The organism is Pedobacter punctiformis, from assembly GCF_027213715.1.
Lineage (GTDB): Bacteria > Bacteroidota > Bacteroidia > Sphingobacteriales > Sphingobacteriaceae > Pedobacter > Pedobacter punctiformis.
Genome location: NZ_JAPWGM010000002.1, coordinates 576,714 through 634,384 on the forward strand (window position 1 = coordinate 576,714; position 57,671 = coordinate 634,384).

Sequence of the window (57,671 nt, forward strand, 5' to 3'; positions counted from 1 at the left end):
TTTTTGATCAAGAAAATTCTGCAGCTCTAAAAAATCCATTAAACTAAATTGATATGATAATAAAAAGTCATTCAAAAAATACAGGTTACACCCGTAATTTCTGAATGACTACAATATAATTAACAGAAAACAGGTTATTTTAAAGCGTTTTCTAAATCTTCCAATAAATCATCGATATCTTCCACACCAACACTTAAACGCAAAAGATTATCTGTTACGCCTACTTTTTCTCTTTCTTCTTTCGGAATAGAGCCATGTGTCATCGTAGCCGGGTGATTTATTAACGATTCTACCCCGCCTAATGATTCGGCCAGTGTAAATACGTTGAAGCTAGAAGAAATTCTAAATGTTTCCTCTAAATCAGCACCTTTTAAAGTAATAGAAATCATTCCGCCAAAACCACGCATTTGTTTTTTAGCAACGGCATGATTAGGATGATCTTCAAAACCCGGCCAGTAAATTTTATCCACTTTTGGATGTGTTTTTAAAAAACGGGCAACACGTTCTCCGTTTTCACAATGCGCTTTCATACGCAAATGAAGGGTTTTAATACCCCTTAACACTAAAAAAGCATCCTGAGGGCCTGGTGTTGCACCACATGCATTATAAATAAACCAAAGATCTTTATAAAGTTTCTCATCATTGGTAACCAGTGCACCCATAACCACATCAGAGTGGCCACCAATGTACTTGGTTACGGAGTGCATCACAATATCAGCGCCCAAATCAATCGGGTTTTGTAAATATGGCGAAGCAAAGGTATTATCAACGGTTAAGATTAAGTTATTTGCTTTGGATATTTTAGCAACACCCTCAATATCAATAATCTGCATAGTTGGATTAGTTGGTGTTTCTATCCAAACCAATTTTGTTTTTTCATTGATATAAGGCAGCATATTTTCAGGATTAGACAAATCAAGAAAATGGAATTTAATGCCGTAATTAGCAAATATCTTGGTAAAAATACGATAAGAACCGCCATATAAATCGTTGCCTGTAATGACTTCATCACCAGGTTGCAAAAGTTTTAAAACCGCATCTGTTGCACCCATTCCACTTGAAAAAGCCAAACCATATTTAGCATTTTCTAAAGCAGCTAAGCAATCTTCTAAAGCTTTACGGGTTGGATTTGTACCTCTCGAATATTCAAAACCTTTATTATCTCCCGGAGACTTTTGCCAGTACGTTGACGTTTGATATATTGGGGTCATTACCGCACCTGTTGTCGGATCAGGTTCCTGACCAGCATGTATAGCTTTTGTTGCAAATTTCATTCTATTTAATTTTAAGTGGGAGAAATTAATCTTTAATCGTTTTGTTTTAGCTGAGCTTTAAATTGATAACCCAGTTGTTTTCCGGTTGGGTAACCGCTATTGCCCAACATAGATTGTTTTTGATTTAATGTAATGGCTTTTTCGGTGGCCATTGGCTGAAGTAACAAATCGTCACTTAAGCAGTGTAAAATAGCTTTTTCGAAAATTTCTTTTAAAATGGTTTCTGATACAACGTTTGCGGATAAATCTTCGTATAAAAAGCCAAGCTGCCCCTCGCCTTCAACCATAAAATGTTGCTCTTTATTGACCAAAATGCGGGCAATTAAAAATCCAACATCTGATAAACGATTGTATTTAATAGAGTCGGCTAAAAAATTATGAAGATATATAACACCAAAAAATGCTCTGGATTCGTCATCCTTAACATATTTGGTTTCGTAAATTGAATTGGCTTTATCAAAAGTAAAAATATTACTGTGCATAGAAATCACCAAAACATCTCCCGAAAACTTCAACTGAATTTCAAATTCATTGTTTTCTTTGTATACAATTTGTACCGAAATATCTTTATGGCTGTAATCTGCCTTTAATTGCTTTTCTATGCCACTTAAAGTCGATTTTGCAAGCTCAAATACTTCAACCGTGTTTCTATAAACCTGTTGTTTTAATGATGCCTTTTCTTCTAATTTATTTAATATCTGTTGATAAGGATTATTGCTCATTAAGTTATTTTTTTCGTTTTCGACCTTAGTATGCTCTGGCAAACAAAACGCGTTGTGTAGATGCTTTACCTGAATAAATACAAACTCCATCTTCTAGTTTATTATCTAAAGGAATACAACGAATAGTTGCTTTCGTTTCTTCTTTTATCTTTTGTTCTGTTTCAGGTGTACCATCCCAGTGTGCAGAAATAAAACCTGCCTTTTCGTCCAGTAATTGTTTAAACTCATCATAACTATTGGCTTCGGTAATATGCTCATCACGGTAAGCCAGGGCTTTATTAAACATGCTGGTTTGAATATCTTCGAGTAATTTGATAATGTAAATATCCAATCCTTCCTGCGGAACAGTTTGTTTAACTTTAGTATCCCTTCTGGCAACCTCTACCGTTTTATTTTCTAAATCGCGGCCTCCTATTGCAATACGGACAGGCACACCTTTTAATTCATAATCCGCAAATTTAAATCCAGGGCGTTGGGTGTCGCGGTCATCATATTTTACAGAAACCCCAAAACCTTTTAAACGCATGGTTAACTCATTCACGTAGGCGGTAATTTTAGCTAAATCTTCTTCACCTTTATAAATTGGAACGATAACAACCTGTATTGGAGCCAGTTTAGGTGGGATAATTAAACCAGAATCATCACTGTGTGCCATAATTAAAGCACCCATTAAACGGGTTGACACCCCCCAAGATGAGGCCCAAACGTAATCCAATTTACCATCTTTACCCGTAAATTTTACATCAAAAGCCTTGGCAAAATTTTGACCCAAAAAATGTGATGTTCCTGCCTGAAGCGCTTTTCCATCCTGCATTAAAGCTTCAATACAGTAGGTATCTAAAGCACCTGCAAATCTTTCATTCGGAGATTTACGGCCTCTGATTACCGGAACAGCCAGCCAGTTTTCGGCAAAATCTGCATAGATGTGCAACATGCGTTCAGTTTCTTCAATTGCTTCCTGTGCAGTAGCGTGCGCCGTGTGCCCTTCCTGCCATAAAAATTCGGCAGTGCGAAGAAATAACCTGGTGCGCATTTCCCAACGCACAACATTTGCCCACTGGTTAATTAAAATTGGCAAATCACGGTAAGACTGGATCCAGCCCTTGTAAGTGTTCCAGATAATGGTTTCGGAAGTTGGACGAACGATCAGTTCTTCTTCCAGTTTTGCGGTTTCATCAACAACAATATTGCCGTTACCATCATTTTTAAGACGGTAATGTGTTACAACCGCACATTCTGTCGCAAATCCCTCTACATGAGAGGCTTCCTTAGAAAAAAATGACTTTGGTATGAACAACGGAAAATAAGCATTGCTGTGCCCGGTATCTTTAAACATTTTATCTAATACGGCCTGCATTTTTTCCCATATGGCATAGCCGTTTGGCTTAATAACCATACATCCCCGAACTGCGGAATGTTCTGCTAAATCGGCTTTTATTACGATGTCGTTATACCATTGTGAATAATCTGCTGCTCTGCTTGTAATTTCTTTGCTCATAAATTGTATTTGGAACGTAAATTGTGTGTTAAATAATGTGAAACTTAAGGACAAATTTATAAATTTATGCCTACAAAACGATTAAGATTTGGTCAGCATTAATTTTATAACACTAAATTAACTGTTTTACATTGTTCAGGATACCAGAGGTATTCAACTTTTTAAGGATTGCACACACACAAACTAAATATAACACAATGAAACCAATTAAATTTTTACCCATTGTAATGATTGCCGCTGCTGGGTTGGTGGCATCATGCTCTACACCAAAATTGGCTCAAAATTCAGCCTCGGATGATGTATACAACACCGTTGCGAAAGCAAGGGAAATAGAACGCGTTGTGCCTCCTGCTCAACAGCAGCAACAGGGTCAGCAATATCAAACAGATTATGATGACGAATATTATGGAACCAGTAATCCATACTATGATATGGACTATTCTTCCAGAATAAACCGTTTTTATAATGGTTATAGCTGGCAGGGATATTATGATCCGTATTTTGATAATTATTACTACAACAACAATTACCTGGGTTATGGCCTTGGTGCGTATAATGGTTATGGATTAGGCTGGAATAGTGGTTTTGGCTGGAATATGGGCTTTGGTTGGGGCGGTGGCTTTTATGGCAATAACTGGGGCTACCCTAACTATGGCTGGAGCTCGTGGGGGCCATACTCTTACTACGACCGATTTGGCTGGGGTGGTGGTTGGTACGGTGGTGGCTGGGGCATAGGCGGCGGCTACTATGGCGGCGGTATCTATACCAATCGCAGCAATTACCACAGACCGTCTTATACAGATAGAAACACGGTTAATTCGAATGGATATTATCCTGGTAACGGAGGTTCAAGATCGAGCGCAAATAATAATGGTCGTCCGAGCCGTGTAAGCAGTAACGGAACCGTAAATAACGGCATTGGTAATAATGGAGTGAACTATGGCAGACCTTCAAGAGTAGATAGCAGACCTGCGGGAAATGGCAACGTTTATCAGCAACGTCCATCCCGTGAATATATTCCTCAACAACAACCTTCAAGAACTGAGCAACGTCCATCACGTGACTACAGCCCACCTTCTCAACCATCGAGAACAGAGAGCAGACCTAGTTATTCTCCTCCTGCTTCGTCTGGTGGCGGACAATCATCAGGCGGTGGTGGTGGTGGCAGACCATCAAGAAGCGGCAGGAATTAATTTTAACCAATACACACACAAATAATTATGAAAATTAAATATCTATTGGGTTTAGCATGTCTTTTGACGTGCTCCCAGATCAGCTATGCGCAATACGTAACCGATGCTTTAAGGTTCTCACAAACAGATAATACCACTTCGTCAAGATTTAAAGCTTTGGGTGGCGCCCAAACAGCAGTTGGTGGCGACATTAGTTCGTTAAGTGGCAACCCTGCAGGATTAGGTTTATTTACAAAATCTGAAATTAGTTTCACCCCCTATTTTGGGTCTTATGGAAATGATGGGACTTATTTAGGAGAAACCAGAAACGGAAATAAAAATCAGCTTGGAATTAGTCAGTTTGGCGGTGTTTTTTATGCCCCAACTTCTAAACAAAAGGGAGCAAATACTTCAGAGGGTATATTAAGCTTTAACGTTGGTATTGGTTATAATAAAACCAATGATTTTAACAATAAGATCGTTTTTGGTGGCACCAACAATAGCAGCTCAATCGCTGACTTTTTTGCAGACCAGGCAAATGGATTAAGTTCTCCTCCTCCTACTGAAGCACAACTGAAAGCAGGATACGATGGCTATTCTGCTGGTTATGATCTTCCTTATACAGCTTTTGAAAACTACCTAATTGATTATAATAATGTAAATGGTGCATGGTCTCCATCAACCAATTTAGGGAACAAACAACTTAATACGGAAACCAGAAAAGGTTATCAATCAGAGTTTAATGTAGGTTTTGGTAGCAATTACTCTAATAAGCTTTATTTTGGAGCGACTTTATCGTTCACTTCTTTAAAGCTTACCTCAGACCGTGTATTTAACGAAACCGGTACAATTGGCACCAATGCTTACGATATGGACTTTACAGAAAGTACTGAGACAAAGGGTTCTGGCTTTAATGCTAAACTGGGTTTAATTTATAAAATTAACAATGCTGTTAGAATTGGTGCTTCTTATAATACACCAACCTGGTACAATATTCAGGATAGTTACTTTCAGAATTTAGTTAATTATAAAAATACTTATAATGTACAAATCGATCCTTATAATGCTGAATTTAACCTTCGTACTCCGGGAAAAATAACAGCAGGTTTTGCTTTATTTGCAAACAACTTAGGCTTCCTTACTTTTGATGCTGATTACATTAACTATAAAGATATTAAATTAAGCAGCAGTGCAACTAATGATGCCAGTGTAATTGCTGCAAACAATAAAGACATACAGGATCTTTATCGTGATGCATTTAACATCAGGGTTGGTGCTGAAGGCAGATTGAGCGATAATTTTTCTTTAAGAGCCGGTTACAGCCAGTTAGGAAACCCTTATGAGGATAAATCTAATGATGCTTACCAAAGAAAAAGCATTAGTGGTGGTTTAGGTTACCGCAAAGATAATTTTTATGCAGATGCTACTTTTGTAAACAGCAAGTATAACTCTTACTATAAAGCTTATGATCTTGTTGGCTTAGCAGCTCCAACTGCTTCAATTAAAAATACAACTAACGCAGTATATTTAACTTTAGGCGTAAGATTTTAATCGCATTCACTCCATAAAAAAAGTCCTGACTTATTGGTCAGGACTTTTTTTATGGATTCTTAATTACAATTTCTTTTTCTCCGTAAACTATTCCGTTTCTGCTCAGGCCCTGAACAATTATTTTAAATCTTCCGGTAAGGTCTCCGGCATTAAATGTAAGAGGCGTTTCTGCATTATTTATTCCGAATTGATAATTCCAGTAAACGGTAGGAAAGTTTATCGGTTCATTTTTATTATCTACATCAGCAATATAAAATTCTTTAGGAAGATTTATGGTTTTTAAAAGTGTAATGTTTGGCGGTATCTCCTGCACCAAACAGCCTGTGTAAAAAATGGTTCCGTTTTCGCCAGAACGCCTATAGATTTTTCCCTTAACCGGTGCTTTGTTTTCGCGGTCATGCCAGTGATTCTCACAGTTTAGAATATTATATCTGCAAACATAATCACCACATTTATTGGCATATCCGTTCTTTTCAAATTCCAATCTCTCTTTATCTTTAACGGTTACCGTTACCTCTTTTAAATTAATTCCACCTCCCGGGTTAAAACTCTCATTTTCTTTATTGAGTACACTTGTTTTATTAAAAACCGGATCGTAAGTTTTCGAAACAACATACTTTTTTATTTCTTCCAGCGGATCATTAACCTTAACCTCATATTGAAAATAATTTTTATTACTCAGGTTTAACCAGGCCTTACCGGAAGTCGATGATAATATGTTTGAGTAAGGAATGCTAAAATGCCCTGTACTGTCTGTATTAAGTATAAAAATATTTTTATCCGAAAAAATGTTAAGTCCCATTGAAGTTTTTAAGGCCTTTTTATTTCTGGTTATTATTCCTGTAAGATCATAATTAGAGGTTAACGTATTTAAATCCGGCATGTTTTGTTTCTCTGCCGGCCATAAATATTTTCTCCATCCCTTAACTAATAATACTGCATTAAGATAATCCGGATCAGAATATTTTAATTGTTGTGTATGGCTTGGCAGCATACCCAAATGATATTGTAAATAAGCATAATCAATAATATTGAGGTTATTTTTTAAGGTAAACCTATTCCCCTGAACGCAGGCAACAGAAACCAGTCCGGGTATTAATTCATTATCTTTTCCAATGATTTTCAGTTTCAGATTTATTTTCTCTCTTGCATGATATGCTTCTTTATCCGCTTTAATTTCCATGCGGCTAATCTGATCGTAATGTGCAAAGAAAATTCTTTCTGCAAGAGGCTTATATAAACTATCTAAAATTGTTAATGTTTGTAAACCAACAGGAACTGAATCTAATTTAAACCGAACATTTTGAGCATGCCGACCAGTAAGATGAAGGCTGCTCTGTAAAAAAATCTGGTCAAAATTATGCACCAGAACATGAATTTTCATATTGGATGAGCTCTCCAGTTTGGCCAGCAATTCATTTGCAACAACAGCTTCTCCTACTTTTATCGTTATGCCATTGGTTAAAGCCCTTGGCAAATTATAAACAACATCCTCCAGATCTTCCTGTAAAAGCTTAACCGTATATTGCTGATTAACAACCGGAATTATAAAAAAAGAACCTAGTCCATTTAAATTTGTAGCAATGGTATCTTTCGCAATTTTATTTTCAAATAATACAGCCTTGGCTTTAATTGAAGTTCCTTCTTCATCCTTAATTTCAAACCCAACCCGACATAAAAGTCCATTTACCAAATGACCTCCTTCCGGATAGAACTGCACCTTATATTTTTTACTTTTTAAAATGGGGAGATTTATTTTGACATATCTTGTTTGATTTCCCTTTTTGATGGAGACGGTTAATAAATTGTTTTCAGCATTAACCTTATCTGCCGGATAATTAATCATTAATTCTCCGATAACGCTACTTTTAGCACTTCCTTTTTGGAGTGTCTGATTGGTTCTGCCTATAATGTATTTAATTTCAGCATCCGGTACAAAATGGTTGTCGCTGGATATGGCTTTGAGTAAAGCCGTTCCATTTTTGGTTTGTTCATCATAACTTTTAAAAATAGATAAAGTGGCAACCAGTGGATTGGTTGTTGTTGACCTGATGGTTATGGGTTGTATAAACTCTCCGTCAGGCTTTCCATTTACCTTAATATTTGTATTGGCAACAAAACTATAATCACTGCTTTGTAAAGAATCGGGTAATATTAAACTGCCGAAACAAAATCCTTCATTAATCAGAAACTTTTGTTGAAGCACTATTGTACTATCCTGATTATTAATTAAGGATAAATAGAGTGTATTATACTGATTTACATCCAACACAGAGGTAAGCAGATAGCCTGTAAACCAGACTTTATCATTATTTGTATAAACATTTTTATCAAAATGGATAAAAAGTTTTGAAGTATTGTGCCTTAAACCGTAATGATGGAGATTACTGGCAATACTATCCAGCCCTGTTTCCTGAGCTTTAGATTTACTAAACGAAAAGATGAAGAATATTAAAAAAGCAAATAAAAATCTTAACGACATATCGAATAATATGCCTAAAATTTAAAAAAATTAATTCAAATATTCAATTTAATTATGCTTTGTACCAATCTGATTTGCCTTTTAATAGATCAATTTTCTTTTCAATTTCAGCGTCTTTAATGAGTTCGGGTGCATGATGCGGCTTTTTACGGGCATCGATAATCATTGGCCCTTCGCAACCCCAATGTTTATTAACGGTAAACTCATTAATGCCATAAATATCGGCAGCCGGGTTGCTTCTTGTAAAAGTAACCCAAACCAGATTATTGATGTGTTTAGCTGCAAATGCTGCATCATCGCAAAGCACAATTAATGGTAAGCCATTTAAATCCTGATTTTTTAAAGCTTCATTTAATTCAGTTATCTCTGCCCGGGTTATTTCTTCATTTTGATAAGGGTTGCTTTCTAAGGTAAGTACACCGGCAATGGCTAAATGAGGATTTTTAAAGGCATCAGGCAGATTTAATCCTGCCGGAATTTCGGTGCTCAAGGTTCTTTTTACCTTACCTGCAGCCGCCATAACCAATTTTGATCCACTGTTTAACCCTGAACCACTGTAATCGAGTGTATCAATGGTAGTATTGGTATAAAAATGCAAATCTGTTTTTAAATCTATCCGGGCTAAAATATGTTTAAGAAAATCTTCTATGTTATGGGTATTTAAATCAGGATTATCTTCTTTGGCGGCAATCAGTAAGTATTTAGCAAGACTGAGTTGATTTTTACCCAGAATATGGTTAGCAATGGTTAATATTTCCTGAGGCTTTCTTTCATTCAGATAAGGCGTGTAACGTTCGCTCCCAATGGCAAATAACAAAGGGTGTACACCTGCTGCATCTACTGCATTTACTTCCTTTAAACCGTGGATTTCCTGTGGAATAGCCGATCCTGCAATTTCATGTATCAATGCTCCAAAGCTGGTATCTTCCTGTGGCGGACGGCCAACTACCGTAAAAGACCAAATGGCATCCTTTTTATGATATACGTTGTGTACTTTCATTAAAGGAAACGGATGCGTTAAACTATAGTAACCTAAATGATCTCCGAAAGGCCCTTCAGGTTTATTTTCTCCCGGGTATACAGTACCGGTAATGATAAAATCGGCATCCGCAGATATACAGAAACCTTCATCATCGTAAAAATACCTGAACCTTCTGTTACCTAAAGCACCTGCAAAAGTCATTTCAGATAATCCTTCGGGTAAAGGCATAACAGCTGCTAATGGATGTGATGGCGGGCCACCAACAAAAATGCTGACTTTTAAAGGTAAACCTAGTGCATTAGCTTTAGATTGATGGACACCTATGCCTCTGTGTATTTGATAATGCAATCCTATTTCCTGATCCTGAATATAATCGTTGCCTCCTAATTGAATCCGGTACATACCCAAATTGGAATTTAACACCCCCGGTTTATCTACATCTTCTGTATATACCTGTGGCATGGTTACAAATGGTCCTCCATCCATGGGCCAGTTTACAATTTGAGGTAGTTTGCTGATGCTGGTTTTCAAAAACTTATTTTTTGCGGAAGGCGTTTTCATGGGCAGGGCCGAAAGTGCCGACATTGCCGAACCTGCATACTTAAATGGATTCTTTAATGCTTTCATTGGATCAGAGCGCAAAGAAACAAGTTGTTGTACCTTTGGTAAGGTATCTCTGAATATAAATTTAGAGCGCTCCAGTGTTCCAAAAAGATTTGAAACTGCCGGAAAAGGACTTCCTTTTACATTTTCAAAAAATAAAGCAGGTCCTTTATTTTCAAAAACCCGCAAATGGATGGCAGCCATTTCAAGGTAAGGATCTACTTCTTCTTTAATTCTGATTAAATGACCATGCTTTTCCAGGTCATTTACACACGCTGCTAAACTTTTGTACGCCATGCGGCAAATATACAGAGTTAAGACGGGAAGTTAATTGGGAAATTGTAAGGTTATAAGGCTAATAAAATTAAAATCCCCCTACCCGTTTAACAGCAGATAAGGGGATTTTAATTTGTTGAAGTTGCTCTTTATTTTTTACCGGCAAACGAACGCAACATCCAGGTATTTTTCTCTTTAAACTGCATAAAGCGGTTCACCATATCGTTGGTACCGTCATCTCCTGCTTCATCAGATGCTTCCAATAAATTACGTTCAAGTTCAATTAGCTTTGCCATATCTTCTAAAACCGCATCAACCATACTTAAATCGTTTAAACCAATGGTATTGATTTCTTTAATTTCAGATTCATTTATATAATCAGCAAAACGGCTGTGTGGCGGTTTACCTAATGTTAGTACACGTTCGGCAATTTCATCAATTGTTAATTGTGCATTGGTATATAACTCTTCAAATTTTATATGTAATGTAAAAAAGTTTTGTCCTTTAATGTTCCAGTGGCAACCTCTTAATTTTTGGTAATGAATATGATAATTTGCAAGATAATCATTTAACAGGTCTACAACCGGTTTAACTTCTTTTTCGTTTAAACTTATTTCTTTAGCGTTCATAATAACAGTATTTTTAATTTGTTTGATGGATTAACAATTCAGAAACACAAAAGTTTTAGTCTAAAATACTATTTTAAACAATACCTGAATTATATGTTCGTTTATAATTTGTAATTATACAAAACCATTTTACGGCAAGTATTTGTTTATGAACAAAGTATAGTTTAGGTTATAAAGCTGTCATTAATTTTCGCTCAAATACGATACCTTTGTATGAAAATGGTTTATAATATTATTCGTATAATTGCTCCCCTTGTTTAGAAATTTTATATAGAAATAAATGCATAAAATATATTTATCTGCTGTGTTATTGCTTGCTTTAAATGCAGCAAACGCTAAGGCAAGCACAGTAATAGACTCCATTGGCGTAGAGAATAACAATGGAAAAAAACTAATTATCCACCAAACAGTAGCCAAAGACACTTATTATTCTATAGGACGGAGATATAATGTTTCGCCTAAAGATATTATGGCTTATAATGACAATAAGTACCTGCAGGTTGGGGTAATTATTAAGGTTCCTACTAATATTCCTTTCAATGCTACAAGTAGTAATCCAGCTAGTAATCATGCTTCGGGGCCACCACAAAATACAGCTAACGTGAGCGAGCATATCGTTGTAGCTAAAGATAACCTGAATATGCTTGCTGAAAAGTACGGCACTACCATTAATGAGCTTAAGGCCTTAAATAATTTATCATCAAGCAATTTAAGAATTGGACAGGTTCTAAAAATCCCTGTAAAAAGTGGTACTGCAACTGAAAGCAGTCGCCCGGCTTCTACCCCTCCTGTTGCAGAGAGAAACACTAAAGAAACGCTAACAACAGATAGTCCGGCTATGATTGAATACGAAGTTCAACCAAAGGAGTTTTTGGGTAGAATTGCGGATAAGTTTGGTACAACTGTAGAAGAAATAAAAAAAGCTAATAATCTTTCGGGTAATAATCTTCGTATTGGCCAGAAATTGAAGATTCCTGCAACAAAAAACATTGACCAAAATCAGGTTGTAAATACACCAACAGAAAAACCCGTACAGGAAAATAAACCGAGAGAAGCAAGTGGTACACATAAGGTTAAACAGGGTGAGACTATTTTCACTATTGCACAGCAATACGGCATAACGGCTTATCAAATCAGAATGCTTAATAATTTACCTGACAATACACTTACGATAGGTCAGGTTTTAAAAATGCCTTCAAACATTAATATTGAAGTTCCGAATCCAAAAGAAAAAGTAGCTGAGGTTAAAGAAAAAGCAGTTGAAAAAGTAAAAGAAGTGGCTGCCCCATCAAGGGAAGAAAGTTTTATTCATACCGTGGCTCAGGGCGAAACCATTTTTAGCATTGCAAAAAAATACAACTTAACGGCTTATCAAATTAGAACTGCAAATAAATTAAATGATAATTCAATTGCTTTAGGACAGAAACTGGCGATACCAAAACCACCAGAGCCTAAATCAGTTAATGACCTTTCAAAAGAAGATCAGGAAGGAAATCCGGATAGTACATCGGTTAGAGATCCAAAATTACGCCGTGATCCAAGTGTTTACGGTTTAAACCAGGTTGAAGAAAAAGGAACAGCCGTATGGATATCGGATGCTGACCTTGACGCTTCGAAAATGTTGGTTTTACACCGCACTGCTCCTATTGGAAAGGTGATTAAAATTACCAACCCAATGACCAACCGTACAACCTACGCAAAAGTTGTTGGTAAATTTACAGAGAACGAATCCACAAAAGATGTTATAATTGTAACCACTAAAGCTGTAGCCGATTCTTTGGGCGCTTTAGACAAAAGATTTTTTTGCAATATAATGTATAGCCCTCAATGAGTTTGAATAAAAAGCCGTTTATAATTGGTATTGCCGGTGGCAGTGGATCTGGCAAAACGTTTTTTCTAAATTGTTTTCTCCATCATTTTAAGCAGGATGAAGTTACGCTGGTATCGCAGGATGATTATTACATCCCGGCTGGCGAAATGACACAGGAAGAAAACAAACTGTATAATTTCGATCTTCCGTCTACTATAGACAGCGAGCAGTTTTTAAGAGATATTAAGCAGCTGATTAATGGTGAGGTTGTTTACAAAAAAGAATATAACTTCAATAATCCTTTAGCAGTTGTTAAAATATTAGAGATTAAATCTGCCCCGATTATTATCGTTGAAGGTCTTTTTATTCTCCATTTTAAAGAAATAGCCGCTTTGCTGGATCATCAGATTTTTGTTGATGCAGATGAGCAAATTGCTTTGGACAGGCGTATAAAACGTGATGGTTTAGAACGGGGATATCCTGAAGAAGATGTTTTATACAAGTGGGATAATCATGTTTTGCCTGCATACAAAGAATATTTGTTACCATATAAAGAAACCTGCAACCGGGTGATTATAAACAACACGAACGAGCCGGATGAGATTATCAGTATCACAGAAGATATTTCCTCAGAATTAAGAAATACAATACTGGCAGATAAATAAAAAAAGGGATGGCTAAAACCATCCCTTTTTTACCTTAATCAAGTTTCATTTCAGGAATTTCGCCTTCCACAATTAATTTCCCGGCAGTGGATTGCCTGATGAATTCTACACTTACACCGGGTGCTCTTTCTAAAAGTTTAAAACCTCCTTCAGGCAGCACATCTAAAACGGCTAATTCTGTTACAATTTTTTTGATGCAATTTACACCCGTTAAAGGTAAAGTACATTTAGCAAGCAACTTGCTTTCGCCGGCTTTATTTACATGCTGCATAGCTACAATAATATTTTTTGCCGAAGCAACTAAATCCATTGCACCTCCCATACCCTTAACCATTTTACCAGGGATTTTCCAGTTGGCGATATCACCATGCTCAGAAACTTCCATAGCCCCTAAAATGGTTAAATCTACCTTTTGTGCCCTGATCATTCCAAAACTCATTGCCGAATCGAAAATAGACGAGCCGGGCAGCGTTGTAATGGTTTGTTTACCGGCATTAATTAAATCTGCATCTTCCTCTCCTTCAAATGGGAAAGGCCCCATGCCCAACAGTCCGTTTTCGGATTGCAATACAACGTTAATTCCTTTTGGAATGTAATTAGCAACTAATGTGGGTATGCCTATACCAAGATTAACGTAAAAACCATCCTTTATTTCTTTAGCGATCCGCTGTGCGATCTCTTCTTTTGAAAATGCCATGTTATTTATTTTTTCCAATAATGCCCAAATGCGTATGATTAAAGGCATCAAAATATTTTAAGCCGTATCCCAATGCCCTATCCATACTCGAATGTGCAAAAAGAATAACGCCTGTAAGTTGAACAACTGATGATTTTGAATAAAATCCGATAATAAAAATTGCTATTGCTAAAGCTTTGTGGTGAGCAATGTTATACAATATTGCCCCCGTTTTAGAATTAATAGCATAACCGATCATGCTTAAATCGGGTACCAGTAGCAAAGCCAGAAAAAGCCACCAGGAATATGGCAAATTGTAAAAGCCAAAAAGCGCCAGTAAAAACATAGCGATTTCTTCTATAGCAATCGTTTTCTTCATTAGGTTTTAGCTCTTACGGTTCTTTGTTCTATTCTCTTTTCGTAATTTTTTCCCTGAAAAATGCGATGAACATAAATCCCCGGTGTATGAATGTAATCCGGATCAAGCTCCCCCGCTTCTACCAGCTCTTCTACCTCAGCAATGGTTACTTTACCCGCCATTGCCATTACAGGATTAAAATTACGGCTTGTAGAACGAAAAATCAGGTTTCCGGCGGTATCACCTTTCCATGCCTTTACAATTGCAAAATCTGCATCAAATGCATATTCCATTAAATAATCTTTGCCATCAAAATTCCTTACTTCTTTTCCTTCGGCAACCTCTGTACCTACGCCTGCAGGTGTAAAAATTGCAGGCATTCCGTAACCAGCAGCCAAACAACGGGTAGCCAATGTTCCCTGCGGAATTAAATCTACCTCCAGCTCGCCACTTAATAACTGTCTTTCAAACTCTGCGTTTTCACCTACATAAGAAGAAATCATTTTTTTTACCTGACGTTGTTTCAGCATCAAACCAATACCAAAATCATCAACGCCGGCATTATTAGAAATGCAGGTCAGGCCCTTTACATTCTTATTCACCAGTGCATTAATACAATTTTCAGGAATACCGCACAGGCCAAAACCACCTAACATGATTGTAGCGCCATCAGATATATCTTTAATTGCCTCTTCCGCACCAGATACAACTTTATTTATCATTTTATGAATTTTTGGTTAGGCTGCTAAAATACAAAAGCCATTGCTAAAACTGCCGTTTTCACTAAAGTATTTGACTAAAACTTTCTGAAGTAAATTATTAATTGTAATTAATCTAAATAACAACTACCTTTGCAGTGCAATGTTGAACGAGAGAGAGCAAAACATCTTCATTTTACCTACCGACCCTGAGTTTCAGAAAGGTATGGGTTATATTTTTAGCTGTACAGCAGAATTTAAAAAGTGTTGTAAAAAATATAAAGAGGGCAAGCGCTGTAAAAAATGCCCGGGCAGAAAAAAATAAGTTCCCCTATTTATAAATTTCTATAATTTTATCATCACTTCCGTTACTGGTACAAATATAGATCTTCCCTTCCGGCGATTGACATACGGTTCTTAATCTGCCATACGCATTTACATAAAAATCTTTGGTACCAACAATTTTAGTTTGTGCATCATCTAATTTTAGCTGTATTAATTTACTGCCTTTTAATATGGCCAGTAACAAAGAATTTTTAAACTGAGGAATATATTTATTATCATAATAAGTCATGCCGCTTGGTGCAATAGTCGGTGTCCAGTTGATTAATGGTTCTACGACATTATTTGCTGCGCAAAAGGCCGTTTCATTCGTCTCGTTACAAAATCCTTTAATATTTGGCCAGCCATAATTTCTTCCTTTTTCTATAATATTGATTTCATCATCAGCATCCGGACCGTGTTCAGAAGAAAATATCTTGTTGCCAACTTTTACCAATCCTTGCGCATTTCTATGTCCGAAAGACCATAAAGGATTATTAGGATAAGGATTATCTGCCGGAATTGTTCCATCTAAATTTATCCTTAGTATTTTACCAGACAAAGAGTTTATATTTTGTGGCGTACTGGTGTCAGAAGCGTCGCCGGTACTGATAAATAGCTTATTATCGCTAATTAATAAACGCGAACCATTGTGAATAGATGCCGCAGAAATTTGATCTAATAGAATTTTGGGGCTATTTAAACTGCCATTTTCATAATTGTACCTGACTACTTTTTCTTTATAATTGCTGCCATAATCGTAGACTACGTACACATAAGGGTTAGAGGTAAAATCGGGATGAAGTGCCATGCCCAATAAACCACCTTCGCCGTTTACTCTAACCTCAGAGATGGTCAGTAAGGTTGTAATTTGTCCTGTTGCCGGGTTTAACCGACTGATTTTACCAGATTTCTCTGTAAACCAAATCAAGTTATCAGGGCCATAAACCATTTCCCACGGCAGGTTTAAACCTGAGGCAATTACTTTGGCTTTTAGCTCAACATCAGGTAATGTTTCATCACCATTATTATTGTGATTATTCTTTCTGCAATTTATGCAAATTACCATCACAAATATGCAGAGTAATATTAGTTTCATAGCCGTAACATTTTAATAATAACAACGTTACGGCTAATTGGTTTTATATAATCTTTAGTTCAAATATACATAGGTAATCCCATCTCCGCCTCTATCGGCATGCTCGTCTTCCATTCGGTTTACCTGACTGTATTTCCTTAAATATTCGCGAATCATTTTCCTTAAAATACCATCTCCTTTACCGTGAATAAGTTTTATAGATGGAAAACCAAGCATAATGGCCCTGTCCAGGTATTTCTCTACCTCATGCAGCGCATCTTCAGTTCTTTTACCCCTTAAATCAAGTTCTGCTCTGAAATCACTAACGGCCTCATTCATACGACCCGCAAAAGAATTGCTTTGAACAACTTTTTTAGCTTGTTTATTGCTGATTTTCTGAACCCGGTTCTTTTTCACAACCGAACGTAAATCGCCGATTGCTAAAACCAGGTTATCCCTATTGATCTCTAAAACCTGTCCTGTTGTTTCACTGTCTAAAAACTTAACCCAGTCGTTTACCTCAATTTTCCCATCCACAACAACTTGCTGAGGTTTTGGTTTTTCTGCTTTAACCTCATTTTTAACCAATTCTTTTTGCAGGTTCTGCCTAAGTTCTTTGGTTGCAACTTTATCGGCCTGTTTCTCTTTAATCTCTGCAATCGTATTTTCTACAAGCTTATTGGCATTTTTAATAATATTTTGTGCTTCCTGCTTGGCTTCCTTGATTAAAACTTTTTTGTTCTCTTCTAAAAATGATTTCAGCTTTTCATTTTCCGCAACCAAATTTTTAGCCTTATTTTGTTGATTGGCTAAACTCACTTTAGTATCGTAAATGGTTTTCTTTTCACGCTCCAAATCAACCAGTAAAGTATCCATCCGATTTTGATTGGAACCTGTTTTTAACTTCGCCAGTGCGATAACTTCTTTTGGTAAACCAATATTTTGGGCAATTTCAAAGGCATATGAACTTCCGGGCTTACCCATTTCCAAAATGTAAAGTGGCTTCATTTTGGTGTTATCAAAAAGCATAGAAGCATTTTCCAGTCCTTCTGTATTACCAGCAAAAAGCTTTAAATTAGAATAGTGGGTTGTTATTACACCCCTCACCTTTTTATTATTTAATACTTCCAAAACGGCTTCTGCCATCGGGCCACCAAACTGCGGGTCCGTTCCGGTACCAAATTCATCAATCAGTACCATGGTTTTTGGCGAAGCATGTTCAACAAAATAACGCATCTTTTTCAAGTGCGCACTGTAAGTACTCAAATCACTTTCAATAGATTGATCATCGCCAATATCTGCAAAGATATTTTCAAATATGCCAACCTCACTATTTGCATCAACCGGAATAAGTAAACCAGTTTGCAACATAATTTGCAGTAAACCCACCGTTTTCATACAAACGGATTTACCGCCTGCATTTGGGCCCGATACCAGTACAACTCTGGTTTCAGCATCAATATGGATATTTAAAGGCGTTACCGTTTTCTTTTCTGCTGCAAAAGAAAGCATCAGTAAAGGATGTCTTGCATTAATTAGTTTTGTTCTGGGTTCTTTTTTTAACCCGGGCATTTCTGCTTCAATATCCAGGGCAAATAAAGCCTTTGCCCTTACAAAATCTAATTTAGTCAGGAAACCATGATAAGACAAAAGAAGTGGGGAATACGGCCTTAAATCATCTGTTAAAGCAATCAGAATTTTTATAATCTCCCTTCGCTTATCAAATTCTAAATCACGAAGTTTATTATTTAGCGCAAAAACCTCTTCCGGCTCAATATAAACGGTTTGGCCCGTTGCAGATTCATCATGCACAAAACCTTTTAACTTACGTTTATTTTCAGCCAAAACCGGAATACACATTCTGCCATCCCGGATGGTTAAACTTCCATCAGCCACCCAATTGTTAGCAATGGCCTGTTTATAAATAGAATCCATGCGCTTGCGCACATCCTGTTCAGTTTTTGCTATTGCAGTGGTAATTTCCTGCAATTCCTTTGATGCATTTGGCTTTATCTTGCCCTTTGCATCAATTACAGTTTCTATTTTCCGCAGAATATTTTTTTCTATCGGCAGGTGCTCAAACAGCGCCTCCAGTGTAGGATAAACTTCTGCTCTTTCTTCAAAAAAGCGTAAAACGGAAAACACAGTTTGCAGGGAAGTATAAACCTGAAACCATTCGTCTTCCAATAAATAAGTGCCTTCAACTCTGATTTTATCTACTAAAGATTTTATATCAAAAAAAGTATTAATCTGCAAAGGCTCCTGATTCTGGAGTATACTTTTAAATTCGTTGGTTTGTCGTAAAAACTTATCAATCTGATCAAAGCGGTTCATCACCTGCATTTTCTGCACCATTGCTTGTCCCATCGGACTTAAACAATGTTTACTGATTAATTGCCTGATCTCTATAAAACCTAATCTTTCTAAACAATTTTCGGGATATAACATAACTATTGAGCTTTAACTTGCTCAGGTTTATTTTTAGGTAATGAATCTGCTTTTTCTAATTTCTTAGGCGTTTTTTTTAAACTTTCAACAGCCTTATCCTGTACAGCCGGCTTTGTCGCCTCACTTACCGTAGGTCTTTTTGCAGATTCAATTTTTTGCATTTTATTTTTTTGCCATTCCAGTTTTCTGGAAATGTTCTTATAAATTTTACTTAATTCTTCAGTATTCGAATTATAATACTTCATACTTCTGTTGTATTGAACAGAATCTATACCAAATTTCTTATAAATGCCTTTATAAAATGATGCAGCTACTTTTTTTGCTGAATCTGTTACATAAATGGTAGAAATATAACCATCGGCAACATGAATATCATATAAAATTTCTTCCATTTTATCAGGTTTAATCACATCTTTTGGAATACCTGATTTACAGCCAATCCATAAAATTGCAAGCACTAAAACCCATATTAATCTTCTCATCTTTGAATTAAAATATTATTTTTTGCCCAAATTGCGGCAAGGTTATTAATTTTACCCAAAAATAGTTATAAATGAGCATAGCTGATAATCTTAAACAATATAAAAGCGAAGTTGAATCTGACGGAGTAAAGTTAATTGTAGTTTCAAAAACACAATCCATCGAATCTATACAGGAAGCCTACAATGCCGGACAACGCATTTTTGGTGAAAATCAGGTACAGGAAATGGTTGATAAGCAAAGTCAGCTGCCTGCGGATATAGAATGGCATTTAATTGGCCATTTACAAAGTAATAAAGTAAAGTATATAGCACCCTTTGTTAAACTAATTCATGGTGTAGACAGCCTTAAACTTTTGCAGGAAATAGATAAACAAGCCGCTAAAAATAAACGGGTAATTGATTGTTTATTACAAATTTACATTGCGGATGAAGACACCAAATTTGGTTTGGGCTTTGATGAAGCAATTGAACTTTTACGCTCAGAAGAATATGCCCGATTGCAAAATGTACGGATTGTTGGGGTAATGGGAATTGCAACAAACACTAAAAACGAAAAACAAATCGCAATTGAGTTTAACGAATTAAAAGTTTTGTTTGATGGACTGAAATTAAGCTTTTTCAGAAAAGATGATTATTTCAAAGAAATTTCGAGCGGAATGAGTGCAGATTATAAAATTGCAATTGAAGAAGGCAGTACAATGGTTCGTATAGGAAGTGCTATTTTTGGAAAAAGAGTAATCAAACATTTTAAAACCGACATATCCATCAACTAGGCAATAACCAACAAAAGAAGATAAAATGAATATAAATATAAGAACGGCACAGGAAGCAGATTGCGGAAGATTGCTCGAATTGATTAACGAACTTGCTGTTTATGAAAAAGCACCTGAAGAAGTTACGGTAACCTTAGAAGAATTTGCTGATGCTGGCTTTGGCTTAAAACCAGTTTGGAAAGCTTATGTTGCCGAAATTGATCATAAAATTATAGGTTTTGCCTTGTTTTACACTAGGTATTCGACCTGGAAAGGTTGCCGGTTATACCTGGAAGATTTTATTATAACTGAAGAATACCGTGGAAAAGGCGTTGGAAAAATTCTTTTCGAGAAAGTTGTTGAAGAAGCAAAAGAAGGAAATTATAACGGTATGGTTTGGCAGGTTTTGGATTGGAATGAACCAGCGATTAATTTTTACAATAAATATAGCGCCGATTTGGAAAGCGGCTGGTTAAATGCATCACTTTCTAAAACGCAGGTTAAGGCATTTTAAAATATGGATATTTTTAAGTTTGGAGGTGCTTCGGTTAAAGATGCTGCAGGTATAAAAAACCTGGCTAATATTGTTCGGGATTATAAAAAAGGAAATCTACTGATTGTAATATCGGCAATGGGTAAAATGACCAATAAGCTTGAAGAGCTTACGCATGCCTATTTAACCCAGAATGATGATGCGCACGCTATTTTTGAAGAGATTAAACATTTTCACTTTAGCATTATAGAAGAGCTTTTTGAAAATAAAACCAATCCGGTTTACAACGATGTAGCAAATACTTTTGTCGAAATTGACTGGCTTATTGAGGATGAACCAGATAATAATGACGATTATATTTACGACCAGATTGTATCTATTGGCGAAGTTGTATCGACTAAAATTGTAGCAGCCTGGTTAAATGAAACCGGAAATAAAGCACTTTGGGCAGATGCCAGAAATTATATCCAAACAGACAATACCTATCGCGAAGGAAAAGTAGACTGGGATAAAACAAATCAAATTATCCAAAGAGATTTAGTGCCTTTATTAAACGACAACATTATTGTAACTCAAGGCTTCATTGGCGGAACGAGTGAAAATTACACCACAACTTTAGGCAGAGAAGGTTCCGATTATTCGGCGGCTATTTTTGCATCTTGTTTAAATGCGGCTGCCTTAACCATCTGGAAAGATGTTCCAGGTGTTTTAAATGCAGACCCGAAATGGTTTGATGATACCGAAAAAATTCCTCAGCTTTCTTATCATGATGCGGTTGAACTTACTTATTATGGTGCAACGGTTATTCACCCAAAAACCATTAAACCTCTGCAAAACAAAGGAATACCCCTATTTGTACGTTCGTTTTTAGAGCCTGAAGCCAGTGGCACAGCCATTACAAAAGATAGCAACCCTTTACCCGTTCCATCTTTTATTTTTAAAATTAACCAGGCTTTAATTTCTATTTTCCCGAAAGATTATTCCTTCATTATTGAGGAAAATCTGAGCAATATTTTCGAGCTTTTTCATAAACATCAGGTTAAAATAAATACGATGTTAAATTCTGCCATCAGTTTCTCGGTAAGTGTTGACGATAATGAGCGCAAAATCGAAAAATTAATTGCCGATTTATCTGGTGATTTTACAGTGAAATACAATAAAGGTCTGGAGTTGGTAACCATCAGATATTACAACCAGCAAACCATAGAAAGGGTTACGGTAAATAAAGATATTTTGCTGGAAGTAAAAAGCCGTCATACCTGTCAAATGGTTATGAAGAATAAAACCTCTGGTTAATGAAGCAGGTTTGATTTTTCATCAACTTTAGAAGTCATTTAAAGATAACATGAACAAGAATATTTTAGATAAAGCTGTACAGAATTACATTAATGAAAACTTAAATTCGAATGTAAATCAGATTGCTTTATCTAAAAGCTTATTCGAAAACGTTACTTCTGCCGAACTTGCAGGCCAGATAATCGCTAAAAAAAAATCAGAAAAGAAACTACCTACCTGGTTTAAAACTGCAAATATCTATTACCCACCTGCCCTTTCTATTGAACAAACTTCTTCAGAAATTACAGCACAATACAAATCTAAATTAGCAAAGAGCAACCTTCTGATTGATTTAACCGGAGGTTTCGGGGTAGATAGCTTTTACTTTTCAAAAGAGGTAAAAGAGGTCATTCATTGCGAAATTAATGCTGATTTATCGGAAATCGCGGCACATAATGCACAAGCGATGTCGGTTGAAAATATTACTTTTAAAGCGCTAAACGGATTAGATTTTATTAAAGATACAAATCTAAATTTCGACACCATTTATATCGATCCGGCAAGACGAGCAGAAAAAGGCAAAGTTTTTATGTTAAGGGATTGTACACCTGATGTAATTGCTAACCTTGATCTGATCTTATCAAAATGCAAGAGGCTGATTATTAAAACGGCTCCGCTTTTAGACCTAACCGCAGGATTAAAAGAACTCGGAAAGGTAAGTGAAATTTACATTGTAAGTCTTAAAAACGAATGTAAGGAAATTTTATGGGTGATTGACCAAAATTTTACTGGTGAAACGAAAATTACAGCATCAACACTAAATGAAACTATAAAAAGCTTTAGTTTTCTGCCATCAGAAACAGAGGTAAAAATTGATTTTACAAAAGAAATGATCACCGGCAATTATTTATATGAACCGGATGCAGCACTGTTAAAATCAGGTGCTTTTAACTTAATTGCCAAAAGATACCAGTTAACCAAGCTTCATCCACAAACACAATTATATACTGCTCCAATTTATAAAGCAGAATTTCCCGGAAGGATATTTAAAATTGAAGAAATACTTTTAAGCAGTCATTTAAAGAAACAACATAATTTAGCTGGTAACGTAATTGTGCGCAATTATCCGGCAAAACCAGAAGATTTAGTTAAAAAATATAAGATCAAATCTGATAAAGATCAGTTCCTGATTTTCACTAAGACTGCAAATGGAGAAAATATAATTCTCCAAACTAAAATTATGCAATACTATTAAACGTAAAAAGCCACCCTATAATAGAGTGGCTTTTTATTGGGATGTAAATCTGTATAAGTGATTAAACTTTCTTAACATTTACAGCTTGTAAGCCCTTTCTGCCATCAGCAACTTCATACTCAACTTCATCGTTTTCCTTAATACCTTCTATCCCACCTAAAACATCTTTAAAATGTACAAATAAGTCTTTATTGTCTTCTTGAACAATAAATCCAAAGCCTTTTTGAGTGTTAAACCATTTAACTTTTCCGGTTGCCATAAAAAAATAAAAAATATATAAAATAAATAGGGTGATTTATGTTTTGATCCGCATTTACTTCAACGAATTGAGCATTAATATGGAAACAAAACAACCAAATATAATAATTTACCTAAGTAATTCAACCGGTTTAAAATTATGGCACAATAAAGTTGCAAAAAGTTCAAAATTATTTGTTTGGTTGCGGTGTAGTGCGTAAATATGGCTTTATAACCCGGTGTCCTTTAGGAAATTTCGCCGGAATATCCTCCGTTTTTATACTGTTTACCACAATAACATCTTCCCCATCTTTCCAGTCTGCAGGAGTAGCTACGCTATAGTTGGCAGTCAATTGCAAAGAATCAATTACCCTTAAAACCTCATTAAAATTTCTTCCGGTTGATGCTGGGTAAGTGATGGTTAATTTAACCTTCTTATCCGGGCTAATTACAAATAAAGATCTTACCGTTAAAGTTTCGGATGCATTTGGATGAATCATATCATATAGATTCGCTACTGTTTTATCCGGATCTGCAATAATTGGAAACTCTACAGATGTATTTTGAGTTTCATTAATGTCATTAATCCAGCCCTTGTGTGATTCAGCTGAGTCGACACTTAAAGCTAAAACCTTCACATTGCGTTTTTCAAATTCACCTTTCAAGGCAGCTGTACGTCCAAGCTCAGTGGTACATACAGGCGTATAATCTGCAGGGTGAGAAAATAAAACACCCCAGCTATCGCCTAAGAAGTCGTAAAAATCTATTTCACCAATAGAGGTATTGGCTTTAAAATTTGGTGCGGTATCGCCTAATCTTATACTCATGATTATATTATTTAATTATTGGATTAACACAAATCTAAACAATAGTATACTAAATACATAGATTTTATATTATTTTAAGACATCCAGATTATATAAAACGAAAAACCCCGAAGGATTATCCATCAGGGTTTCAGAATATTAATTTGTTTGGGTAATTAATTAATAGGCTTTGATCATAAAAACGTAATCCTGTAATTTTTCAATTTGTTTGGTCCGTTTTAATCCCGCCAGCGAGCTTTTCCTGTTTACTGTAAGTTTCTTACCTAAAGAATCTTGTGGAATGGCCCTCATGGCTTCTAAAATATATTTTGATTTAATAGCAAAGGCAGCACCATCTGCTAAATTTTTCGCACTGATTACCCCAACAAGATTTCCGTTATTATCTAATAAAGGGCCACCACTATTACCCGGATTAACAGGGATAGAAACCTGATATTGAGTAGTATCTCCTGTAAAACCATTTTTAGAGCTGATATAACCGTCTCCTAATACGGCATCATCTTTAGGATAACCTAAGGTATACACGTTCTCTCCTACTCCAGTTCCGTTTCTTTTAATGGTATAAGGTAAAGCGGATAAATTATCAAAGTTTTTATCGTTAATCTTCAAAATCGCAATGTCGTACTGCGTATCTGAGTAAACTGTTTTTACTTTAAAAGAATCGCCTTTACTATTTTGGATATAAACTGAATCTGCCCCGTTAATAACATGCAGGTTGGTTAAAATATAGCCATTTGAAGAAATTGCAAAACCGGTACCGCCAAAATTACCCGGATTAACCGGATTTGGATTCTGATTGTTTTGAGGATGACTCGTTTTAATATTTCTGATTAAGTTACTTTGCGATTTTTTGATATTATTCACTTCCAGGCGCATTTGTACTAATCGGTCACTTTGCTGACTGTTGTGCTGCAATGAATATATGGAAACCAATGACAATAACACAAATGAAGCTGCAATAGAGATAGCTGCTTTATTTGTACGCCACATTTTAACAATGCGTGAAGGATGCGGTCTTAATTCTGAAGCTAATTTTTCAACATCAATTTCCGAATGAATACTATTTAACTGTTCCTTTAAACGCAGTTGAACAGCAAAATCTTTCATTGATTGTAAAAATACCTTGTGCGAAACCACTTTATGATCAACAGCAGCATCATTACGGCGCAGTTGTTCAAAAGCTTCAGTTTCTTGCGGGTTAAGTTTACCTAAAAGATAATCTTCAATAATTGCATCTAACTCTAAATCGTTTCTCATTTCAATTATTATGGTTGAAAAAATATTTTCTTTAACCTTTGCAGGCATTTATATTTCTGTGTTTTTGCATTATCAGTATTGGTATAACCAAACTTTTCGCAAATATCCTGCATGGATAAATTTTGGATATAAAAATCCTGAATAATGGTTTTACAGGGTTCGCCAAGATGATCAAGTGCAGATTGCATTTTTACAAACTGTAAATCTTTTTCTTCGTGGTAATCTACATCTTCCTCTACAGCAAACACATCTTCATAATCTGTTATATTACCGGCTTTTTTACTATTCTGACTTAATTTCTTTAGCCAAATGCGCCTGCATACCGAATATATATATGTTTTAAGCTTGCTGCTAAGTTCAAAATTCCCTTCTTTAATTTTGTTATATAAAATAATTATAGCTTCCTGATAAACATCTTTTGCGTCATCTTCATTGCCATTATTATTGAGTATAAATTGCAAAATCATTGCAAAATATCCTTTATATAACTTATTTAATATATCCTCTGAGTTATTTAGTATACCTAAAATAACCTCTCTATCTGTTGGAACTGAACTGTTTAAACTGTTATTCACTAATTAATACCTTTTTCTGTAAATAGTAACCCAATATTAGACAAAAATATTTACAGCTGCTATAATGCTTAATACAATACCTGCTAAACGGTAACCCAAAATGCCTTGATAAAAATTATTTTTATTTTTTTTCGATTTATCGGGTTACCTTTTTACCTTTGCGGCATTAATGGTAAATTAATTAATTACTTAAAAAAATTCAAAAATGAAAAATGCATTCAAATTAGGCTTTTTAGCTTTAGCTTTATCTTTATCAGTTGTTGCTTGTAACTCAGAAAAAAAAGCAGAAGGTTCTGATACTACTTTAACTGATTCTTCAACTATCATTACTGATACTAACAAAGTTGATACTACAGTTAAAACTGATACTTCTAAAAAAGATACTACAGTTAAAACTACAACAACTACAACTGAAGTTAAACACTAGTCTGATTTTACTTTATACAAAAAAGCCCCGATTTTATCAGGGCTTTTTTATTGCCATTTATTTTTTTTAAAATAAATGGGTTACCTTTTTAAGATAGTGGTATTAATAGGTAAATTAATTAATAAAAAAAATATCAATCATGAAAAATGCATTCAAATTAGGCTTTTTAGCTTTAGCTTTATCTTTATCAGTTGTTGCTTGTAACTCAGAAAAAAAAGCAGAAGGTTCTGATACTACTTTAACTGATTCTTCAACTATCGTTACTGATACTAACAAAGTTGACACTACAGTTAAAACTGATACTTCTAAAAAAGATACTACAGTTAAAACTACAACGACTACAACTGAAGTTAAACACTAGTTTAAACTTTACTTATATAAAAAAGGTCCCGGTGAAAATCAGGACCTTTTTTATTATATTTTATTTTTATTTAAAAAAATGGGTTACCTTTTTAATTTTCTGGTATTAAGCAGTAAATTAATTAATTTAAAAAATACTCAAACATGAAAAATGCATTCAAATTAGGCTTCTTAGCTTTAGCTTTATCTTTATCAGTTGTTGCTTGTAATTCAGAAAACAAAGCTGGAGGATCTGACACAACTAAAACTGATTCTTCAACTATCGTTACTGATACTAACAAAGTTGATACTACAGTTAAAACTGATACTTCTAAAAAAGACACTACTATTAAAACTACTACAACTACAACTGAAGTTAAACACTAGTTTAAACTTTATTTTTAAAAAAGTCCTGGTGAAAATCAGGACTTTTTTTTTGCCTAAAATATTGGTTACCTTTTTATTGATCAGGTATTAATGATAAATCAATTTATTTAACCCAAAAATTAACCAAGATGAAAAATGCATTCAAATCTGGCTTTTTAGCCTTAGCTTTATCTTTAACAATTGCAGCTTGCGGTGGTGGCACAGGAACCAATAATGGTGGTGCTGATTCTACTAAAACAGATTCTTCAACAATCATTACAGATACCAATAAAGTTGATACGACGGTTAAAGTAGATACTTCTAAAAAAGATACTACGATTAAAACAACTACAACAAAAACAGAAGTTAAACACTAGTTAAAGTCTGTTAAATAAAAAAGGCATGAGAAGATCTTATGCTTTTTTACTTTCACACCAATTCTTTACATCCCAAGGCCTTAAAATCCATCAATTGTAGTAAATTTGCGCCAAATATAATCCGCATAATGAATTTAACCACACTACAAGCTATATCACCTGTTGATGGCCGTTACCGAAAAACAACAGAAAGTTTAGCCTCTTACTTTTCAGAACAAGCGCTGATCAAATATCGTGTTTTTGTAGAAATAGAATATTTCATCGCCCTTTGCGAAATTAACCTGCCAGGCTTAGAAAACTTTGATAAAGGTTTGTATGCTGAATTGCGTAAAATACACCAAAATTTTTCAGAAGCAGATGCACTTGAAATAAAAGAAACTGAAAAAGTTACCAATCACGATGTGAAAGCTGTAGAATATTTTATAAAAAATAAATTCGATGCACTTTCTTTACAAGATTATAAAGAGTTTATCCATTTTGGGTTAACTTCTCAGGATATTAATAACACAGCTATTCCTTTCTCTATTAAACTAGCTTTAAACGAAAGTTATTATCCGGCCATTAATGCTTTAATCGAAAAAATTAATGCTTTAGCCATTGAATGGGCAAAAGTTCCAATGCTGGCGCATACACATGGTCAACCGGCCTCTCCTACCAAATTGGGTAAAGAATTTTTAGTTTTCGCTGAGCGTTTAAGCATTCAGCTGGATAACTTAAAAGCCATTCCTAATAATGCAAAATTTGGCGGCGCAACAGGAAACTTTAATGCACACCACATTGCTTATCCTCAGGTAAACTGGGTAGATTTTTCAAACCAGTTTGTAAATGAAACTTTAGGATTAACCAGAGCACAGCACACCACGCAAATAGAACATTACGATCAGTTTGCGGCGCAATGCGATGCTTTAAAACGGATTAACAACATCATTATAGATTTAGACCGGGATATCTGGACATACATCTCTAAAAATTACTTCAAACAAAAAATTAAAGCAGGTGAAATTGGTTCATCAGCCATGCCACATAAAGTTAATCCAATCGATTTTGAAAATGCAGAAGGAAACGCCGGAATTGCGAATGCTTTATTCGAGTTTTTTGCTGCTAAATTGCCAATTTCCCGTTTACAAAGAGATTTAACAGATTCGACGGTTTTAAGAAATGTTGGTGTTCCATTTGGACATACACTAATTGCTATACAAGCTACTTTACGCGGTTTAAATAAAATTTTATTAAACGAAGCTGCTCTTCATGCCGATTTGGATGATAACTGGGCAGTAGTTGCTGAGGCCATTCAAACCGTTTTACGCCGGGAAAATTACCCTAATCCTTACGAGGCTTTAAAAGAACTAACCAGAACAAACTCGAAAATAAATGCAGTCAGTATTGCTGAATTTATTGAAGGATTAGCAGTTGCTGAAAACATTAAAGCACAGTTAAGAACAATTACACCATTTAATTATACAGGTATTTTTTAGTCTGAATTAAATTGACGCTAAACAGACAGCAGTACAAAGCTTTATTAATGAGTAATTGTTAATTTTGTTTATTCAAATTGATTAAGACATGACGATTAACGTATATACAGAACAAACGCCTAATCCGGCAACCATGAAATTCATGGTAAATAAGCTGTTAATTAATGGAAGTGAGGATTTTGCGACTAAAGAAAGCGCTGAACACTCTCCTTTTGCAAAAGAGTTATTCAAATTTAACTTTGTTTCAGGTGTATTCTTTGCTAGTAACTTTGTAACGATAACGAAAACTGAAGATGCAGAATGGGCTGACATTGAAGCTATTTTAAAGGAATTTGTTAAAGGTGCTGTAGAGTCGGAATTAAAAATAAAAGATGCAACTGCTGATGAAGCTCCAACCTTTGAAGGTACAGAGACAGAAATCAAAATTCAGCAAATTTTACATGATTACGTTCGTCCTGCTGTTGAGCAAGATGGTGGCGCAATCAGCTACAAATCTTTTGATGAAGGTGTAGTAACAGTAGAATTACGCGGATCGTGCAGTGGCTGTCCTTCTTCTACATTAACCCTAAAATCAGGTATTCAGAATTTATTACAAAGAATGGTTCCTGAGGTTACTGATGTCGTATCAGAAGCATTATAATTGAGCATTTTTCGTAGTACATAAGTAAAAGGCTTACTGTTTTAGTAAGCCTTTTTTATTTCATTATATTTTCAGAAAAAATCCGCCGCGATAAAAGAATATAATTTATCCGAAGTATTTCCTGATAGAGGTCAGAACTCCAGCAGTGAGTTTGCCGTTGGTGGCCAATATCTCTCTTTTATTGAAGAAATCAGTACCACCTGAGAAATCAAGAACCTCTCCGCCGGCTCGCTGAACTATAAAACATCCTGCGGCAAAATCCCATGGTTGAAGATTATATTCAAAAAAGGCATCAAAACGACCGCAAGCCACATAAATTAAATCTGTAGCTGCTGAACCAATACGACGCAACCCATGTGTTTTTTGCATCATTTCAGCCAAAAGCTGCAAATATTGAGGCTGTTTATCAAACTGATAATATGGAAAGCCTGTAGCGAGTAAACTCGATTTTAAATCAGGATTTATAGAAACGTTTATTTCCTTTTTATTCAAAAAAGCAGGACTATTTTTCCATGCATAAAACATTTCTCCTCTGTTGATTTCATATACAACACCCAAAACGGCTTTATCATCTTCGTACAAAGCTATACTGATGGCGTAAGCCGGTATACCGTGAATAAAATTGGTTGTACCATCCAGCGGATCAATAATCCAAGTGTATGTTTTCCCAGTTTTGTTTATAGTTTTCTCTTCCGTTAAAAAGCCAGCATCAGGAATTAATTTCTCAAGATTACGAACCAATTTTTCTTCTGCAGTTTTATCTACATAAGAAACCATATCGTTAAGTCCTTTGTATTCTATTTTCGCGGCATCAAACTGTAAAGATTCTTTACGGATAAAATTAGCCGTAAGTCTTACAATTGAAATTACCTTATTGCAGAGTAATTCGTAATCCATATCCTTAAATTCTTTAAAGTGGAATCTGTTAATTTATGATGGGTTAAGCCAGCGTATTTTTATTTCTTAATGAATATCCGCAAAGGATTATACCACCTAAAACTAAAAATGTCGAGATCATTTCGGCTTGTGTAAAATGTAAGCCAAACACATGATATTTTGAATTTACACGGATTAATTCGATACAGAAACGCTCCATACCATTTAAAATCATGTAAATACCAAACATTAAACCTGGTGCTTTTATTTTATCTCTGATGCTCCAAAGAAATGCAAAAAGAATTAAACAGATAATTACTTCGTAAATAGGTGTTGGATAAACGCCTTGCGCAAGTTCATTACAAAACTTACCCGTACATCCTGGAATAGGAATTCCCTCGCCTACTACGTTATTTGGATATTTATAAGACCAAAGCCAGTCTGGTAACCAAGAAAATGGTTTAGGATTGCTATTCACAATTCCCCAGTCTCCGTCTCCAGCTAAATGACAACCGATACGACCAACTGCATAAGCAAGCATCATGCCTGGCCCGCCAACGTCGAGCATGTGTAAGGGCTTAATATTATTCTTTTTGGCAATGTACAATACGGCTGCACCGCCACAAATTAAACCACCATAAAAGGTTAAACCACTAAAAGATAAAAGCCGCTCAATTGGGTGCTGAACAAAATCATCCCAATATTCAAGGTTATCAAAGAATTTAGCCCCTAAAAAGCCCCAGACTGCCGCCCATACGATCATGTTACTCATTAACTGATATGGATGGATGGTTACAACTGTTTCTTTCGGCGCAGCAAGTTTATTTTTTTCTTTTTCCTTATAATCCCAGTAGGCAAATAAACCGGCAAAAAACAAACCGCCGATAATATTTCCTTTGACAGATAATAAGATTGTTTGCGCATCACTTACAAATAAGCTATAATTAACAAATGCATAAACCAGTTTGTATCCGATAATAAAACCAAATAATCCGTTAAGGATTAATTCGGATGTTGTGGCAGGTTTACCAACGGTAATGGTTCTTTTTATCGGGTGCAGAATACCTAATGCTTCTTTACGTTTTAATTCTTTGGTAAAAGCCCAGTAACCGGCAATAAATGCAAGTGCAACAAAAACACCAAAAGTATTAAAGGGTAAAGGCAGGTTAATGCCAAATAAATATTGTAAGAAATGCGAAACGGTAGGAAACATAAAAATAATTTGATGCGAAGATAGTAAAGAAAGCTGAAAGGCTAAACATCAAAGATTAAGTGCATACTAAATCCGTTGTTAAGCGTAAACGCTAAGCTTAAAATAACAGGAAGTGAAATAAAAGAAATTTTAAAGCGAATTCTTTAGACTTAGTGATGAGCGTAAGCAGTTTCTAATTCTGCCACTTCCACTTCTCCATCAGCGGTAATTTCTAAAAGCTTAACTGCCTTTAATTCATTAACCATAACAGGATCGTATTTAGCCCTAACTTTAACATAGTTTTTGGTAAAACCATGCATATATCCGGCTTTGTGATCGGCTTCAAAAAGAACTTCTGCATTACTGCCTATCTGAGATTCGTAGAATGCTCTTCTTTTCTTATCAGATAAAATATGAAGCATTTTACTGCGTTCGTTACGTTCGCCACCACTTACTACGCCTTTCATATCGGCAGCAGGTGTTAATTCCCGCTCAGAATAAGTAAATACATGCAAATAAGAGATATCCAGCTGATTCAAGAATTGATAAGTATCCAGAAAATCTTCTTTAGTTTCTCCCGGAAAACCTACAATAACATCAACGCCAATGCAGCAATGTGGCATAACTTCTTTAATTTTTGCTACGCGTTCCACATATAAATCTCTGCGGTAACGACGGCGCATTAATCCTAAAATTTTATCAGATCCGGATTGTAAAGGAATGTGAAAATGTGGAACAAACCGTTTAGATTGAGCTACAAATTCAATAATTTCATTACTTAAAAGATTGGGTTCTATTGAAGATATTCTGATCCTTTCAATTCCCTCAACTTCATCCAAAGCCTTAACCAGGTCGAAAAATTTATCCTCACGGTTGCCATTGCGGATACCAAAATCGCCAAGGTTAACCCCTGTTAAAACAATTTCTTTAACACCGCCTTCAGCAACCAGTTTAGCCCGGTTTACTACATTTTCTATGGTATCACTCCTGCTCGCACCACGTGCCAAAGGAATGGTGCAATAAGTACATGGATAATCGCAACCATCCTGAACTTTTAAAAAAGTACGGGTACGATCTCCGATAGAGTAAGAAGCAATAAAGCTATGATTTACTTTTTCTATACTTTGCTGATGAACAATGGCTTTGGGCTGTTTAGTTAAATCAGAAATGAATTCAACAATTCTAAATTTTTCTGCAGCACCCAACACCATATCAACACCTTCTATTTCGGCAATTTCCTGTGGTTTTAGCTGTGCATAACAACCAACAATGGTTATATAAGCATTTGGCGAATGCTTTAACGCTTCTTTTACTACTTTACGGCATTTTTTATCGGCATGCTCCGTAACAGAACATGTATTAATCACATATACATCGGCCTGATCCTGAAATTCTACAACACCATAACCTGCATCGGTAAATAAACGACCGATGGTGGATGTTTCTGAGAAATTTAGTTTACAACCTAATGTATAAAATGCGACCTTTTTCATTGAGGGTGCAAAGATAGGAAATTTGTTCGGAGTTGTTGGTTTTGAGTTTTGAGAACTGACAAATTACAGACTATAAATTGTTTGGAACACAGATTGTAGTACCATCTTTTAAACGCTGCTCGTGCATGCCTTCGGGGCAAGCTCTTTTTTCACAGCCAAACAAACAGATAACTGAAACGAACAAAACAACTACAATAAAGCTTAATTTTAACATGAGTATCGGCTACTTAGTTTGAGTTATATAATTTAATTCATTCCTTTACAGCTTCAAAACTATAACTATCATCTTTTTTAAATTTCTCTAAAAGCTCGAGTTTATCACTGATTAAGCTATATAATCTATCTTTACGTTCAGTGCGAGAACCGAAGATATGGTTACTTTTTACCTCAAACAGTTCTCCATTTTCTTTACTCGCATACCAAACGATATCAACCTGATTATTACCCGTCTGTCTGTAATATTCAAATAAATCAATTTTGCCCTTAACTAATCTTTGTAAAAAATCAGGGCTTCTTTTGTCGGGACGTATTTTAACCAGATAGTTTATCGCTTTTTCTACTTTATAAAACTCTTTTGTTTCACGGATTGGGATCTTATTAAAGCTGGTGCCTCCTTCAGGCTTGAATCTATAAAAACCAATAAATTGTTTTTTTATATCACCTTTTAAAGTGTCGTTTTTTGAATTAATTAAAAAATCCTGCTGAGCATTAACCTGAGAAAAAAAAGTGCATAACATTGCACAGCATAAGATAGAGCGTAAAAACAGTTTCATGATATTGGTTTAATCAAGCCAAAAATATCTAAATTTTGGTAAAATACCAACTATTTCTCCTGCCACCGGTAACTCTCCTGTTCGAAACCTGCCAGATCTAAAACCCTGCTCACCACTGTTCCCGCTACTTCCTCAATACTCTTTGGTAAACTATAGAATGATGGATTTGCAGGACAAATAATACCTCCGGCTTCAGTTACCGCTTTCATGTTATTAATATGGATTAAGCTAAAAGGCGTATCACGAACAACAGCAATTAGTTTTCTGCGTTCTTTTAGTACCACGTCTGCAGCTCTCGAAATCAAATCGTTTGATATTCCATGAGCAATTCTACCCAATGTACCCATAGAGCAAGGTATTATTATCATGGTATCGTATTTTGCCGAACCTGATGCAAATGGTGCATTAAAATCATTTTTACTGTAGAAAGTAAAATTGTAGTTGCTGTAATTTTGATTACCGAGTTCAAATTCCCAAACCTCTTTTGCGTTATCACTCATCACCACGCCCACTGCCTCAATCTGATCTTTAAGTTTGGCTAGTTCATCAAATAAAACTTTAGCATAAACAGATCCGCTTGCACCCGTAATGGCAACGATTAATTTCTTCTTGATCATAACAAAACAAATTAGGGTTTACTAAATAAAAAAGGGCCGAATACAAGTATTCGACCCTACATCTACCTATGAAAAACATACCCTCGAAAGGGTAAGAACAAATATATAGATTTTTTTAAAAAAAGATAATGGTTAAATGTTAAATAGTGTAAAACACATACCAAAATAAAAACAAGCACACAATCAGCTGATATACAATTAATTAATTTTAAAAAAGTTGAAGTTATTTCAATAAACCTGCGCTTAAATGGATTAATCAGCTCTTAATTATTGCTTTAACAACCTTATAACAAGATTGATTTTGGCATTTTTAGACATAACTGCGCTAAAAATGTAAATAAAAATATACTTTTTCAACCATACACTATCCTAAAAAAGTTACAAACAATTTATCTTGTAAATAAAATCAGGGGCTTTAATTTATTGATCTAATTTTGATCTCAAGCGGCTAAGAGTCTCTACCCGCATCCCTAAAAACGAAGCAATATATTTAACTGGCACACGGTTTACCAGGTCGGGATATGACTTAATAAATCGCAAGTATTTTCTTTCTGCCGATTGCAAACGGGATATAAAGGCCCTTTCGCAAGCCTGTAAATAATACAACTCGGTTATCTGTCTTCCCACATAATTTGCGATCTCAAAGTTATCGTACAATTGCCGGGTCATGGTATGTGGAACAGCAATTGCAATCACCTCTTCTATTGCTTGTACATATTCTTCCGATTCACTTTCTTCATCCATTAAATTACGGATATTCCCAACCAGTTCATTTTCTCTTGAAATCCACGTCGTTACCTCATCCGCTCCATTTTTCATGTAGCCTCTAACCAATCCTTTTACAATTAAAAAGATGTATTTATTGCGATGAATTGGTGAAGAGATAAATTTATTTTTCTTAAATATAACCGGAAAAGTTTGGGTATTAATAATGTGTTCTATTTCGGGACTTAAGGCATGGAAAGATTTGAAAGCGGTTATTACCGGAGAAAACCCATTATAAATTGCCCATTTATCTTTGGAATAATTTTTTTCCGGATTCATTTTTAATTTGTTGGGGCATAAAATACGATAGCTTTTTTATATCTATAAAACTATAAAAATCACAAAACGATTAAATACACTGTTTGGAGACAAAGCTATTGAAGCCTGAATTTAAAGAAAAAAGGCTAAATATCAGGTTTAATCTTTTTTAAATATTTTAGGTTAAAAATCAAAACCCGATGATTCATCGTTTTGTTAATCTTTTTGCTTCATCTTACTCCTCACCCGGCTTAAAGTTTCGAGTCGCATACCCAAATAACTGGATAAAAATTTAACAGAAACCCTGTTATTAATATAAGGATGGTTGGCGAGGAACTGCCTGTACCTTGCTTCTGCTGAAGGTATGCGGGATAAAATTGATCTTTCCTGGGATAAATTGTAATGAATTGCCAGCAGTTTCCTCCCCAATGCATTGGTTTCAGGAAAATGGGTATATAATCCGTCAATTATATTATAGGGAACAACCAGGAGTTCAGTATCTTCCAGCGCCTGCAAATATTCATTGTATAATGCTTGCTGTACCGATGGATTTCTAATCTTGCCGATCAGGCGTTGTTCTTCATTTAAAGAAGTGGTAATTTCTTTCCCTTCTTCTACTATGTATCCTCTTATAAACCCCTTAATTACAAAAAACAAACAGTTATCGTATTGATTTACAATATCTAAAAGTTCATTCCTTTTAACTGTAATTACAAATGTTTCTGTCCTGGCAAAAGAAACGATATCCTTTTTTAAAGGTTCCAGCTTATTAAAAAAATCCAGTAAAGACTCTCTATCGTATCTTACCGGAGCTATATTTGACTCCATCCCGCCCTGCAATGTATTATTTACGTTGCAAAGTTACGAATTCAAACAAGCTAATGCATCATAAAGTATTTAAATTTAAATGCATAAAGATTTGGCGGTCTGTTTACAAACCACCATTGAATCTTTAATTACTAAATTTATAAACCGAACTGGTTTTATATAAAGCGCCCGCCTTTAAAACGGTGCCTGGAAAATCAGGATGATTTGGAGAATCTGGGAAATGCTGTGTTTCCAAACAAAATGCGGTTCTGAAACCATCTTTTATACCAGTTTTAAAAATATTTTTGCTTTGCATAAAATTACCACTGTAAAATTGTAAACCAGGTTCCTGGGTATAAACATCCATAATTATCCCCGATTTATCACCTTTAACTGTAGCTGCATGATACATGTTCAGGCCTTTGGTTTTGTTTAAAATATAATTATGATCGTAACCTTTGCCGTAAGCAAGTTGCTGATTGTTATCGCGGATACGTGCACCAATATTTGTTATTTTTGTGAAATCAAAAGGTGTACCGGCAACTTTCTCTATTTTTCCTGTAGGAATTAAAGTTGAATCAACTGGGGTATACTCATCTGCATAAATTTGTAGAGAATGGTATAAAATCTGACCACTTCCTTCTCCATTTAAATTAAAAAAAGCATGATTGGTTAAATTAACCACTGTATTTTTATCTGTTTTAGCTTCGTAATCCATTTTCAGTTCATTATCATCCGTTAAAGTATAAGTTACCTTAACCTCTAAATTACCCGGAAAACCTTCTTCCATATCTTTAGATAAATAATGAAGTTCTAGCGTATGATCATTTATTTGCTTCGCATCCCAAACTACATCCTGAAAACCTTTTTTACCACCGTGAAGCGCATTAACTCCGTTATTGGTAAATAACGAATATTCTTTTCCATCCAACGTAAATTTGCCCTTAGCAATGCGGTTTCCGTAACGACCAATGGTGCCACCAAAATAAGGTTCAGTTGATTTCACATAATCATTTACACTTTTAAAACCCACTACAACATCCACAAGTTTCCCAGAATGATCCGGAATAGAAAGACTAACCAAACGCCCACCATAATTGGTGAAAACTGCTTTGGCATTTTTAGCATTCTTTAAAATATAAAGGTCTGTTTGTTTCCCATCAATTTCTTTTTTAAAAGAATCAGGAACAAGTTCGACTACTTTAAGGGTGTCTGTTTTAAGGCTGTCGGTTGATGTCTGTTGTTTATTTTCAGATTGACAAGCCGAAAAAGCAATACTTGTTGTAATCGCAATGCCGGTTAATGTTTTTAAATTCATTTTGAGGATACCTGGTTAATACGAATTAAAGATTTAAATATAATTATTACTTTGAAGAATACAAATAAATCGATTTAGTATAAACATTATGAACGCAGATAAATTGTTTATCGAATAACGAATATTTAAAAATTAAAGACTGGTATTAACTTAATAATTCCCAAAATCTGCTTAACATTGTTCTTTCAACTAAAAAGATGAGTCAAAATATATCAGAAAATCGTTACAACAATATGCAATACCGCCGTTGTGGTAAAAGTGGTTTAAAATTACCTGCCATATCACTGGGTTTATGGCATAATTTTGGGCATGTTAATGTTTTCAGCAATAGCAAGGATTTAATTTATACTGCATTTAATAATGGAATTACCCATTTCGACCTTGCAAATAATTATGGTCCCCCTCCCGGATCGGCAGAAGAGGTTTTCGGTAAAATAATAGCAAGCGATTTTAGAAAATACCGGGATGAGATGATTATTTCCAGTAAAGCCGGTTATACCATGTGGGATGGTCCTTATGGCGATTGGGGTTCTAAAAAATACCTGGTTTCCAGTCTGGATCAAAGTTTAAAAAGGATGAAACTGGATTATGTTGACATTTTTTATCATCACCGCCCCGATCCTGAAACGCCATTAGAAGAAACAATGGCTGCTTTAAGTTTAATGGTACAACAAGGTAAAGCACTGTACGTTGGGATCTCAAATTATGAGGCTTTGGAAGCTGAAAAAGCAATCCGTATTTTGAAAGAAATGGGCACATCTTGTTTAATTCATCAGCCCAGATATTCGATGTTTGACCGTTGGGTGGAAAATGGTTTGCTTGATGTTTTAGAAAACGAAGGCGTTGGTTGTATTCCTTTTTCTCCTTTGGCGCAGGGCATGTTAACGGATAAATATTTAAATGGCATTCCTGCAGATTCAAGAGTGGCTACAAGTGGCGTATTTTTGAAGGAAAGCAATATTACAGCAGAGAACATTCAAATTATTTCCAGGCTGAATGAAGTTGCAAAATCAAGAGGTCAGAAATTAGCACACATGGCACTTTCATGGATTTTAAAAGACAAAAGAATTACTTCTGTATTAATCGGAGCCAGTAAATCCGAACAAATTACGGATTCTATAAAAGCTTTAAATAATATAGAATTTAGTACTGAAGAGATTACATTGATTGATCAGATTCTAAAGGGGTAAATAATTTCCGGGATTAACTAAATTGATCCCGGAAATTTCAAAATGTCCTTTTGTTCGCTTTTAACCGCAAAACTAAATGCAATAATTAACCAAAGATGCTTTTAGCTTTGTTAATTGCTTTTTTCAAATCTATTCCTTTACCCAAAACACCCTTAAATAAATCGCCTTCTATTTTTAAACGGTCTATTGTATTAAAAATATTAAAATCTTTCATTTTGAGCCCCGGCTTAACTTCGTCCCAGTGTAAAGGCATGGATACGGTAGCGCCAATTTTAGGTCTTAATGAATAAGGCCCAGCAATGGTAGCCCCCGGTCTGTTCTGTAAAAAATCAAGGTACATTTTGCCTTTTCTTGCCGAAACCATTCTTTCTAAAGAAGTATATTCCGGAATTTGATCATGAACCAGATTCACTATAATTTTTGCAAACATCTGGCTTTGATCATAACTATATTTAGCATCCATCGGAATATAAATATGCATTCCGGTTGAGCCGGAGGTTTTACAAAAACAAGGCACTTCAATGGCATCTAAAACTTTTTTAACTTCTAATGCTGCCTCAACAACCTGATCAAAAGTATTTTGATCAGGATCAAGATCAATTACACAATAATCAGGATTGTCGGGGTGCTGAATTCTGCTAAACCAGGGGTTCATTTCTATGCAACCCAAACTAGCCATCCACAATAAACTTGCTTCATCTGTTCCAACCAAATATTCTTTATGTTCTCCATTGCCGGTTTCATAAGGAAAAGTTTTTACCCAGTCAGGAGCTTTCCCTTTTACATCTTTCTGATAAAAACTAGTACCGTGTATACCACCCGGAAATCGATTTAAAGACTGAGGGCGATCTTTTAAATAAGGTAAAATATAATCTGCAACCTGATAATAATAATTAAACATATCTCTTTTGGTTACCTGATCTTCCGGCCAGTAAACCTTGCTTAAATTGGTAAACTTAAGCTCATGTCCTTTTATTTTCCTCACCTGAGTTTCATCCTTCGGATTAAGCAACGTTTTAGGTTCTTTACCCTTTGGTGACTTTATAGCTTCCAGATGCTCATTCTGATTGATCTTATCCAATACTTCGCCGGTTGGTTTTTCAGTTTCCAGCACTACATCCTTAGCTTTTTTATCTATTCTCATTCCGCGAAAAGATGGATGACGAAAAACACCATCACCTGTAACCTCAGCAAAAGCGACCTCACAAACCAATTCGGGTTTAAGCCAGGTGATTTTTGCTTTTGGAGGATTTGGTCTGAAACGTGAAGATTTATTTACATCCGGCAAAATTTCAAAAGGGCTTTTCTGTACAATAAGTGGTTCAAATTGTTTCATCATTTCCTTTTGGCTATGATCAGAAAATCCTGTCCCTACTTTTCCAACATATTGCAATGCCCCTTTAATAAAAACTCCAAGCAATAAGGAACTAAAATGTTTACTGGTATTATCGTTTTTTGTAAAACCGGCGATAACCACCTCCTGTGTTTTGTTCACTTTAATTTTTAACCATTCTTTCGATCGTTGGTCAGGCACATAAATACTGTTGCTTTTCTTCGCAATTATACCTTCTAAGCCCATTCTTTCAGCGGCATCAAAAAAGTCTATTCCACTGGCTTTAAAAACCTTTCCCAATCTTATCCGGTCATCATTTGCGGGTAAAATCTCTTTTAAAATTGCCTGTCGCTGAAAAAGCGGCAAATTCATTAAGTTTTTACCTTCGTACCAGAGCAGATCAAAGACATAAAAAACCAATTCTCCATCTGCTTCACTCCGCCAGTTTTGTAAAGATCCGAAGTTTGAAATTCCTTTTTCATTCAATACCAGTAGCTCTCCATCCAGTAATGCATTAATTTTCCATTCGTTGAGCAAGTCATAAATTGGATAAAATTTATCATTGAAAGACTTATTATTTCTGGAAAGTAAATCGGTCTTCCCTTTATTTAAATAGGCCAACGAACGGTATCCATCCCATTTTACTTCATATTGCCAATTCGGGTCATTAAAAGGTTTGTCGACCAATGTGGTAAGCATAGGCTTTAATTTTTCCGGCATAGCCGATTTTGGAGCCTTTTTTAATATTGCTTCGACATCAATTTCAACATCATTACTAATTTCGTCTGTGCCTTTCTCAACCTTGTTCTTTTTTGGTTTAAATTTTTGCTCATGCCCCTCTTTCCATACTTTATCAGTCGTTTTCTCTATGTTTTCGATTGTCTTGCCAGAAATCACTGACTTATCTGATTTAGTAATATCTTTTGTGGAAGCAAAATCATCATTATGTTTAATTAACAGCCAGGCATTCTCTGCCATCCCATGGGTTTTAACCAAGGCAAACTCTCCTTTAAGTTTTTCGCCATCTAACCTGATTTTCAGTGAACCCGTATCTAATTGATGTAAAAGATGTTTTTCTTGCGCTTTTTTACCTTTTATTGCGTCAATGGGCTCATAAGTTCCTTCATCCCAAACAATTACAGTACCCCCTCCATATTCTCCTTTCGGAATAATTCCTTCAAATTCACGGTAATCATAAGGGTGATCTTCGACCATCATAGCCAATCGTTTCGTTTTTGGATCTGTTGAAGGCCCTTTAGGTATTGCCCAGCTTTTTAACACACCATTCATTTCTAATCTAAAATCATAATGTAAACGCGATGCATCATGTTTTTGAATTACAAATAACAATTTATTGCTGTCTTTACTTTTTCCTGATTTTGGTTCTGCTGTTTTTGAGAAATCTCTTTTGGATACATACTTTTCAAGGCTCATATTAATTGGCTGTTAAGGATACATATTCTTAAAACTACGGGAGTTTAAAAAAGGTTTTAAGCTTCTCATTAATTATTGAAAATCTAATCTATAACACCTTAATAAACAATGTATTTTGATTAAAAATTCTATGAATCATCATCAATTTGTCAAAGAAAAAAAACTCAAAACCAAATTCTGTAGGCAGCTGTTCTATCAATACCAATATATAAACCCATGGATCTACAAAATCTCCCTAAAAATCCACACATGGAACTGATTGAAGTTGCCGAAGAAAGTGACCGTAAATACTGGGCAGACCGGCTTGGTGTAAGTTGTGAAACATTAAAATCCGCCATACGGGCAATCCGTAATATGGAATTTAGTAAGGTACAGCAATATTTAACTTCCAATAATTTAAATAAAACACCGTTCAAAGAATCCTTTATTTAAAAATAAGTACATCAAACAATGAAAATCAAGAAAAAACCCGGTGTTCAAAATTTAGCTTTTCCCAGTATCAGGCCAATTACGGATTGTGATTATCTTATAGATTTATCCTCCATAGAAAATCCATTTCCAAATAGAGATGGTATTTTTAGTAAGAACAATCAACCCAAAGGAGAAATTAAACCGCTTAGTAAATTCTTTCCAAGAAATGGACTCTATAGTTTATTATAGCAGCTGATTATTTAAAAAAGGCGAATGATTAAAACCTTATAGGAATATTTTTGTTTAAGATATTATAGTACATCTTTGGAATATATTGCTGAAGCGTTAACGAAGCCTATGAGTAAACAATACGAGATTAAGAACCATAAATCCCTGCGTAACCAATTAGAAACCATAAAAAACCAGCTAAAAGAAAAAGAATATTCAATACCAAAAGATAGTTTTGCTCTTGTAGAATCAAAATTTGTCCGGTTAACCGCCAGAAAAAGAAGAGACATACATACCCTTAGAAAGATTCAACACAGAAAAAATCTAATAGGAAATTTCTTATCAAAACTATTCAAAAATAAATTATTCAAAAATCAGGGCTTTTTAATTAAATTCCTTGCAGGATTGCTGGCAAAAAGAACTGGTAAACACATCCACAAAAAGTGGTTATCTGAATAAAAGTTTGATCTGGAAAACGTAAAAACCTTTCTGAATACGACTACTTCGCTTACTGAAAACAAAAAAGCGACTGTTGCACAACTGGTATTAAAATGGACTACCTTACAAAAAGGCGTTCGTATTGTTTTGACTGGAGCCAAAGATAAAGAACAGGCAATTGCCAATGCTGGAGCAATGAACTTTGACCTAACTGCAAATGAACTATTGTCCTTAATTTATTTTTAAGGTTTAAAAAACGAATGCTGCGTATAATACTATTTGAATGAAGTAATTATGCAGGTTCAATGCCATTTGCAACCAATCCGGTTTGGCTCATTTCAATTACAAAATAGATATCCATACCAATCCAAACCTGATTTTTATAATTTTCTAATGAAAAAGTGATTTCCTGTTCATTTTCATCAGTAATCACACCACTCCTGTCCTCATCAATAAAAGTGATTGTACCTTTCCTAATCATATACTTTACATTTAGGATTAATTTTATCAGATATTTTCATAAGCTCTTTTATAAAAAGCTAATTGTGTGTATTCAATAACTGTTCCATGTTTATAAAATAGTTATTCTTTAACTTTTCAATACAAAACCAGGTTCTAAAATTGAAATATGAAAAATATAGGTTGCTATAATTTCACGTAAGCGAATCATTTAATATCGCTTAATCATCTGTTGCAAAGCTAAAACCACGAAAATAAGCGAGATTGGAATACGTCACTTTTGAAGTATTTAAGCTTAAAAATTTGTGAGGATTGTAGTGCCTCCCTTACCCGCATCCTATTTCAATGCGGGTAAACAGGGCTTTATTTATTAACCAAATATATGCAGGACTAAAGCTTGGTCTGATATGAAACAAATATATACTATTTAGATTAATTCCAAATAATAATTTCATTCTTTTTATCAACATTTGATTAGTAATAATAAAGCCTTAATTTTCAGCGTAGGCTGAAGAATCTTTAAACAGCTTCCGGCCTTTTGACCTGATTCTGCTTAAAGTTTCCATTCGAATACCTAAATAAGAAGCAATACATTTTAATGGCAACCGGTTGATCATAATTCCAGAAAGTTTAATAAAACGCTGATAACGTTGTTCTGCAGATGGAATACGGGCTAATATGGCCGATTCTCTGGTTCGTTCATACTGAGCAGAAAGAATGTTTAAACCCAATTCCTTAGTCTCTGCAAATTTCTGATATAAATCATTAATCAGGGTATAAGGAATGGCAAGAAGTTGCGTGGTTTCAAGGGCCTGCATAATTTCCGGATCGTCCAGATTTTTACCTGTTTCATCTAATCTCCCGATCAGTTGTCCCTCTTTAGCAAGCCAGGTTGTGATATCCCGACCTTCTTCTTTAATAAAGCCACGAGCAATTCCTTTAATAATAAAATAAACACTGGGCTCCTGTGTTGCATCTGAAGCAATAAATTTATTCTTCTTGAAAGATACTGGATAACAACGCTTGATAATTTCGTCACCAATTTCCTTAGGGATTCTGGTCATGGCGTTTAAAAAATCTATAAAGATTCCCGCTTCAAAAGTTGGATTTTTTAATCTGGACATAGGGATGAACATTTAGTTATCTATGTTAATCCAACATTTAAGCCAAAGGATAATCTAATTTAAGAGATCCGAATAGCGATTTCTCGTTAAATAGTTCTATTTATATTTTTGATAAACATTTATGAGTCTCTAAAAATTTGATGTTTATCAATTTATTCCTGTAAGTGATACTTTTCAAAGCCCTTAAAAATCCCCACTGGCAAATATTTACCCGACTTGGGGAAATATTACACAGCACTCTACAAATTCCACAATTCGTTAAGAATTTATAAGCACTATAAATTCATGATTAAATCCAGCATCGCAAACCCTAAAAGTAACCTGCCATTTATCTTTAACTAAATTGTCAATATAATTTTTAAAAGCCTTTTCAAAGCGATCGAAATTAATTTTAGGTTTGGTTACAACCAAATAAAAATCATCCGAAGTAGCCAAAACTTCTTCTACATATTTTACCCAATGCATTTTAATTTCGTTTGGTAATTTCTGATAGTTTTGATTGTTTATAAATTGTCCAATATTTAGTAAAAGTTCAGTTTCTAAGTTTTCTCCTGAAACCTGAATCCATTGACCTTTCACTTCGTCAATTACGGCTACCATTTTCTCCTCCAGAAAAACATTAAAAGGCTCGTTTCTTACTTCTTGTTTTAAACCGTATAAATGAGTTTCTCCATCTATATCATAGAGAAAATTTAGTGTAATCATAAATGTGATTAATTTATTTGTCTGATAACCAATTATGGAGTTAATTTTAATTTGAAGGAAGCAAAATCCACCAATCCATTTACTTAACTTTAAAGCATGACAATCTCTGAACTGGAAGAATATTTTAAAAATGCTCCAAAACCTGAAGAGCCTTTATATCTTAATCCTGCAACGAAAATCAACAATATTGATCATTTTTTGGAGAGTCATTTTATCCCGCTGCGCATTAATCCGGATAGTCGTGTAAATCAATCTTTATTATTCAGACTTAAGGCTTTAAAATTATTGATCGAATCTAATTAACAGTTTTAACTGACTGCAATTACTCGTTTCCTTTAAATACATTGATTACCGTGGTTTTCCACTGAATATAGCCAAGTTTGCCGCAAATATTGGCTACAGTATCTTCCACAACAGTGGGCACATCATTTACCACTCTCCAGCGGATTGCATATTTTGGATTATAACTAATGTAAACCACCAAATCATCAGTTCGCTGACCGATGCTTTCTAAACCTTTCAAATGCACCTCCTGAAGTTCGGCTGCCGCCTTTTGAAGTCGCTCATTCATTATTTTACCCAATGATGCATCAGGCCGGAAATCTGTTTCTAATATTGCTAAAACGGTAACTGTCATATTGTAAAATCAAAAGCTTGCTCTTTAATATCCCTAAAGGCCAAAATGTAATGGACAAAAATGTCTATTATTTGGCTCATTTCGGTTATATTTTTCTAATCCGCTTTAATAACACACAAATTTATACTAAAATTATTAGTAATCAAAAAACGTGCCTGATATTTTTAATAATGTTATTTTGATTTTACAGTTAATAGATGAATATGAAATTTCAACATCTTTAAATTAATCTATTACCGATTAATAATAGTTGATATATGTAACCGCATTTTTTCTAAAGAATCTAAACATATTCGCAAGTATGGAAGAAAAACTTTGGGTATTAAAAACGGTACATAACGATGATCGTGCACTGCAGACTGTTGATGATTATAATGACAAAATAGATGAATATTATAATTACGATAGTAAAGTTGCAAATTCCAAAAATATTAAACCTAATGATTATGCAATCTTAATCAATAAAACAAAAATCTTAGGATTTCTAAAAATAAATAGCATTAATGAAGTTGAAGCCCAAAAAGTAATAAGATATTGCGCAGAATGCGGTTCATCTACTATTGATAAGCGCACAAAATTAAAACCAACTTACAGATGTAATAAAGGACACACATTCAATATACCGGAAGAAAAGACTATCAATGTTAAAAAGTTCAATGCTCAATATAAAAATAATTTCATCCCATATAAGCTTAACAAAGTTGGATTATCAGATCTGAGACCTTTTTACAAAAAAAATTACAATCAAAACATGTCAATGCAAGCACTTGATATAGATGCATTAAGATTATTTTCTGAAATAAAAGATAAGCTGTTATTAAAGAATACCGCTTATGCTTTACCACCATATGAGGGTTCTAAATGGAATGAACCAGAAGGTGAATATCACAAAACTGAAGAAGATGAGAGAGAAAGTGTACTTAGGCAAATTAAAGCACGAAGAGGTCAACAAAAGTTTAGAGATGATTTAAGAAAGTGCTATGGAGACCGTTGTATGGTTACTGGCTGTGAGATTTTAGATATTCTTGAAGCTGCTCACATTATTCCTTATCGTGGTAAAAATGATAATCATCCATCTAATGGTTTATTGTTAAGGGCTGATGTACATACATTATTCGATTTGGATTTATTAGGCATAAATCCTGAAGATTTAACAATCCACGTAAATAGAATTGCAGAATCACAATATGGTATTTTTAACAACGAGAAATTGTTAGTTAAAACTCGAAAGCCTAATAAGAAGGCCTTAATTCAGCGTTGGATTAATTTTAATAAAAAAATCAAATATTAGTATCTATACTAAAATAGGTTTATAGATAAAGTAATTCAAACAAAACAGATTTATCAATTAATTTAAATTCCGAGTTTTTTTCAATAATTTCGCCGCCCGGTTTTGGCCAGGCACTCCCCTTTTTTTGTTAATTAAATTCCTTCTGTGATGAGTAAGTATTTGTATGGTATTGATTTTGGAACCACCAATTCGGCTTTGGCTATTTACGATGAAGAAAAAAAAGAAATTGTCGATACGATTATTATTCCCTCGCTTATTTATTTCTTTCACGAACTAAATACGGGTGGTTTAAATTATGTGGTAGGCGAAAATGCCATTTCGGCCTATTTAAATGACGGAATGAAAGGGCGTTTTATTAAATCCATCAAGCAAATTTTATCCCGCAGCAGCTTTACTGAAACACGTATTCAAAATAAACGTTACAATGCTGCCGATTTGGTTGCTTTAATTTTAAAAGATTTAAAATTAAAGGCGGATCAAATTATAGGTCTGGACTGTAAAAAAGCTGTTATTGGTCGCCCCGTATTTTTTGATGACGACAGCACTCCAAAAGATACACTTGCACAAAGCCGTTTAAATAAAGCAGCAGAATTAGCCGGTTTTACTGAGGTACGTTTCCAGTTTGAACCTATCGGTGCTGCCTTTGCTTACGAGAAAACCATTAAACAAAAGGAAAATGTTCTGGTTGCCGATTTAGGTGGCGGAACAACAGATTTTACCTATCTCATTCTTGATCCGGAGAAAGTTGGCAGCAAAAACCGTAAAAACGATATGATGGCTACGGGTGGTATTTATGTTGGGGGCGATAGTTTTGATTCTGCTTTTATGTGGGATAAAGGCACACCGCATTTTGGCAAGAATACACAATATGAGGCTACACCCGGCAAAGTACTTACAGTTCCGAAGTCTCTTTTTGCAAATATTTGTACCTGGGATAAAATGAATTTTTTTAATGGCAACCGCATTAAAAAAGATATAGATGATTACTATTATTACTCGGGTAATGATCCTCAGTTTAAAAACCTGATTACTCTTATCGAAAATAACCTGGGTTATTCGCTTTTTCAATCAATAGAGAAAACAAAGATTACTTTATCCGGTGCAGTGCATTCTGATTTTAAATATTCTAATATGGGAATTGAAATTAACGAGCCCATCTCTATTGAAGAATATGGCCGGATTATCGAAAAGGACATTGATAAAATCAGCGGTTACCTGAATGAATTTCTAATCAAAAATCAGATTGATCCATCGGATATAGACAGTCTTTTTTTAACGGGCGGTACTTCTATGGTTACAGCAGTACAACATTTATTTAAAAGCAAGTTTCCACACATCAGCCTAAATTCCGGAGATAATTTTAAAAGTGTGGCCAAAGGGCTCGCTTATAGCGGATATCTGTTTGAGTCTTAATTTTATTAAATAATATCCATACTCCAATTCTTTTTGTGCTTCATCATAAACCTGTTGATAGCTGATTTTTCATAAACCGGACAGGCGCCTTCCTGCGTCGTAATGTAAGCACTTAATGCAACGGCAAAATCTAAAGTATCATTGATGTACTCGTTTGATAGTTTCATAGAAAGTAAACCTGCTAAAAAGGAATCGCCACTACCTACGGTATCTTTAACCTTAATATTATAAGCAGGCCAGTGGTGTTCTGTTTTAACTCCGTAATAAGATGCGCCCTTGCCTCCTTTGGTGACCACCATTTCGGGGATGTTGAACTTGTTTTGCAGCAAATCTACCCGGTCTGTTTCAGTTTTACATTGCTGACTAAACCAATTGCTGATAATGCCTAGTTCATCTAAATTTAATTTCAGCAGGTCTGTTTTATGCAATAAGCTTGAAATATAACTTTCATTATAATGGGGAGCTCTTAAATTAACATCCATTACCCGGTAAGGTGCCAATTCGAGTAAATGTTCAAGTGTTTTTCTGCTGGTTTCAGTTCTTCCGGAGAGACTTCCATAAACCAAAGCATCGGCTTGTGCCACTAATCTGGTATGTGGGTTTTCTGGTGTGATAAAATCCCAGGCTACGGGCTGCACAATTTCATAAGTTACTTCATTATCTTCGCCTACATGTACCTCTACCGTAGATGTTTTATGTTTTTCATCAATTTGCACGTAAGTATCATCAATGCCTAAATGATTAAGCACCTGCTGTAGTTCGGCACCATTTCCGTCTTTTCCTATTTTGCTGATTAAATGGCTGTTTACACCTAAATTTTTTAAATGGTAAGCTACATTCATTATCGCGCCTCCGGGTTTTTTGCCCGACGGGAAGTTATCCCATAATACTTCTCCAAAACAAATTACTGTAACATTATTTTTTCTGCTCATGCCATTTTCTTAATGTCCAACACCCATATCTTCTTTTACTGCAATAAATATTTCAGTTTTAAATGTAAAATAAAAATTAATGGATTGATTAAAACAATGCAAAAAATTGGCCTTCTTTTTAGAATTGAGTGATAAACAGATTGACTTATCAGGTTGTTAAGGATTCTATTTTGGCAATTCAATAAAAAACTTAGTGCCTGCATTTTCTTCACTTTCAAACCAGATTTTGCCGCGGTGTAATTCTACAATCGCTTTAATAATCCCCATGCCTAAACCGCCAGATTCTTCTCCTTTAAGCCCGGGGCGAAGTGCCTGATGAAGCTTGTCAAATAAATGTGGTTTTAAATGATCAGGAATACCAATTCCATTATCGCTTACGGTAACGAGCACTTTAGTATGATGGTCTTCTATATGAATTTTAATATAACCACCGTCTGCTGTAAATTTTATAGAATTGGAAATCAGGTTATTAATGACCTGCAAGAACTTCATGCTATCAATATTTAAATACAGCTTATCTACAGAACTGCTGAATTCGAAATTTTTAACATCACTTAAACGGGAGCGTTTGTAAAATTGCAGTACATCTCTGATCTCGGAGACCAGCTCTGCCCTTTCCTTCTTGATTTCTATTTCAGCAGATTTAAGAAATTCATAATTAATTAAACTTCTGATAAACAAAATATTACGCTCGCACATATCCTGTATAAACCGGAGCAATTTCAACATGTAGTCGCTGCCTGTTTCCTTCACTTCATTTTCTATGGCCGATGCGGCCATTTTCATCATACCCAACGGTTCTTTCAAATCGTGAGAAAGAATTTCAAGCGTTGTATTTTTCCGGGCGTTAATTTGCTCAATGTGAATTTTATTGTGCTTTATTGCTGTATTATCTTCTGCAATGCCTGCAATAATGATTTCATCTTCCCATTTTAAGGGATAAATACTAATCCGAATGTGTTTTTCAGTTCCATCAGCCACACAAATTCTGAATTCATATTTCTTAGGCTTAAATTCCTCCAAGCATTCTTCATAGCAATCTTTTACATGTTCTTTATCTTCTATGTGTACCTGTGCGATTAAAAGCTCAGGCGACTGCCATACCTCAGCTAAACTCAGCTCCCATATTTGTTCGAAAGCCTGATTTAGATAAGTAAATTTGTGATCCTTTATTTTATAAATGAAGTAAGCGTCGACAGAATGTTCTCCAATTGCACAAAAAAGTTCTTTGTTGATTGATGACTTTTCATATATCATAATGTAGCGATAATTTTATGTAACACATTTAACTTATGGTTAATGTAATACAGCACAAACAGCATCTATTCTTAAAAGTTTTGTTTAGTCCATTTTTATCTCCAAATAACATGGAAGCTTAGGAACAAGAAAACCCCAAAAGGCTAAGGTTAATTGCTTTTAGGGTTTATCTATTTTTGAAGAAGCTTAAAATCCTATTTTAAACTCCAGATCATCTCGTCGGTATAAACCTTACCGTTTTTTACGGCTTTGGTTTTAATTATATTTTTACCTTTTTTCAAGGTTACATTTTCAAAACGGTATAAAACGCCATCGGCGTTAGCTGCTGGTAGTTTCTTTCCATTAATGTAAACCTCTGGTACACCAATATTAGAATAAACCACAATTTGTGTATTGGCATGTTTACGTTCTACAGCCCGGCGCTCGGTTAAATACAATACCGGATTTGTACTCCAATTAACTTTGTACCAATAGAAAGCATCTTTTTTTAGTTTCCGATCGAAAGTAACAAGACCTTTCATGTTTCGGGCGGGCATGCTTCCCCGGTTCCACATCGGTGTAGCAAAGTCAAACATATTCCAGATGTAGGAAGCCGTAATGTAAGGGTGTTTAGCAATAATTGGCCACTGTATTTCGTGTGTCTTCGTTTCATAAGTTTCAGGGTAAAACGGAGAACCATAATCAAATGTATCTTTTAATTCAGTCTGCTCCTGTTGCTGAAACACATTTCCATCGGCACCATATTCTGTAAGCATCACTTTATTATTTGGATACTTACTTTCCAAACCTGAGGCCCAGTTTTCTAAATCTCCAATTTTCCCTTCGTACCAGCCATAATAACGATTCATTCCCTGGATATCGGCATTTAAATTTGTAGGGCGTGTCATTTCTCCATAACCACTTACACTGGCGGTATAACGATAAGGATCAAGAGTTTTAGCAATGTCATCCAAATCACGTGTTAATGCCGCAGGATAATCCGCAATGGTTTTACCATAAACCTCATTATGTAAACCCCAAACATAAATAGATGGGTGGTTGTAATTTTGTTTAATCAGCTCAGTCATTTGTTGTTTGGCATTTTCGCCCTCTTCTCCGGTTGAAGTATTTACAAAAGGAATTTCTGCCCAAATTACAAAACCCATGCTATCACATTGTGAATACAAATATTCTGCCTGCTGATAATGCGCAAAACGAATGGTTGTAGTTCCCATTTCCTTAATAATATCCAAATCTTCTTTATGTTGAGCATTACTTAAAGCATTACCAAATTGCCAGCGATCCTGATGACGGGCTACACCATACATTTTATACGGTTTGTTATTAAGTAACATGCCTTTACCGGCAACAATTTCAAATTTACGAATCCCCAAGGGCTGACTAACTTCATCGATAACCTGACTATCTTTTATAACTTGCGTAACTACTTTGTACAGGTAAGGATTATTGAAACCATCCCATAATGTTGGATTGACTAAACTAAAATCCTGTGTAAATTTTTGTCTGCCTTGAGTAGTTACATGCTCCTTCGTTGTTTTTTCGAGCACCAGTTTTCCCTTTTGATCAAATACCGAACTTTTAATCTGGATATCTTCTGCCTGAGGAGATCTGTTTTCAATTTTAACCAATACACTTAAATCGGCCATGGCATGACTTACATTTTTCTGCGAAATATAAATACCAGGCGATGCATAATCTGTGGTTGTAATGTTGATCTGGTTGGTTACAATTAAACTTACGGGGCGATAAATTCCACCATAAATCCCGAAAAGAAAGTGATTTACCGGAATAATATCCTTTCTGGCTGTATTATTAGCCTTTACCACAATTTTATTGGCCTTACCCAATACAACAGCATAGGTAATATCTACGCAAAAAGCACTGTAAGAGCCTTTGTGCACACCTACTAACTTATCATTAACATATACCTGTGCCACTTGCCCAACACCTTCAAAGCGTAAAAAAAGTCTTTTGTTTTGATATTCGTTACCAAAAACAATTTCCTTTTTATAGATACCTTCGCCTTCATAAAAGTTTTTACTGAGTTGCATATCTGTTGCATTCCAGGTATGTGGCAGGGTTACTTTTTCCCAGTTCTGGTTATGATCTGCAGTATCTTTAGTTTTTTTAAAAGACCAGTCGGTATTAAAATTAATATCCTGTCTGGATTGAGCTTGTACAGTTAAAATTTGCGCTACAAATAAGGCTGTAAACAGTATAAATTGTAACTTTTTAAAATTTTGCATTTATAATAATTATTGGTTTTAAGGGTTACAGCACTCTTTTATGTGTTGCATATTTTAGTTTTTATAGTTTAAGGACAATTTTCCCTCCGGGAAGGTCCAGAATTTTCAACCGGTTTAAATGGATTGTAATAATATAAAGCTGCTGCTTTTATACAGAAGCAAATGTACTTTAAGTCGCTCCACAAAATCACTAAGATTTTTATTTTCGTGACCCGGATTTAAAATGGAGTAATAAAATATCGAATCCGGCTTTGAATGGTTATCTGATAACATGTTTTGTGTTGCTGCTTGGTTTAAGCAAGTTAATTATTATGGAAAACCCATGCTTCACTAAATAATTACGCAAACGTTTGATATTGTATTTCAAACGTTTGAAATAAAAGTGCTTACAGACTATAAATTTGAATTACAGACGATTTCGCTAAACAAATTGCTGATCAAATTTAATTTCGGCAACTTTCCTACGTCTATTCTGAAAATACTTTGAATAAATGATGTTATTAATTCAGCCGGCTGGAATTACCTGTTCTTTGAACAAAAAATCCTCGTAATTAGCTTTGTTTGTTCAGTTTTGCAAAATTGCTTAACCACACAAACGTTTGCGTAAAAACCCATCCCAAAACCATACATTATTTTAACTTCAAATGATATCTATCAAAATAATAATCAGCCAGTTATCGAACTTTTCTGTATTTAATGTCCAATATTTGAAATAAAATTTAAATACCTTACGGTACTCCTCACAAAAAAATATTGATTGCATTTTGTTGCGTTTGCGGTTGGCCTTTCGTTTTAGAAACAAAAAACACTAAAACATGAAAACAATTTCATTCCTAAAAAGCGGATTAACAATCCTGACCATTGCAGCCACTTTATCGGCTTGTAAAAAAAGTAACAACGTAACACCCGTTCCGGAAATTGCAAACTTATCTGTTGTTCACGTTGCACCCGGATTACCAGAACTATCATTTTATGTTAACGGAATGAAGGCAACGACCAAACCTTTAATTTATACCACAGCTTTAGACTATGGTCAAATTAATGTGGGAAAATCTGAATTAAGCGTAACTAAAAAAGATCAGACCGATGTTCTGACCAAATCTGTAGTTGAATTTAAATCAGGTAAAAATTATTCTCTTTTTATAGCTGATGTTCCCGGAAAAACAGCTTTTGTATTTGCCGAAGATGATTTAACTGCTCCTGCTGCTGATAAAGTTAAAATCCGTTTCGTAAACATGAGCCCGGATGTGGAAGCCCTTGATTTTAATGTACAGGGTAAACAGGCTTTATTTACCAACCAGGCTTTTAAAGCAGTAAGCAAATTCGAATCTATGGATGCAGCCAATGAAATTACTTTTGAAATTAAAGCAACAGGAAAAACTGAAGTTTTATCAACGCTTTCGAAAGTGAAAATTGAAAAAGGTAAAATTTATACCATTTTAGTAAAAGGACTTAAAGGCAGTACTGATGAGGCGACCAAACTGGCTCTAACCATGATTACAAACAAATAATGGCATTTCTTGTGTGGCATAATCTGGTTAATTTTAGTTAAAACATAGTTTGGTTTTAGGTTAAAAGGCAAGTTCTTTAATGATGCAGCGTTATATAAGCAATCATTTAATTGCAAGCGTTATATTTTTAACACGCTTGTGAACCTTAAACAGAAAATTGAAATATGAACATCCTTAAAAAACTTTCATTTACAGCACTCATCACCTTGTTTACACTTGGTATGTATTCTTGTAAAACAAAAAAGATGGTTGCCAAACCAGATCCTGTACCCGCAGCGAAACCTACCCCTCCGGTTGAAGAAAAAAAACCTGAGCCGGTGAAGGAGCCTGAAAAACCTGCTCCTGTTGAAAAACCGAATTATAATTTCGAAAACATTCAGTTTGAATTCAATTCTTTTGTTTTAAAAACAGCTTCTTTTCCAATTTTGGATAAGATTGTGGTTGAAATTAAAAAAGATCCGGCGGTTAAGTTTGTTTTAAACGGACATTCATCTGCCGAAGGTACCCCAGAGCATAATATGTCACTATCTGTAGATCGTGCCAATGCGGTAAAATCTTATTTGATTAATGCCGGCATTGATCCGCAGCGTTTTACTATAAGCGGGCACGGCGACAAAGAACCTGTAAGTACCAACAGCACCGAAGAAGGCAGGGCTTTAAACAGACGGGTGCAGATTAATGCTCAGATTTAAATAATACTAAATTGTCATAAAAGGTCCTGAATTAATTTTCAGAACCTTTTTTATGCAATAGTCGTTGCCAATTAGTATCCAAAAATGCCATTAGCTGTTATTTCCATTGCATTCTGATTTTAGCATCATAACCGGCGGTTTGCTGCTCTAAAAACTGAATAAAGCTCTTTTTATCTTCAAATCTTTTATCTGTAGGCTCCCATGCTGCATAAAAACGAAACGTGGTCAATTCTTTATCAGGAATTTTAAGTGAAACGATGTAACTGTTTTTAATATCCTTTTCTGTAGCCGCAGATTTACCTGAAGCCATAAATTCGGCTTTTGGAGCCATTATAGCCAGTCCTAAATTGTCTTTATTTTCACTCTGTAAACCGTAACTATAAAATGCCTGGGTACTTTTTCCGGTAACACTGCCTGCCTCTATTTTAAATAAATCGGCAAAACCAGTTACCAGACTTGCGTTTTCAGGCGCTCCAATCAGCTTAATCTTACTTTCATAAAAATACTGACCACCCCAAATGCTTATTTCTTCTTCTAAAAATATAGGATTATAGCCTGTTGCAAAATTCCATTTTGGGTAAGTTATTTTAAATTTGGCTACTAATGGACCATCAGCGATTTTCTGATAAATAACCGCTCCCATATTCTTGCCGCCCAGTCTGATTAACGAATCTTTACCGTTTTTAAGTTTTATATTGAGTGCTAAGGCACCGGCACTTAAAGAAGAACCCACTTTATAAACATCCATGCCCCAGACTGCCCTGTTGTGATAAATAAGTGAAGGATTGGCGCCAACTGTATCCATCATCATCGCTGGTGTCGTTTTCCCCCAGATATCTTTACCATTACGGACATCAAAATATAGCCTAAAACCAACCTTATCATTTTCCCAGGCTGGCCCTTCAGTTAAAAAAGGTGGCAATTTAGTTTTAGAAAAATCGGTATTGGGTTGCCCTGCAGGGATAGAATCCCGGTTAATGGCAGCTGCAAAGGTATCATCAGCATTTTTTCTGCGATGCCGGACATGCGCCCTTACCACCGCACCTTTATTTTCCTGATTCGTTCCTGTAATTTTGAAACTTATCTTTTCTGAAGGTTTAAAGGAATGTAAAAACACAGCTTCATCCCAAATTCCATCTAAATTGACATCATTATACTGAACAAATACAGACTTACCAGAAGGATCGGTAACATTCAAAAAAGAAAATTTATTTTTTCCATTTAGCAAATTCTGAACTGAAAATCTTTTAATCACGATCAATTCATCCACTCTGAATTGCGCAAGGGGATTGATTAAAGTAAGTTCTTTTTTTTGTGCAAAGGCCATTGCAACACAGAACCATAGGAAGATGACACAGATTATTTTTTTCATGAAGGTGATTTGAGCCTCAATATTAAGGATTTTAGTCTTTATCCCTAAGTAAAACTTCGTTTACTTAAAAAAGCCTTGTTAGTTTGCCTCTGCATTGATGAATCCTCCACTATCTAAGTTTCTAAAGATATTCATCAAAGTGTTTTAAAATAAAACTTTCTGATTAAGCTGGGCAATACAATCAATAATAAAGGCAATGCAATAATAAACCCACCAATTACTGCAATAGCCAGCGGTTGATGTAATTGTGCTCCTGCCCCTATACCTAGTGCCAAGGGTAAAAGTGCAATAATGGCCCCTAACGCAGTCATTAGTTTTGGTCTTAAACGTGTAGAAATGGCAAAGGTTATGGCATCATCCATGCTTTTATCCTGCAAAGATTCTTTAAACTGAAGAAAGGTAAAAATGGCGTTTTCACCGATAATTCCAACAATCATAATTAACCCGGTATAGCTGCCCACATTTAAAGGTGTATGGGTTAAAAAAAGTGCCAGATAACTGCCCGATATCCCTAAAACAGAAATCAGCAGGATTAGAAATGCAATTTTAAAATCTTTAAAAAGGAACAATATTACGCTGAATACCAATAAACTGGAAGCAATAAGAATGCTTAATAATTCAGAAAAAGACTGTTGTTGTTCTTTATAAGCCCCTCCATATTCGATATGATAACCTGAAGGAAGATTTATTTTGTTGTTTACGGCAGTTTGAATATCTTTCATTACGCCTCCTAAATCCCTGTTATCCAGTCTTGCAGTTATTACTCCAATTGTTTGCAGATTTTCCCGTTGTACTTCTGCACTTCCAGATTTAAGTTCTATTTTGGCTAAATTTTGAATAGGTATAGCAGTCCCATCTGGTAAAAATACTTTCAGGTTA

Annotated in this window: 59 protein-coding genes (2 of these 59 cut by a window edge); 24 read left to right on the plus strand and 35 right to left on the minus strand. The window is 35.0% G+C overall.

Annotated features, from left to right (window positions below):
• The 4 genes from O0955_RS08385 to proS form a co-directional block, all read right to left on the minus strand.
• Positions 1 to 39, minus strand: partial view of a TIGR02757 family protein gene (locus O0955_RS08385; RefSeq protein ID WP_269427088.1) — the beginning only. Its footprint begins 813 nt before the window's first position; the window shows 39 of its 852 coding nt (coding positions 1–39); it begins with the start codon at positions 37 to 39; its stop codon lies off the left edge, out of view.
• Between the two features lie 95 nt (positions 40 to 134).
• On the minus strand, positions 135 to 1,274 hold the full coding sequence (locus O0955_RS08390) for a cystathionine gamma-synthase (RefSeq protein WP_269427089.1): 1,140 nt from the start codon (positions 1,272 to 1,274) through the stop codon (positions 135 to 137).
• A 32-nt stretch (positions 1,275 to 1,306) separates the two neighbouring features.
• On the minus strand, positions 1,307 to 1,996 hold the full coding sequence (locus O0955_RS08395; protein ID WP_269427090.1) for a hypothetical protein: 690 nt from the start codon (positions 1,994 to 1,996) through the stop codon (positions 1,307 to 1,309).
• Positions 1,997 to 2,021: 25 nt separating this feature from the next.
• Complete coding sequence (gene proS, locus O0955_RS08400) at positions 2,022 to 3,494, minus strand: proline--tRNA ligase (RefSeq protein WP_269427091.1); 1,473 nt, start codon at positions 3,492 to 3,494, stop codon at positions 2,022 to 2,024.
• Positions 3,495 to 3,691: 197 nt separating this feature from the next.
• Here proS and O0955_RS08405 point away from each other — a divergent pair, with 197 nt between their 5' ends.
• Both O0955_RS08405 and O0955_RS08410 read left to right on the plus strand, forming a co-directional pair.
• A complete protein-coding gene (locus O0955_RS08405; protein ID WP_269427092.1) occupies positions 3,692 to 4,687 on the plus strand; it encodes a hypothetical protein in 996 nt (331 codons plus the stop codon).
• A gap of 27 nt (positions 4,688 to 4,714) precedes the next feature.
• Complete coding sequence (locus O0955_RS08410; RefSeq protein WP_269427093.1) at positions 4,715 to 6,217, plus strand: OmpP1/FadL family transporter; 1,503 nt, start codon at positions 4,715 to 4,717, stop codon at positions 6,215 to 6,217.
• Positions 6,218 to 6,266: 49 nt separating this feature from the next.
• Here the strand turns inward: O0955_RS08410 and O0955_RS08415 are convergent, their stop codons facing one another.
• The 3 genes from O0955_RS08415 to O0955_RS08425 all read right to left on the minus strand — a co-directional run bounded on the left by O0955_RS08415 (position 6,267) and on the right by O0955_RS08425 (position 11,189).
• Positions 6,267 to 8,699 carry a hypothetical protein gene (locus O0955_RS08415; RefSeq protein WP_269427094.1) on the minus strand — a complete coding sequence of 811 codons (2,433 nt, stop codon included), beginning with the start codon at positions 8,697 to 8,699 and terminating at the stop codon, positions 6,267 to 6,269.
• Between the two features lie 52 nt (positions 8,700 to 8,751).
• Positions 8,752 to 10,581 carry a UbiD family decarboxylase gene (locus tag O0955_RS08420; RefSeq protein WP_269427095.1) on the minus strand — a complete coding sequence of 610 codons (1,830 nt, stop codon included), beginning with the start codon at positions 10,579 to 10,581 and terminating at the stop codon, positions 8,752 to 8,754.
• Between the two features lie 128 nt (positions 10,582 to 10,709).
• Entirely contained in the window at positions 10,710 to 11,189 is a 480-nt protein-coding gene (locus O0955_RS08425; RefSeq protein ID WP_269427096.1) for a Dps family protein, read from the minus strand.
• A gap of 280 nt (positions 11,190 to 11,469) precedes the next feature.
• Here O0955_RS08425 and O0955_RS08430 point away from each other — a divergent pair, with 280 nt between their 5' ends.
• Entirely contained in the window at positions 11,470 to 13,020 is a 1,551-nt protein-coding gene (locus tag O0955_RS08430) for a muramidase family protein (RefSeq protein WP_269427097.1), read from the plus strand.
• A 2-nt stretch (positions 13,021 to 13,022) separates the two neighbouring features.
• Positions 13,023 to 13,664 (plus strand): uridine kinase family protein, encoded by a 642-nt coding sequence (locus O0955_RS08435; RefSeq protein WP_428982406.1) that lies wholly within the window; start codon positions 13,023 to 13,025, stop codon positions 13,662 to 13,664.
• Between the two features lie 34 nt (positions 13,665 to 13,698).
• On the opposite strand, the gene O0955_RS08440 is transcribed toward O0955_RS08435, so the two are convergent.
• From O0955_RS08440 to O0955_RS08465, 6 genes are all read right to left on the minus strand, one after another.
• Positions 13,699 to 14,361 (minus strand): CoA transferase subunit B, encoded by a 663-nt coding sequence (locus O0955_RS08440; protein ID WP_269427099.1) that lies wholly within the window; start codon positions 14,359 to 14,361, stop codon positions 13,699 to 13,701.
• A 1-nt stretch (position 14,362) separates the two neighbouring features.
• Positions 14,363 to 14,719, minus strand: a complete 357-nt coding sequence (locus O0955_RS08445; RefSeq protein WP_269427100.1) for a DUF4260 domain-containing protein — start codon at positions 14,717 to 14,719, stop codon at positions 14,363 to 14,365.
• Positions 14,719 to 15,420, minus strand: a complete 702-nt coding sequence (locus tag O0955_RS08450; protein ID WP_269427101.1) for a CoA transferase subunit A — start codon at positions 15,418 to 15,420, stop codon at positions 14,719 to 14,721. The genes O0955_RS08445 and O0955_RS08450 overlap by 1 nt, the downstream gene beginning before the upstream one ends.
• A gap of 307 nt (positions 15,421 to 15,727) precedes the next feature.
• Positions 15,728 to 16,816 (minus strand): PQQ-dependent sugar dehydrogenase, encoded by a 1,089-nt coding sequence (locus tag O0955_RS08455; RefSeq protein ID WP_269427102.1) that lies wholly within the window; start codon positions 16,814 to 16,816, stop codon positions 15,728 to 15,730.
• A gap of 54 nt (positions 16,817 to 16,870) precedes the next feature.
• On the minus strand, positions 16,871 to 19,243 hold the full coding sequence (locus tag O0955_RS08460; protein WP_269427103.1) for an endonuclease MutS2: 2,373 nt from the start codon (positions 19,241 to 19,243) through the stop codon (positions 16,871 to 16,873).
• Between the two features lie 2 nt (positions 19,244 to 19,245).
• Positions 19,246 to 19,725 (minus strand): DUF4296 domain-containing protein, encoded by a 480-nt coding sequence (locus tag O0955_RS08465; protein ID WP_269427104.1) that lies wholly within the window; start codon positions 19,723 to 19,725, stop codon positions 19,246 to 19,248.
• A 71-nt stretch (positions 19,726 to 19,796) separates the two neighbouring features.
• Between O0955_RS08465 and O0955_RS08470 the strand changes: the two genes are divergently transcribed.
• Genes O0955_RS08470 through O0955_RS08485 form a run of 4 tightly spaced genes read left to right on the plus strand, consistent with a single transcriptional unit; the run spans position 19,797 to position 23,500 of the window.
• Positions 19,797 to 20,498, plus strand: coding sequence for a YggS family pyridoxal phosphate-dependent enzyme (locus O0955_RS08470; protein ID WP_269427105.1), 702 nt, complete (start codon positions 19,797 to 19,799; stop codon positions 20,496 to 20,498).
• Positions 20,499 to 20,523: 25 nt separating this feature from the next.
• Complete coding sequence (locus tag O0955_RS08475; protein ID WP_269427106.1) at positions 20,524 to 20,991, plus strand: GNAT family N-acetyltransferase; 468 nt, start codon at positions 20,524 to 20,526, stop codon at positions 20,989 to 20,991.
• 3 nt (positions 20,992 to 20,994) lie between these two features.
• A complete protein-coding gene (locus O0955_RS08480; RefSeq protein WP_269427107.1) occupies positions 20,995 to 22,266 on the plus strand; it encodes an aspartate kinase in 1,272 nt (423 codons plus the stop codon).
• A 49-nt stretch (positions 22,267 to 22,315) separates the two neighbouring features.
• On the plus strand, positions 22,316 to 23,500 hold the full coding sequence (locus tag O0955_RS08485; protein WP_269427108.1) for a THUMP-like domain-containing protein: 1,185 nt from the start codon (positions 22,316 to 22,318) through the stop codon (positions 23,498 to 23,500).
• 61 nt (positions 23,501 to 23,561) lie between these two features.
• Here O0955_RS08485 and O0955_RS08490 read toward each other — a convergent pair whose 3' ends face one another.
• The 4 genes from O0955_RS08490 to O0955_RS08505 all read right to left on the minus strand — a co-directional run bounded on the left by O0955_RS08490 (position 23,562) and on the right by O0955_RS08505 (position 26,396).
• Complete coding sequence (locus tag O0955_RS08490) at positions 23,562 to 23,759, minus strand: cold-shock protein (RefSeq protein WP_269427109.1); 198 nt, start codon at positions 23,757 to 23,759, stop codon at positions 23,562 to 23,564.
• Between the two features lie 169 nt (positions 23,760 to 23,928).
• On the minus strand, positions 23,929 to 24,564 hold the full coding sequence (locus O0955_RS08495) for a peroxiredoxin (RefSeq protein WP_269427110.1): 636 nt from the start codon (positions 24,562 to 24,564) through the stop codon (positions 23,929 to 23,931).
• 159 nt (positions 24,565 to 24,723) lie between these two features.
• Entirely contained in the window at positions 24,724 to 25,821 is a 1,098-nt protein-coding gene (locus O0955_RS08500) for a S1 family peptidase (protein WP_269427111.1), read from the minus strand.
• Between the two features lie 8 nt (positions 25,822 to 25,829).
• On the minus strand, positions 25,830 to 26,396 hold the full coding sequence (locus O0955_RS08505) for an RNA polymerase sigma factor (RefSeq protein WP_269427112.1): 567 nt from the start codon (positions 26,394 to 26,396) through the stop codon (positions 25,830 to 25,832).
• Between the two features lie 205 nt (positions 26,397 to 26,601).
• On the opposite strand from O0955_RS08505, the gene O0955_RS08510 reads away from it, so the two are divergent.
• The 6 genes from O0955_RS08510 to O0955_RS08535 all read left to right on the plus strand — a co-directional run bounded on the left by O0955_RS08510 (position 26,602) and on the right by O0955_RS08535 (position 30,020).
• Positions 26,602 to 26,823: a hypothetical protein gene (locus O0955_RS08510; protein WP_269427113.1), complete on the plus strand. Its 222-nt coding sequence runs from the start codon at positions 26,602 to 26,604 to the stop codon at positions 26,821 to 26,823.
• A gap of 139 nt (positions 26,824 to 26,962) precedes the next feature.
• Positions 26,963 to 27,184 (plus strand): hypothetical protein, encoded by a 222-nt coding sequence (locus O0955_RS08515; protein ID WP_269427114.1) that lies wholly within the window; start codon positions 26,963 to 26,965, stop codon positions 27,182 to 27,184.
• 143 nt (positions 27,185 to 27,327) lie between these two features.
• Complete coding sequence (locus O0955_RS08520) at positions 27,328 to 27,549, plus strand: hypothetical protein (protein WP_269427115.1); 222 nt, start codon at positions 27,328 to 27,330, stop codon at positions 27,547 to 27,549.
• 128 nt (positions 27,550 to 27,677) lie between these two features.
• A complete protein-coding gene (locus tag O0955_RS08525) occupies positions 27,678 to 27,905 on the plus strand; it encodes a hypothetical protein (RefSeq protein ID WP_269427116.1) in 228 nt (75 codons plus the stop codon).
• A 128-nt stretch (positions 27,906 to 28,033) separates the two neighbouring features.
• Positions 28,034 to 29,380 carry an adenylosuccinate lyase gene (purB, locus tag O0955_RS08530; RefSeq protein ID WP_269427117.1) on the plus strand — a complete coding sequence of 449 codons (1,347 nt, stop codon included), beginning with the start codon at positions 28,034 to 28,036 and terminating at the stop codon, positions 29,378 to 29,380.
• Between the two features lie 88 nt (positions 29,381 to 29,468).
• Complete coding sequence (locus tag O0955_RS08535) at positions 29,469 to 30,020, plus strand: NifU family protein (protein ID WP_269427118.1); 552 nt, start codon at positions 29,469 to 29,471, stop codon at positions 30,018 to 30,020.
• Between the two features lie 105 nt (positions 30,021 to 30,125).
• On the opposite strand, the gene O0955_RS08540 is transcribed toward O0955_RS08535, so the two are convergent.
• The 8 genes from O0955_RS08540 to O0955_RS08575 all read right to left on the minus strand — a co-directional run bounded on the left by O0955_RS08540 (position 30,126) and on the right by O0955_RS08575 (position 38,119).
• Positions 30,126 to 30,917, minus strand: a complete 792-nt coding sequence (locus tag O0955_RS08540; RefSeq protein ID WP_269427119.1) for an inositol monophosphatase family protein — start codon at positions 30,915 to 30,917, stop codon at positions 30,126 to 30,128.
• 43 nt (positions 30,918 to 30,960) lie between these two features.
• Positions 30,961 to 32,109 (minus strand): prolipoprotein diacylglyceryl transferase, encoded by a 1,149-nt coding sequence (locus O0955_RS08545; protein ID WP_269427120.1) that lies wholly within the window; start codon positions 32,107 to 32,109, stop codon positions 30,961 to 30,963.
• Between the two features lie 149 nt (positions 32,110 to 32,258).
• Positions 32,259 to 33,581: a tRNA (N(6)-L-threonylcarbamoyladenosine(37)-C(2))-methylthiotransferase MtaB gene (gene mtaB / locus O0955_RS08550; RefSeq protein WP_269427121.1), complete on the minus strand. Its 1,323-nt coding sequence runs from the start codon at positions 33,579 to 33,581 to the stop codon at positions 32,259 to 32,261.
• Between the two features lie 251 nt (positions 33,582 to 33,832).
• Positions 33,833 to 34,354 carry a hypothetical protein gene (locus tag O0955_RS08555; RefSeq protein ID WP_269427122.1) on the minus strand — a complete coding sequence of 174 codons (522 nt, stop codon included), beginning with the start codon at positions 34,352 to 34,354 and terminating at the stop codon, positions 33,833 to 33,835.
• A 50-nt stretch (positions 34,355 to 34,404) separates the two neighbouring features.
• On the minus strand, positions 34,405 to 34,971 hold the full coding sequence (locus tag O0955_RS08560; protein ID WP_269427123.1) for a UbiX family flavin prenyltransferase: 567 nt from the start codon (positions 34,969 to 34,971) through the stop codon (positions 34,405 to 34,407).
• A gap of 420 nt (positions 34,972 to 35,391) precedes the next feature.
• Positions 35,392 to 36,015 (minus strand): Crp/Fnr family transcriptional regulator, encoded by a 624-nt coding sequence (locus tag O0955_RS08565; RefSeq protein WP_269427124.1) that lies wholly within the window; start codon positions 36,013 to 36,015, stop codon positions 35,392 to 35,394.
• A 195-nt stretch (positions 36,016 to 36,210) separates the two neighbouring features.
• Entirely contained in the window at positions 36,211 to 36,822 is a 612-nt protein-coding gene (locus O0955_RS08570; RefSeq protein ID WP_269427125.1) for a Crp/Fnr family transcriptional regulator, read from the minus strand.
• Between the two features lie 124 nt (positions 36,823 to 36,946).
• On the minus strand, positions 36,947 to 38,119 hold the full coding sequence (locus O0955_RS08575) for an aldose epimerase family protein (RefSeq protein WP_269427126.1): 1,173 nt from the start codon (positions 38,117 to 38,119) through the stop codon (positions 36,947 to 36,949).
• Positions 38,120 to 38,316: 197 nt separating this feature from the next.
• Between O0955_RS08575 and mgrA the strand changes: the two genes are divergently transcribed.
• On the plus strand, positions 38,317 to 39,309 hold the full coding sequence (mgrA, locus tag O0955_RS08580) for an L-glyceraldehyde 3-phosphate reductase (RefSeq protein WP_269427127.1): 993 nt from the start codon (positions 38,317 to 38,319) through the stop codon (positions 39,307 to 39,309).
• An 85-nt stretch (positions 39,310 to 39,394) separates the two neighbouring features.
• Here mgrA and ligD read toward each other — a convergent pair whose 3' ends face one another.
• Positions 39,395 to 42,076, minus strand: a complete 2,682-nt coding sequence (ligD, locus tag O0955_RS08585) for a DNA ligase D (RefSeq protein WP_269427128.1) — start codon at positions 42,074 to 42,076, stop codon at positions 39,395 to 39,397.
• A 216-nt stretch (positions 42,077 to 42,292) separates the two neighbouring features.
• Between ligD and O0955_RS08590 the strand changes: the two genes are divergently transcribed.
• The 4 genes from O0955_RS08590 to O0955_RS18200 all read left to right on the plus strand — a co-directional run bounded on the left by O0955_RS08590 (position 42,293) and on the right by O0955_RS18200 (position 43,399).
• Entirely contained in the window at positions 42,293 to 42,508 is a 216-nt protein-coding gene (locus tag O0955_RS08590; RefSeq protein ID WP_269427129.1) for a DUF3606 domain-containing protein, read from the plus strand.
• Between the two features lie 18 nt (positions 42,509 to 42,526).
• Positions 42,527 to 42,736, plus strand: coding sequence for a hypothetical protein (locus tag O0955_RS08595; protein WP_269427130.1), 210 nt, complete (start codon positions 42,527 to 42,529; stop codon positions 42,734 to 42,736).
• A 75-nt stretch (positions 42,737 to 42,811) separates the two neighbouring features.
• Complete coding sequence (locus O0955_RS08600) at positions 42,812 to 43,174, plus strand: hypothetical protein (RefSeq protein WP_269427131.1); 363 nt, start codon at positions 42,812 to 42,814, stop codon at positions 43,172 to 43,174.
• A gap of 30 nt (positions 43,175 to 43,204) precedes the next feature.
• Positions 43,205 to 43,399: an aldo/keto reductase gene (locus tag O0955_RS18200; protein WP_428982407.1), complete on the plus strand. Its 195-nt coding sequence runs from the start codon at positions 43,205 to 43,207 to the stop codon at positions 43,397 to 43,399.
• Positions 43,400 to 43,445: 46 nt separating this feature from the next.
• Here the strand turns inward: O0955_RS18200 and O0955_RS08605 are convergent, their stop codons facing one another.
• The 3 genes from O0955_RS08605 to O0955_RS08615 all read right to left on the minus strand — a co-directional run bounded on the left by O0955_RS08605 (position 43,446) and on the right by O0955_RS08615 (position 45,441).
• A complete protein-coding gene (locus O0955_RS08605; protein WP_269427132.1) occupies positions 43,446 to 43,634 on the minus strand; it encodes a hypothetical protein in 189 nt (62 codons plus the stop codon).
• A gap of 469 nt (positions 43,635 to 44,103) precedes the next feature.
• Positions 44,104 to 44,736: a Crp/Fnr family transcriptional regulator gene (locus O0955_RS08610; RefSeq protein WP_269427133.1), complete on the minus strand. Its 633-nt coding sequence runs from the start codon at positions 44,734 to 44,736 to the stop codon at positions 44,104 to 44,106.
• A 258-nt stretch (positions 44,737 to 44,994) separates the two neighbouring features.
• A complete protein-coding gene (locus O0955_RS08615; protein ID WP_269427134.1) occupies positions 44,995 to 45,441 on the minus strand; it encodes a hypothetical protein in 447 nt (148 codons plus the stop codon).
• Positions 45,442 to 45,537: 96 nt separating this feature from the next.
• Here O0955_RS08615 and O0955_RS08620 point away from each other — a divergent pair, with 96 nt between their 5' ends.
• Positions 45,538 to 45,744 (plus strand): DUF6965 family protein, encoded by a 207-nt coding sequence (locus O0955_RS08620; RefSeq protein ID WP_269427135.1) that lies wholly within the window; start codon positions 45,538 to 45,540, stop codon positions 45,742 to 45,744.
• Positions 45,745 to 45,763: 19 nt separating this feature from the next.
• Here O0955_RS08620 and O0955_RS08625 read toward each other — a convergent pair whose 3' ends face one another.
• Positions 45,764 to 46,078 carry a hypothetical protein gene (locus O0955_RS08625; protein WP_269427136.1) on the minus strand — a complete coding sequence of 105 codons (315 nt, stop codon included), beginning with the start codon at positions 46,076 to 46,078 and terminating at the stop codon, positions 45,764 to 45,766.
• A 301-nt stretch (positions 46,079 to 46,379) separates the two neighbouring features.
• Between O0955_RS08625 and O0955_RS08630 the strand changes: the two genes are divergently transcribed.
• Together O0955_RS08630 and O0955_RS08635 are read left to right on the plus strand one after the other, a co-directional pair.
• Positions 46,380 to 47,369 (plus strand): HNH endonuclease, encoded by a 990-nt coding sequence (locus O0955_RS08630; RefSeq protein ID WP_269427137.1) that lies wholly within the window; start codon positions 46,380 to 46,382, stop codon positions 47,367 to 47,369.
• Positions 47,370 to 47,516: 147 nt separating this feature from the next.
• The gene (locus O0955_RS08635; RefSeq protein ID WP_269427138.1) at positions 47,517 to 48,782 is read left to right on the plus strand and encodes an Hsp70 family protein; all 1,266 of its coding nucleotides are present in this window, start codon (positions 47,517 to 47,519) and stop codon (positions 48,780 to 48,782) included.
• A gap of 5 nt (positions 48,783 to 48,787) precedes the next feature.
• Here the strand turns inward: O0955_RS08635 and O0955_RS08640 are convergent, their stop codons facing one another.
• From O0955_RS08640 to O0955_RS08650, 3 genes are all read right to left on the minus strand, one after another.
• Positions 48,788 to 49,714 (minus strand): carbohydrate kinase family protein, encoded by a 927-nt coding sequence (locus O0955_RS08640; RefSeq protein ID WP_269427139.1) that lies wholly within the window; start codon positions 49,712 to 49,714, stop codon positions 48,788 to 48,790.
• Positions 49,715 to 49,879: 165 nt separating this feature from the next.
• Entirely contained in the window at positions 49,880 to 50,971 is a 1,092-nt protein-coding gene (locus O0955_RS08645) for a PAS domain-containing sensor histidine kinase (RefSeq protein WP_269427140.1), read from the minus strand.
• A 194-nt stretch (positions 50,972 to 51,165) separates the two neighbouring features.
• Complete coding sequence (locus O0955_RS08650) at positions 51,166 to 53,217, minus strand: glycoside hydrolase family 2 protein (protein WP_269427141.1); 2,052 nt, start codon at positions 53,215 to 53,217, stop codon at positions 51,166 to 51,168.
• Positions 53,218 to 54,032: 815 nt separating this feature from the next.
• Here O0955_RS08650 and O0955_RS08655 point away from each other — a divergent pair.
• Positions 54,033 to 54,728 (plus strand): DUF4397 domain-containing protein, encoded by a 696-nt coding sequence (locus O0955_RS08655; RefSeq protein WP_269427142.1) that lies wholly within the window; start codon positions 54,033 to 54,035, stop codon positions 54,726 to 54,728.
• 164 nt (positions 54,729 to 54,892) lie between these two features.
• Positions 54,893 to 55,420, plus strand: coding sequence for an OmpA family protein (locus O0955_RS08660; RefSeq protein ID WP_269427143.1), 528 nt, complete (start codon positions 54,893 to 54,895; stop codon positions 55,418 to 55,420).
• A 97-nt stretch (positions 55,421 to 55,517) separates the two neighbouring features.
• Here the strand turns inward: O0955_RS08660 and O0955_RS08665 are convergent, their stop codons facing one another.
• Together O0955_RS08665 and O0955_RS08670 are read right to left on the minus strand one after the other, a co-directional pair.
• On the minus strand, positions 55,518 to 56,792 hold the full coding sequence (locus O0955_RS08665; protein WP_269427144.1) for a DUF4861 family protein: 1,275 nt from the start codon (positions 56,790 to 56,792) through the stop codon (positions 55,518 to 55,520).
• Positions 56,793 to 56,926: 134 nt separating this feature from the next.
• Positions 56,927 to 57,671 carry the 3' portion of an efflux RND transporter permease subunit gene (locus O0955_RS08670; RefSeq protein ID WP_269427145.1) on the minus strand. Its footprint extends 2,285 nt past the window's final position, so only the last 745 of its 3,030 coding nucleotides appear in the window; the start codon falls outside the window, past its right edge; its stop codon occupies positions 56,927 to 56,929.

What these genes read in the sequence shown, in the direction of transcription:
- O0955_RS08445 (WP_269427100.1), bottom strand. Translation starts at nt 14,719, where the DNA reads ATGAAGAAAACGATTGCTATAGAAGAAATCGCTATGTTTTTACTGGCG.
- O0955_RS08495 (WP_269427110.1), bottom strand. Translation starts at nt 24,564, where the DNA reads ATGAGTATAAGATTAGGCGATACCGCACCAAATTTTAAAGCCAATACC.
- O0955_RS08545 (WP_269427120.1), bottom strand. Translation starts at nt 32,109, where the DNA reads ATGTTTCCTACCGTTTCGCATTTCTTACAATATTTATTTGGCATTAAC.
- O0955_RS08405 (WP_269427092.1), top strand. Translation starts at nt 3,692, where the DNA reads ATGAAACCAATTAAATTTTTACCCATTGTAATGATTGCCGCTGCTGGG.
- O0955_RS08565 (WP_269427124.1), bottom strand. Translation starts at nt 36,015, where the DNA reads ATGAATCCGGAAAAAAATTATTCCAAAGATAAATGGGCAATTTATAAT.
- O0955_RS08575 (WP_269427126.1), bottom strand. Translation starts at nt 38,119, where the DNA reads ATGAATTTAAAAACATTAACCGGCATTGCGATTACAACAAGTATTGCT.
- O0955_RS08440 (WP_269427099.1), bottom strand. Translation starts at nt 14,361, where the DNA reads ATGGCATTTTCAAAAGAAGAGATCGCACAGCGGATCGCTAAAGAAATA.
- O0955_RS08535 (WP_269427118.1), top strand. Translation starts at nt 29,469, where the DNA reads ATGACGATTAACGTATATACAGAACAAACGCCTAATCCGGCAACCATG.
- O0955_RS08560 (WP_269427123.1), bottom strand. Translation starts at nt 34,971, where the DNA reads ATGATCAAGAAGAAATTAATCGTTGCCATTACGGGTGCAAGCGGATCT.
- O0955_RS08630 (WP_269427137.1), top strand. Translation starts at nt 46,380, where the DNA reads ATGGAAGAAAAACTTTGGGTATTAAAAACGGTACATAACGATGATCGT.
- O0955_RS08395 (WP_269427090.1), bottom strand. Translation starts at nt 1,996, where the DNA reads ATGAGCAATAATCCTTATCAACAGATATTAAATAAATTAGAAGAAAAG.
- O0955_RS08610 (WP_269427133.1), bottom strand. Translation starts at nt 44,736, where the DNA reads ATGTCCAGATTAAAAAATCCAACTTTTGAAGCGGGAATCTTTATAGAT.
- O0955_RS08455 (WP_269427102.1), bottom strand. Translation starts at nt 16,816, where the DNA reads ATGAAACTAATATTACTCTGCATATTTGTGATGGTAATTTGCATAAAT.
- ligD (WP_269427128.1), bottom strand. Translation starts at nt 42,076, where the DNA reads ATGAGCCTTGAAAAGTATGTATCCAAAAGAGATTTCTCAAAAACAGCA.
- O0955_RS08470 (WP_269427105.1), top strand. Translation starts at nt 19,797, where the DNA reads ATGAGCATAGCTGATAATCTTAAACAATATAAAAGCGAAGTTGAATCT.
- O0955_RS08665 (WP_269427144.1), bottom strand. Translation starts at nt 56,792, where the DNA reads ATGAAAAAAATAATCTGTGTCATCTTCCTATGGTTCTGTGTTGCAATG.
- O0955_RS08525 (WP_269427116.1), top strand. Translation starts at nt 27,678, where the DNA reads ATGAAAAATGCATTCAAATCTGGCTTTTTAGCCTTAGCTTTATCTTTA.
- O0955_RS08490 (WP_269427109.1), bottom strand. Translation starts at nt 23,759, where the DNA reads ATGGCAACCGGAAAAGTTAAATGGTTTAACACTCAAAAAGGCTTTGGA.
- O0955_RS08510 (WP_269427113.1), top strand. Translation starts at nt 26,602, where the DNA reads ATGAAAAATGCATTCAAATTAGGCTTTTTAGCTTTAGCTTTATCTTTA.
- O0955_RS08500 (WP_269427111.1), bottom strand. Translation starts at nt 25,821, where the DNA reads ATGAGAAACGATTTAGAGTTAGATGCAATTATTGAAGATTATCTTTTA.
- mgrA (WP_269427127.1), top strand. Translation starts at nt 38,317, where the DNA reads ATGAGTCAAAATATATCAGAAAATCGTTACAACAATATGCAATACCGC.
- proS (WP_269427091.1), bottom strand. Translation starts at nt 3,494, where the DNA reads ATGAGCAAAGAAATTACAAGCAGAGCAGCAGATTATTCACAATGGTAT.
- O0955_RS08595 (WP_269427130.1), top strand. Translation starts at nt 42,527, where the DNA reads ATGAAAATCAAGAAAAAACCCGGTGTTCAAAATTTAGCTTTTCCCAGT.
- O0955_RS08645 (WP_269427140.1), bottom strand. Translation starts at nt 50,971, where the DNA reads ATGATATATGAAAAGTCATCAATCAACAAAGAACTTTTTTGTGCAATT.
- O0955_RS08415 (WP_269427094.1), bottom strand. Translation starts at nt 8,699, where the DNA reads ATGTCGTTAAGATTTTTATTTGCTTTTTTAATATTCTTCATCTTTTCG.
- O0955_RS08620 (WP_269427135.1), top strand. Translation starts at nt 45,538, where the DNA reads ATGACAATCTCTGAACTGGAAGAATATTTTAAAAATGCTCCAAAACCT.
- O0955_RS08485 (WP_269427108.1), top strand. Translation starts at nt 22,316, where the DNA reads ATGAACAAGAATATTTTAGATAAAGCTGTACAGAATTACATTAATGAA.
- O0955_RS08655 (WP_269427142.1), top strand. Translation starts at nt 54,033, where the DNA reads ATGAAAACAATTTCATTCCTAAAAAGCGGATTAACAATCCTGACCATT.
- O0955_RS08425 (WP_269427096.1), bottom strand. Translation starts at nt 11,189, where the DNA reads ATGAACGCTAAAGAAATAAGTTTAAACGAAAAAGAAGTTAAACCGGTT.
- O0955_RS08475 (WP_269427106.1), top strand. Translation starts at nt 20,524, where the DNA reads ATGAATATAAATATAAGAACGGCACAGGAAGCAGATTGCGGAAGATTG.
- O0955_RS08570 (WP_269427125.1), bottom strand. Translation starts at nt 36,822, where the DNA reads ATGGAGTCAAATATAGCTCCGGTAAGATACGATAGAGAGTCTTTACTG.
- O0955_RS08590 (WP_269427129.1), top strand. Translation starts at nt 42,293, where the DNA reads ATGGATCTACAAAATCTCCCTAAAAATCCACACATGGAACTGATTGAA.
- mtaB (WP_269427121.1), bottom strand. Translation starts at nt 33,581, where the DNA reads ATGAAAAAGGTCGCATTTTATACATTAGGTTGTAAACTAAATTTCTCA.
- O0955_RS08625 (WP_269427136.1), bottom strand. Translation starts at nt 46,078, where the DNA reads ATGACAGTTACCGTTTTAGCAATATTAGAAACAGATTTCCGGCCTGAT.
- O0955_RS08410 (WP_269427093.1), top strand. Translation starts at nt 4,715, where the DNA reads ATGAAAATTAAATATCTATTGGGTTTAGCATGTCTTTTGACGTGCTCC.
- O0955_RS08420 (WP_269427095.1), bottom strand. Translation starts at nt 10,581, where the DNA reads ATGGCGTACAAAAGTTTAGCAGCGTGTGTAAATGACCTGGAAAAGCAT.
- O0955_RS08555 (WP_269427122.1), bottom strand. Translation starts at nt 34,354, where the DNA reads ATGAAACTGTTTTTACGCTCTATCTTATGCTGTGCAATGTTATGCACT.
- O0955_RS08430 (WP_269427097.1), top strand. Translation starts at nt 11,470, where the DNA reads ATGCATAAAATATATTTATCTGCTGTGTTATTGCTTGCTTTAAATGCA.
- purB (WP_269427117.1), top strand. Translation starts at nt 28,034, where the DNA reads ATGAATTTAACCACACTACAAGCTATATCACCTGTTGATGGCCGTTAC.
- O0955_RS08650 (WP_269427141.1), bottom strand. Translation starts at nt 53,217, where the DNA reads ATGCAAAATTTTAAAAAGTTACAATTTATACTGTTTACAGCCTTATTT.
- O0955_RS08450 (WP_269427101.1), bottom strand. Translation starts at nt 15,420, where the DNA reads ATGATAAATAAAGTTGTATCTGGTGCGGAAGAGGCAATTAAAGATATA.
- O0955_RS08660 (WP_269427143.1), top strand. Translation starts at nt 54,893, where the DNA reads ATGAACATCCTTAAAAAACTTTCATTTACAGCACTCATCACCTTGTTT.
- O0955_RS08480 (WP_269427107.1), top strand. Translation starts at nt 20,995, where the DNA reads ATGGATATTTTTAAGTTTGGAGGTGCTTCGGTTAAAGATGCTGCAGGT.
- O0955_RS08640 (WP_269427139.1), bottom strand. Translation starts at nt 49,714, where the DNA reads ATGAGCAGAAAAAATAATGTTACAGTAATTTGTTTTGGAGAAGTATTA.
- O0955_RS08520 (WP_269427115.1), top strand. Translation starts at nt 27,328, where the DNA reads ATGAAAAATGCATTCAAATTAGGCTTCTTAGCTTTAGCTTTATCTTTA.
- O0955_RS08615 (WP_269427134.1), bottom strand. Translation starts at nt 45,441, where the DNA reads ATGATTACACTAAATTTTCTCTATGATATAGATGGAGAAACTCATTTA.
- O0955_RS08460 (WP_269427103.1), bottom strand. Translation starts at nt 19,243, where the DNA reads ATGTTATATCCCGAAAATTGTTTAGAAAGATTAGGTTTTATAGAGATC.
- O0955_RS08635 (WP_269427138.1), top strand. Translation starts at nt 47,517, where the DNA reads ATGAGTAAGTATTTGTATGGTATTGATTTTGGAACCACCAATTCGGCT.
- O0955_RS08540 (WP_269427119.1), bottom strand. Translation starts at nt 30,917, where the DNA reads ATGGATTACGAATTACTCTGCAATAAGGTAATTTCAATTGTAAGACTT.
- O0955_RS08605 (WP_269427132.1), bottom strand. Translation starts at nt 43,634, where the DNA reads ATGATTAGGAAAGGTACAATCACTTTTATTGATGAGGACAGGAGTGGT.
- O0955_RS08465 (WP_269427104.1), bottom strand. Translation starts at nt 19,725, where the DNA reads ATGAGAAGATTAATATGGGTTTTAGTGCTTGCAATTTTATGGATTGGC.
- O0955_RS08390 (WP_269427089.1), bottom strand. Translation starts at nt 1,274, where the DNA reads ATGAAATTTGCAACAAAAGCTATACATGCTGGTCAGGAACCTGATCCG.
- O0955_RS08515 (WP_269427114.1), top strand. Translation starts at nt 26,963, where the DNA reads ATGAAAAATGCATTCAAATTAGGCTTTTTAGCTTTAGCTTTATCTTTA.